Origin of the sequence: Nitrosovibrio sp. Nv4, assembly GCF_900215485.1 — a bacterium.
In the GTDB taxonomy this organism is placed as follows: Bacteria; Pseudomonadota; Gammaproteobacteria; order Burkholderiales; family Nitrosomonadaceae; genus Nitrosospira.
In genome coordinates this window covers 1325882-1383552 of record NZ_OCMZ01000001.1, presented here as the reverse complement: position 1 = coordinate 1383552, position 57671 = coordinate 1325882, and the positions used below count along the sequence as shown (strand labels likewise).

Here is a 57671-nt window from a genome sequence, read left to right as displayed (position 1 = left end):
CCTTACTTAATCCTTAGGCCACAATGCATAACACTTCACCGCCTACGCCACTGGCGCGGGCCTTACGTTCGGTCATTACACCTTTTGATGTCGACACTATCGCTACTCCAAGACCATTCATCACATTAGGTAATTTGTCGCTGGCCTTGTAAATCCGCAGGCCAGGACGGCTGACACGTTCAATTTTCTCAATTACCGGGCGGTCGGCATAATATTTCAGGCTGATATCCAACACCGGTTTGCCATCAGCGTTATGAACAGCAAAATCCTCAACATAACCTTCTTCTTTCAATACCTTTGCGATAGCCGCTTTAAGCTTGGAAGCGGGCATTGCAACGGATGCTTTCTCAGAACGCTGCGCGTTACGAATTCGCGTCAGCATATCGGCGATGGGGTCACTCATGCTCATCTATGGATACCTCTAGAAATCCAATTTCCATAACAGACAAGTACGTAAATGCCTGAAAGTTAAATTAATCATATGGGATTTGCTTTCATAATACGAGTGAGCTTCGTTCATATTTCGGAACTTAAACCCATCCGTAACAATTCGTTTCCTATCAGCCTACCAACTTGCTTTGATCATGCCCGGGATTTCGCCGCTCATAGCAATATCGCGAAGTTTTCCGCGACCCAGTCCGAATTTGCGATAAACACCACGAGGACGGCCAGTCAATGAGCATCGATTACGCAGCCGAACTGGACTTGAATTTCGGGGCAACATCTGCAACTTTATCCTGGCGGAGTGACGATCCTCATCGCTTGCATTGGCATCGTTAATAACGACCAGCAATTCGGCACGCCGTGCAGCAAACTTCTTCACTGTCTCCCGACGTTTCAGATCCCGGTTAATTACAGCTACTTTGGCCATGCGACTCTCAATTTTTGAATGGAAATTTAAATGCTGCCAACAATGCCTTCGCTTCCGCATCGGTTTTTGCGGTAGTGGTGATCGTAATATTCATTCCCCGGAGCGCGTCGATTTTATCGTACTCAATTTCCGGAAAGATTATTTGTTCCTTCACACCCATATTGTAATTTCCCCTTCCATCAAAGGCTCTGCCGGAAATACCGCGAAAATCACGAATGCGCGGGATAGCCACGCTCACCAGCCGGTCGAGAAATTCATACATGCGGATGCGCCGCAGTGTCACCATGCAGCCAACCGGATAACCATCTCGAACCTTGAAGGTAGCGATGGATTTTTTTGCTTTGGTTACCACCGGTTTTTGGCCTGCAATCTTTCGCATATCACCAACCGCGCTATCCATGATTTTCTTGTCAGCAACCGCCTCACCCACACCCATATTGAGCGTGATCTTCTGGATGCGCGGCACTTCCATCACCGACTTGTAGCCAAACTGCTCCATCAGCTGTTTCACTACGGTGCCGCGGTAATACTCTTGTAAACGAGCCATATATCTTCCCTTTACCTTCTCAGGCACCAAGCAGTTCGCCACTCGATTTGAAATAACGAACCTTGCCCTTGCCTTCCAGCATTCTGAAGCCCACACGGTCGGCTTTCCGAGTAGCAGGATTGTAAATCGCTACGTTTGAAACCTGAATCGGATTTTCCATCTCGACGATTCCGCCTGCTGTTCCTTTATTCGGGTTAGGCCGCTGGTGTTTCTTGACCTTATTGGCGCCCTCGACTATCACCAAATCAGCACTCACTATACGCAAAACCGTGCCGCGTTTGCCCTTGTCCCTGCCGGTGATGACGATGACGTCATCTCCTTTCTTTATTTTTCGCATATTCCACTCCTTATCGCATGCTTATAAAACTTCTGGCGCAAGCGAAACGATTTTCATGAAGCGTGCATTACGCAATTCACGCGTAACCGGACCAAAAATACGTGTGCCGATTGGCTCCAGCTTGGCGTTCAGTAGCACTGCGGCATTGCCGTCGAACTTGATCAATGAGCCATCGGCGCGCCGCACTCCTTTCGCGGTGCGGACCACCACGGCGTTGTATACTTCGCCTTTTTTAACCCGCCCCCGAGGCGCCACATCCTTGATGCTAACCTTTATAATATCGCCAATACCGGCATAACGCCGCTTGGAACCGCCCAATACTTTGATGCACATGATTGAACGCGCGCCAGTATTATCGGCGACTTGCAGAATCGATTGCATTTGGATCATTATTTACTCACTCTCTCCAACTTTTCCCGCCCAAGCCGAGGCGTGGATAGTATTGGAACCCGTCCGGGTTATGATGCCGCCAGAACCAGCAGGCCGCAAAAAATTAAAGTTCTGAAAAATGAAGAGGGCGAATTATAAGGTAACCTTGCAAAAAACGCAAGGTGGAAAAAATCTTCCAGTACCTATTTGCCACTGATCAGCTGACTTGACTGCCCTTCTCCACCAACTTGACTACGCGCCAGGCTTTTGTTTTAGAAAGAGGCCGGCATTCCTCAATTACCACCATATCTCCTGCATGAAACTCATTACTTTCGTCATGCACGTGATATTTTTTTGAACGAACCATAATCTTCCCGTAGAGCGGATGCTTGACTTTACGTTCGACTAAAACTGTAATGGTCTTATCCATTTTATCACTTACTACTTTTCCACTAAGAGTGGCGCTAACGGTGCGGCTTAAATTGGCTTCGCTCATGACTGCTTCGCCTTTTGGCTAAGGATGGTTTTTGCGCGCGCAATATCGCGCCGCACATTACGCAATTGAGAGGTGTTGCCTAACTGCTGGGTTGCGTGCTGCATGCGCAGGCCAAATTGCGCCCTCAAAAGTTCCAATAACTCCCGCTGCAGCTCCACTGGATTCTTGGTCCTCAGATCTTCGACTTTTGATTTCATAGTTAACCGCCCACCTGTCTTACAACGAATGTCGTCAGAATCGGCAGTTTGGAAGCGGCCAAACGAAAGGCCTGCCGTGCCAGCACCTCATCAACGCCGTCCATTTCATACAACATCTTGCCCGGCTGAATTTCTGCCACAAAGTACTCCGGATTCCCCTTGCCATTACCCATGCGGACCTCGGCCGGTTTATGAGAAATCGGCTTGTCGGGAAAAATGCGGATCCAGATACGACCGCCGCGTTTTATGTGCCGAGTCATCGCGCGCCGCGCGGCTTCAATCTGTCGAGCCGTTAGTCGGCCGCGGCCAACCGCCTTGAGTCCATACTCGCCGAAACTGACTTTGGCGCCACGGGTGGCAACACCCTTGTTACGCCCTTTTTGCTGTTTGCGGTACTTCGTTCTAGCTGGTTGCTGCATCTTTCACTCCTGGCTTTACTGTCTTTCTGGTTGCAGACTTGACGGAAGCGTCCTCAGCCGTGGTGTCAGGTTTCCTGGTTTTCGCTTCGGTTCTGGTATCAGCTCTTCCGGCAGGTTTTCTGGCTGGACGCCTACCTTCAGGCTCACCCGCAGGGGCCGGAACTTGCGTTGCTGACCCTGCTGCCCCTGCCTGCTCACCCCGACCTATTACTTCGCCCTTGAATACCCATACTTTAATTCCAATCACGCCATACGTGGTCTTGGCCTCGGAAACACCGTAATCAAGATCGGCACGCAAAGTATGAAGTGGTACACGGCCTTCTCGGTACCATTCCGTACGAGCGATTTCGATGCCGTTCAACCGTCCGGCGCTCATGATTTTGATACCTTGGGCACCCAGACGCATGGCATTCTGCATCGCCCGTTTCATGGCACGGCGAAACATGATACGTTTTTCCAGCTGCTGTGCAATGTTGTCCGCAATCAATTGCGCATCGATTTCCGGTTTACGGATTTCCTCGATATTGACATGTACCGGCACCCCCATGAGCTTTTGCAGCACGCCTCGCAAAACCTCTATGTCTTCACCTTTCTTGCCGATTACCACGCCGGGCCGGGAACTGTAAATGGTGATGCGCGCATTCTTGGAGGGCCGCTCAATAATCACGCGACCAACAGATGCATGCGCCAATTTCTTTTTCAGATATTCCCGAACCTTGATATCTTCGTTCAACATTCCAGGAAAGTTTTTTCCGTTGGCGTACCATTTGGATGACCAGTTCTTTAGTACAGAAAGCCGAAAACCTGTCGGATTTATTTTTTGTCCCATAATGCCTGGTACGTCCTTATTTTTTGTTGCCGGCTTTGTCGCCGACAGTAAGAAGAATATGACAAGTCGGCTTCACGATACGATTGCCCCGCCCTTTGGCTCGGGCGCTGGTACGCATCATCGAGGGTCCGCGATCCACATATATCGTCGATACCTTCAGTTCATCTATGTCGGCCCCATCATTATGTTCAGCATTCGCGATTGCCGATTCAAGCAGTTTACGAATGATGACGGCACCCTTTTTCGGACTGAACGCAAGCAGGTTGAGCGCTCGATCCACTGGCAGCCCCCGAATTTGATCCGCCACGAGACGTCCCTTTTGCTCGGATAATCTGACGCCGCGTAATACAGCAGTTGTTTGCATAATTGAATGTTCCTATTTCCTCGATCCCGTCGTAGCTTTCCTGTCGCCGGAATGCCCCTTGAAAGTACGGGTGTGTGAGAATTCTCCAAGCTTATGTCCCACCATGTTCTCGGTAACATATACTGGAATATGCTGCTTGCCATTGTGCACCGCGATAGTCAAACCAATAAAATCCGGTAGAACAGTTGAGCGTCGGGACCAGGTTTTGATCGGCCGCTTGTCGTTCGTTGCCCGCGCGGTTTCTACCTTGGCTATCAGGTGCAAGTCAACAAATGGGCCTTTTTTTACGGAACGTGCCATGACTCCTTATCCTTTATTTGAATAACGACGCCGTACGATCATACCGTCGGTACGTTTATTGGCGCGAGTACGGAAACCTTTCGCAGGCGTGCCCCAGGGGCTGACCGGATGACGCCCTGCAGCAGTTTTGCCCTCGCCACCGCCATGGGGATGGTCTACGGGATTCATCACCACGCCGCGTACTGTTGGGCGTATGCCGCGCCACCGCTGCGCACCTGCTTTACCGATCGATCGGAGATTATGCTCCTCGTTTCCGACCTCGCCCAAGGTGGCTCGGCAATTCACGTGTACCTTTCGAATCTCGCCCGAACGCAGACGGAGCTGAGCGTAATCGCCCTCCCGCGCAAGGAGCTGAACGGATGTGCCAGCTGAACGAGCCAGTTGTGCACCTTTGCCAGGCATCATTTCCACGCAGTGAATGGTGCTGCCTACCGGAATATTGCGTAACGGCAATGCGTTGCCGTTCTTGATGGGAGCATCCACGCCACTCATCAACTGCATGCCGGTAACAACACCGCTCGGCGCGATAATATATCGGCGCTCGCCATCAGCATAACAAAGTAACGCCAGATTAGCGCTACGGTTTGGATCATATTCCAGCCGCTCAACCCTGGCAACGATACCATCCTTGTTACGACGAAAATCCACAATGCGATAATGTTGCTTATGGCCGCCTCCCATATGGCGTGTAGTAATCTGGCCTTTATTGTTGCGCCCGGCGGTATGATTTTGCTTCTCCAACAGCCTGGCATAGGGCTCGCCTTTGTACAAACCCGAATTAACGACTTTGACTACCGCGCGACGGCCGGGAGAGGTTGGCTTGACTTTAACCAGTGCCATTACTTGACTTCTCCTTGAGCAATTTCAGAAAAATTTATTTCCTGGCCAGCCTTGATGCTGACGTACGCCTTCTTCCAATTGCTGCGGCGCCCCATAAAACGGCCAAAGCGTTTTTCCTTTCCCTTGACGTTCGCCACCTGCACGCTCTCCACCTCGATATTTTGAGCCTTCCACATCAACTCAACAGCTGCTTTGATTTCGGGCTTCGTGGCGTCTTGCGCCACACGGAAGATAACATGATTATGCTTTTCAGCTACATATGTCGCCTTTTCCGATACTTGAGGCGACAATATCACTTGCATCAGGCGTTCCGGGTTAAATGTTTGCGCACTCATGCAAGCAGTTCCTCCATTTTGGCCAATGCGCCGCGAGTTATCAGCACGTTGGCAAAGCGCATCAGGCTGACCGGATCAGCGTGACCAGCTTCCACTATCTTGACGAGCGGCAGGTTCCGCGAGGAAAAATAGAGATTCTCATCGATGCTATCAGTAATAACCATGACCTCATCCAATCCCATATCCTTCAATTTACTTGCCAGTGCCTTGGTCTTGGGCGCGCCCACGGTAAAATCTTCCACTACTGACATCCTGTTTTCACGGACCAGCTGAGACAAGATGGCGCCGATACCGGCTCGATACATCTTGCGATTGACCTTGTGACTAAAATTCTCTGTGGGACTGTTAGGAAAAATCTTGCCGCCGCCGCGCCATAATGGACTGGAGGCCATTCCGGAACGTGCACGGCCAGTACCTTTTTGGCGCCAGGGCTTGCGGGTGGATTTGGCGACATCCGAGCGTCCCTTTTGAGCGCGATTTGCGCTACGAGCATTGGCAAGATAAGCCGTCACCACCTGATGTACCAAAGCTTCGTTGTACTCGCGATCAAACAGGGAATCAGGAACAGAAACGCTTGCCGCTGTCTGACCGTTATTGTCGATGAGTTTAAGTTCCATTAGGCACCCACCTTCTTGCCTGATTTTGCGGCCGCTTTGGCGTCAATCTTAACAGCGGGCTTCGCACCGATCCTGCTGATCTTCAAACTCGGATTTACTACCACGTCTCCGCCTCTTGATCCCGGAATCGCACCCTTGATCAGTAACAAGCCACGCTCGGCATCAACCCGCAGCACTTCCAGATTCTGAGTAGTACGTTGTACGCTTCCGAGATGCCCGGACATGCGTTTTCCAGGAAATACACGACCTGGATCCTGCGCCATTCCGATCGAACCCGGAACATTGTGCGATCTTGAATTACCGTGACTGGCGCGGTTGGAGGAAAAGCCGTGGCGCTTGATCACGCCACTATAACCCTTCCCGATGGAAACGCCGGTCACATCCACTTTCTGTCCCACTTGGAATATCTCCAATCCTATCACTGCACCTGGTTTCAGGCTGTCGATCACCTCCGGGGTGACGCGGAATTCCTTGAGCACATGGCCCGCCTCTACCGCAGCCTTGGCAAAATGCCCTGCCGACGGTTTGTTAACGCGAATGGCGCGACGTTTTCCGAAAGTAACCTGAACTGCCGAGTAGCCGTCCGTGGCGGGCGTCTTGATTTGTGTAACGCGGTTGTTAGACACATCAAGCACCGTGACCGGTTGACTATCGCCGTCATCGGTGAAAATACGAGTCATGCCAACCTTGCGGCCGACGAGTCCTAAACTCATTTTAATTACCCTTTTTAAAAGGTGCCGATTGCAATTGACCGGCAAAATTTATATTCATCTTGAATCAGAAGTCCGAGTTATTCGTCGGGGGACGATTAACCGAAGACTAGACTTCAAAAACTCATAACTTTATTTCGACATCCACTCCGGCGGGCAGATCCAGCTTCATCAAGGCATCAACCGTCTTATCGGTGGGATCCATAATGTCCATTAGCCGTAGATGGGTTCGAATCTCGAATTGGTCGCGCGAAGTCTTGTTGACGTGGGGGGATCGAAGCACGTCAAAGCGCTCTATACGAGTCGGCAGGGGCACAGGCCCTTTGACTACGGCACCGGTCCGCTTGGCGGTTTCAACAATCTCCATTGCTGATTTGTCTATCAACCGGTAATCGAACGCTTTCAAACGAATACGTATTTTCTGGCTTTGCATAATCAAACCTAAGGTTGAGGATTCGGATTCCGAATTGACGATTCGATGCTGCTTGGCATTAAATCTTAAATCCTATCCTTGATCCTGTTGTTACTCGATAATCTTTGCCACTACGCCCGCGCCAACGGTTCTGCCGCCCTCGCGAATGGCAAAACGCAGACCTTCTTCCATCGCAATCGGCGCAATGAGGTTTACCGTCACCGAGACGTTGTCCCCCGGCATCACCATCTCGGTGCCAGCCGGCAGTTCAATCGCGCCCGTGACATCGGTGGTACGAAAGTAGAACTGGGGACGGTAGCCCTGGAAAAAAGGTGTATGACGACCCCCCTCTTCTTTGCCCAGCACGTAAATCTCGGCGGCAAACTTGGTATGCGGGGTGATGCTGCCCGGCTTGGACAGAACCTGGCCCCGTTCGACTTCTTCACGTTTGGTGCCGCGCAGCAATACGCCAACGTTGTCTCCGGCCTGTCCCTGATCCAGCAGCTTCCTGAACATTTCCACACCCGTGCAGACTGTCTTGATTGTAGGTTTCAAGCCTACTATCTCGATTTCTTCGCCCACTTTGACAACGCCGCGTTCCACCCGGCCGGTTACAACCGTGCCGCGCCCGGATATGGAGAAGACGTCTTCCACCGGCATCAGAAAGGTGCCGTCTATGGCACGCACCGGTTCCGGTATGTAGCTGTCCAGCGCATCCGCCAGTTTGTAGATGGAGGGCTCGCCTATGTCGCTCTGGTCGCCTTCCAGCGCCTTCAGGGCGGAACCGATGACAATGGGGGTGTCGTCGCCGGGAAAGTTGTATTTGGAGAGCAGTTCGCGCACTTCCATTTCCACCAGTTCCAGCAGTTCGGCGTCATCCACCATGTCGGCTTTGTTCATGTAGACGATGATGTAGGGCACGCCTACCTGGCGCGCCAGCAGTATGTGTTCGCGCGTCTGCGGCATCGGCCCGTCAGCAGACGATACCACCAGTATCGCGCCGTCCATTTGCGCTGCCCCCGTTATCATGTTCTTGACGTAGTCAGCGTGCCCCGGACAGTCAACGTGCGCATAGTGCCGGTTCGTCGTCTCATATTCAACGTGCGACGTGTTGATGGTGATGCCCCTTGCCTTCTCTTCCGGCGCAGAGTCAATCTGGGCATAACTCTTCGCCTCTCCTCCAAATTTCTTCGCCAATACCATCGTGATCGCCGCCGTCAATGTGGTCTTGCCATGATCCACATGCCCTATCGTCCCTACGTTCACGTGCGGCTTCGTCCGCTCAAATTTGCTCTTTGCCATGTCGATTCCTTTTACTTGATAACGGTTATTTCTTATTAATAATCGCTTCAGCTACGTTTTTTGGTGCTTCGGAATAATGCTTGAATTCCATGGTGTAAGTTGCGCGGCCTTGAGTCGCGGACCGTAGCGAAGTCGAGTAGCCAAACATCTCCGCCAACGGAACCTCAGCGCGTATCACCTTGAGGCCGGGCAAATCGTCCATGCCCTGAATCATGCCGCGACGGGACGATAAATCGCCTACCACATTACCCATAAAATCAGCCGGCGTTTCCACCTCCACTGCCATCATTGGCTCCAATAGCACCGGACTGGCCTTGCGCATGCCATCCTTGAAGGCAATCGAGGCAGCCATCTTGAAGGCATTCTCATTGGAATCGACATCATGATAAGAGCCATCGAACAGCGTAACTTTGACGTCTACTACCGGAAAGCCTGCCAACACCCCATTTGGAAGGGTCTCTTGCAGACCTTTTTCCACCGCAGGTATATATTCGCGCGGAACGGTTCCACCCTTGATTGCATCAACGAACTCGAAACCTTTACCCGCCTCATGTGGTTCCATCTTAAGCCAGACATGACCATATTGACCACGCCCGCCGGACTGCTTGATAAACTTGCCCTCGATCTCCACCTGTTTCTTGATAGCTTCACGATAGGCCACTTGCGGAGCGCCGACATTGGCTTCCACGCCAAACTCCCGCTTCATTCGATCTACAATAATTTCGAGATGCAGTTCCCCCATACCGGAAATGATAGTCTGTCCGGATTCCTCGTCGGTACGCACGCGGAAAGAGGGATCTTCCTGGGCCAGGCGATTCAACGCAATACCCATTTTTTCCTGGTCGACCTTGGTTTTCGGCTCTACCGCAACATGAATCACCGGCTCTGGAAATATCATCCGCTCCAGCGTGATGACTTCGCTGGGATCGCATAACGTATCGCCGGTAACCGCTTCCTTCAAACCTACCGCCGCCGCTATGTCCCCAGCGCGGACTTCCTTGATTTCCTCACGTTGGTTGGCATGCATTTGCAACAACCTGCCAATTCGCTCCTTTCGTCCTTTTATCGGGTTGTAGATCGTATCGCCTGAAGCCACCACTCCGGAGTAAACACGAAAAAAGATCAATTGGCCAACATAGGGATCAGTCGCTATTTTGAATGCCAAACCGGCGAACGGCTCTTCGTCCTTTGCATGACGCTCCGCGTGTTCGCCATTTTCTTTCTCTCCATTGATGGACTCGATATCCACGGGCGAAGGCAAGTAGTCCAGCACGGCATCCAGCATCGCTTGCACACCCTTATTCTTGAAAGCCGAGCCGCACAGCATGGGTACGATCTCGTTGCTGATAGTGCGGATGCGCAACCCGTGTTTAATGTCGGTTGCGGACAGATCTCCTTCTTCAAGATATCTGTTCATCAATTCTTCATTTGCCTCGGCGGCGGTTTCCACCATTTTTTCACGCCACTCCTTGGCCTTTTCAAGTAAGTCGGCGGGAATATCACGCTCCTCAAACCGCATCCCCTGGCTGGCCTCATCCCAGTAAATGGCCTTCATCTTGACGAGATCGACCACGCCCTCGAATTTATCTTCTGCACCGATCGGCAATTGCACGGGTATCGGCTGAGCTTTCAGACGGGATTGTATCTGCTCGTAAACGCGCATGAAATTGGCGCCGGCGCGGTCCATTTTATTGACAAAAGCCAGACGCGGAACTTTATACTTGTTGGCCTGCCGCCAGACCGTTTCGGTCTGAGGCTGTACTCCGCCAACCGCGCAGAATACCGTGCAAGCCCCGTCGAGAACACGCAGGGACCGCTCTACTTCAATCGTGAAGTCAACGTGACCCGGCGTGTCGATAATATTGATACGATGATCGGGATAATTATGGTCCATCCCTTTCCAGAAGCAAGTGGTAGCTGCGGAAGTGATCGTGATGCCGCGCTCCTGCTCTTGCTCCATCCAATCCATGGTAGCTGCGCCATCATGCACTTCGCCAAGCTTATGCGATACGCCGGTATAAAACAGTATGCGTTCCGTGGTCGTAGTTTTGCCGGCGTCGATATGCGCCATTACGCCGATATTCCGGTAACGCTCTATGGGTGTTTTCCTTGCCACAATCATTAAACCTTAAAATTTTAACAGTCGGGGGAGCTAAAAGCCCGAACGACTAAAGAAATGGTATTCTGGAAACTGCTCAGTCAGGAACCCGCATTGCCACAGTCCATGTGCCGTTAAAACCGGTAATGTGCAAATGCCTTATTGGCTTCCGCCATGCGGTGAACTTCTTCCCGCTTCTTGACCGCGCCGCCACGGCCCTCGGCTGCTTCCGCCAACTCGCCGGCCAAGCGGGCACCCATGGATTTTTCAGCGCGTTTACGGGCGGCATCGCGCAGCCAACGCATCGCGAGCGCATTACGCCGAATGGATCGTACCTCTACCGGGACCTGGTAGTTGGCCCCGCCAACACGACGACTTTTTACTTCCACCATGGGACGAACGTTGGATAGCGCCTGCGTAAATACGTCAACCGGGTCCTTGCCCGTTTTCTTCTGAATCTGATCCATCGCGCCGTAAATAATACGCTCCGCCACCGATTTTTTGCCCCGCGTCATCAGTACATTGACGAACTTCGCCACCTCGGTATTATGGTATTTTGGATCCGGCAAAATCTCGCGTTTTGGAACTTCTCTCCGTCTTGGCATTTTCTAACCTTGGCGTAATTATTGGGCGTAAGTGAAAAAGGTTTCAGTTTGATTTCTTCGGCATCAGACGATCATCAGGCGATCAAGCGGCGTTTAAGCCGATTTCGGCCTCTTGGCGCCGTATTTGGAGCGACTCTGCTTGCGATCCTTTACGCCAGCGGTATCCAGACTGCCTCGTACCGTGTGATAGCGAACGCCGGGCAAGTCTTTAACACGGCCGCCACGAATCAGGACTACCGAGTGCTCCTGCAGATTATGTCCCTCGCCACCAATATAACTGGATACTTCAAAACCATTCGTCAGACGAACCCGTGCGACTTTGCGTAAAGCCGAGTTGGGTTTTTTCGGCGTAGTGGTATAAACCCGGGTACATACTCCCCGCTTTTGGGGGCTGTTTCCCAACGCCGGAACCTTGCTCTTCACACGTCGTGCCGCACGAGGCTTACGTACTAACTGACTGATTGTCGGCATTTTATTTCCTAAAAAAACGGGGAATGGCAATATCGCTCCCCGCTGTCACTATCAATTTTACGATTTCCGCTACGCCAGGGAGCTTTAACCAGGGGCGGTTAAAAAACAGCGAATTCTATGGGGTTTATCATGCCCTGTCAAGTTAAAGTCATTCTTGAACTCCTGTCGAAAAAGCCCAAAAACGCCCGCTTCAAGCTGATTTCTCTGGCATTACGCGGCGCTTGCCTGACTTACTGACAAAGGCTGCTACAGAAGGGTCTCTAGCAAAACATTTAATTGTAATGCAACCATCGACAGCACGATAGCAATTAAAAGAGCCAACAATCGAGTCGATACGAGTAGCTACGGTAGCTACCAAAATAGCGGTATCCGACTATCCGACCAGGATCTTTTGGCAACGCAGTGCAGCTACCCCAAACATCCCGTACCACTCGTCGAGTAGACTCGGAACTTGCCTTCAGTTATTTTTGAATTGCGGGAAACTGCCCAGTGTAGTCACTATTCAACGACGTTAAATAGAGGCAGCGCGGACCTCCCGTCGCTTGGCAGTGAGTGCGTGGTTGCCCAGCTTCTTCAATACTTCCCAAGCCGGACCGGGAAACTTGTGCAACTTGACCAGCACGTCCTCAAGCGCTTCCAGGAACCAATCTACATCGGTTTCGCTGATATTCAGGGGTGGGAGGATCTTCACAATAGGCATGGCATGGCCTGCGACCTGCGTAAGGATATGATGATCATCCAGAAGCGGGAGAACAATTGCCTGAGCGAAAAGGTTTTCATCCATCTTGTTGACCATAGCCCAGGCCGCTCTGAGAGACATCGAATCCGGCTGGCCAAACTCAATGGCGATCATAAGGCCACGCTGGCGCACACCCTTCAAAAACTCGAAGCGCGGCACCATCGCCTCGATACCGTTTCGAAAGCGCGCACCAAGCTCGATGGCTCGTTCCATAAGCTTCTCGTCATCCAGGACACTTAGCGAAGCCAGACCGGCCGCCATCGCCATATTACCCATACCGAAAGTCGAGGCGTGGACAATAGCACGGTGCATGCTGTCGTAAACGCTGTCATAAACCGCACGGCGCGTAATGGTTGCGCCTACCGGAATGTAACCTCCGGAAAGGGCTTTCGAGAGACAGATGATGTCGGGTCGCAGGTCCTCAATCCAGTGGCTGGCCAGGAAACGTCCCGTCCGTCCCATGCCTGATTGAACTTCGTCGCAGATCATTAGCGTTCCGTATTTCCGGCACAGATCCTGCGCGCCCAGCAGGTACTCGTTACTTGCAATATTGACGCCTTTACCCTGGATCGGCTCAAAGACGAAGGCAGCGACATCACCTACGGCGAGACGCGCCTCAAGGCCGGCGAGGTCGCCAAGCTTCACCTCCGAACTGCCCGGAAGCATTGGTTCGAAACCTCTTCGAAAACTTGCTTCTCCATTCAGGGACAAGGCCCCCATCGTGAGACCATGGAAAGCTTTCGCAAGATGAGCGGTACAGGGCCGTCCGGTATAGCCACGGGCAAATTTGATAGCTGCCTCAATGGCTTCTGTTCCCGAGTTGCTGAAGTAAACAGTGTCCAGACCGGGCGACATGCGCGTTACCAATTCACGGGCCAGTACGGCGGCAAGCGGGGGGGCGTCGAAACCTACCCATCCCGGAAAATCGGAGTCCAGCACCTGTTGCAACGCGTGGCGAATGGCAGGATGGCGACGCCCGAAATTGAAGACCCCCCAGTTGGTCAGAAAATCCAGATAGCGCGTACCCGCCTCATCCCAGAGGTAAGGACCCTCGCCCCTTACCCAGGTGCGATTGAAACCAAGGGTCCTCAGTACCTTGACGAACACTGGATTCACATGATCTTCGTATAGCTCGAAGTTTTTGCCACGCGTCTCGGCAATTATGGCGTTGATATCAATAGGCATAATTTATCGTTCTTCCATCAGACGCCTGAATAACAGGCCACTTGCCTGGCATGACAATAGCGGATCCTATCCGACTAGTTGTTAGACCGTGTATCCGCTATTTCTCATTTCTCCGACATCCTCCTCGCCAAGTTCCTGATTCTCCGTGGTGATTGGCGACAGCCTCTGCTTCTTGCGGGTATTATGAAACGTCAGTCCGGTCCCTGCGGGGATGAGCCGTCCGACAATGACGTTTTCTTTCAGACCTCGCAGGTCGTCCTTCTTACCCATAATGGCCGCCTCGGTCAGCACTCGCGTGGTTTCCTGGAAAGAAGCTGCAGAAATGAACGAATCCGTGGAAAGCGAGGCTTTAGTAATACCAAGCAGCATGTATTCGTATGATGCTGGTTTTTTATCCTCGATAACCGCCTGTTCATTTTCTGCCAGCATATCCGCCCGCTCAACCTGCTCACCGGGAATGAAACGCGTATCGCCGGCATCCACAATTTGCACACGACGCAACATCTGACGTACGATGACTTCAATGTGCTTGTCGTTAATCTTGACCCCTTGCAGCCGATATACATCTTGCACCTCGTCAGTGATATAGCGTGCAAGCGCTTCCACCCCTAGCAAGCGGAGAATATCGTGCGGATCGGCTGGCCCATCGACAATGCTCTCTCCCTTGTTCACGACCTGGCCATCATGGGCGGTCACGTGCTTGTCTTTGGGAATCAGATATTCATGTGATACTCCGTCCAGATCGGTAATAACCAATCGTTGTTTACCTTTAGTATCTTTGCCGAAAGATACGATACCCGTGACTTCCGCCAACACCCCGGCATCCTTCGGAGACCGGGCTTCGAACAATTCCGCAACCCGAGGCAGGCCTCCGGTAATATCGCGGGTTTTCGAACTCTCCTGCGGAATACGTGCCAGCACTTCGCCTACATTCACCTGCTGCCCGTCCCGCACGGTGATAACCGACCCTATCTGAAAAGTGATACTGACTGATAAATTACTGCCCGCCAGACGCACTTCTTTGCCATCTTCATCCAGAAGCTTCACCATTGGACGCAGGCCTTTGGTTTGCACCACCCCGCGCCGCTTCGGATCAATTACGACAAGTGTGGACAGGCCAGTGACTTCGTCTATCTGCTTGGCTACGGTTACGCCCTCTTCCACGTTCTCAAAGCGAATCTTGCCGGCATATTCAGTAATGATGGGACGAGTATGCGGATCCCAGGCAGCAAGCACCTGGCCCGCCTTCACTGCTTCGCCGTCACGAATCAAAAGCGTTGCCCCGTAAGGCGCTTTGTGACGTTCACGTTCGCGGCCGTTATCGTCATGCACCACTACTTCGCCGCTTCGGGAAATTGCTATCAGCTCATTGCGCGCATTGGTGACATAACGCATGGTAGGCGAATAGCGGACAGTACCATTGGACTTGCTCTCGACCTGGCTTGCTACGGCCGTTCGAGATGCGGCGCCACCTATGTGGAACGTGCGCATGGTCAGCTGAGTACCAGGCTCGCCTATTGACTGAGCAGCAATCACACCCACGGCTTCGCCCACATTTACGGGGGTACCGCGTCCAAGGTCACGCCCGTAACATTTGGCACATAGTCCATAGCGAGTTTCACAGGTAAGCGGGGTACGCACCTTAACTTCATCAATGCCCAGCGCTTCAATGGTATCCACCGCACTCTCGTCGAGCAGCTCTCCCGCCGAATAGATTACCTCTTGATGCTCTGGGTGGATGATATCGTTGGCGCATACTCGACCAAGTATGCGTTCACGAAGCGCCTCAATCACTTCTCCGCCTTCGACAAGCGCCTTGATCACGGCGCCGTTACTGGTGCCGCAGTCATCCTGTGTCACCACAAGATCCTGCGTTACATCGACCAGGCGGCGAGTAAGGTAGCCGGAATTAGCAGTCTTTAGCGCCGTATCGGCCAGACCTTTACGCGCTCCATGCGTAGAAATAAAATACTGCAGGACGTTCAATCCCTCGCGGAAATTTGCCGTGATGGGCGTTTCTATGATTGAGCCATCAGGTTTGGCCATCAAGCCGCGCATACCCGCCAACTGGCGAATTTGAGCGGCAGAACCGCGTGCACCAGAGTCTGCCATCATGTAAATCGAATTGAAGGATTCCTGGGTCAGCGGCTTGCCTTTCTTGTCTTTTTGGGCTTCTCTGGTTATCGGGTCGAAAACCGGCTCAACGCCTAGCTGATCCATCATCGCCTTGGCGACCTGGTCGCCGGCTCGGCCCCATATATCCACCACCTTGTTGTAGCGTTCGCCTTGAGTCACAAGACCTGATGTGTACTGAACTTCAATCTCCTGCACTTCCTTCTCGGACGAACTGATAATATCGTCCTTCTGCACCGGCGTGAGCATATCGTCGAGGCAGATCGAGATGCCGGCACGAGTCGCGTAACTAAAGCCGGCATACATCAGTTTGTCGGCAAAGATTACTGTCTCGCGAAGTCCACAGCGACGGAAGCTCGCGTTAATGAGCTTGGAAATCTCCTTTTTCTTGAGCACCTTGTTAATAAGTGGAAAAGGCAGCCCGGCGGGAAGAATTTCAGACAGCAACGCTCGTCCCACCGTCGTATCATAACGGGTAACCTTTTCGCGGCGCTCGCCTTCCGCGTCCACATCATATTCCCTGATTCGCACTGTGATTCTGGCGTTCAGTTCAATGATGCGGCTCTCATAGGCTCGCGATACCTCGCTCATGTTGGCAAAAATCATACCCTCGCCGCGAGCATTGATTTTCTCCCGGGTAGTGTAGTACAGCCCTAACACGATATCCTGCGACGGCACGATGATAGGTTCGCCATTCGCAGGCGACAATACATTATTGGTCGACATCATGAGCGTGCGACATTCCATCTGCGCTTCCAGCGATAGCGGCACGTGTACCGCCATCTGATCACCGTCGAAGTCAGCATTGAACGCTGCGCATACCAGGGGATGCAATTGAATTGCCTTGCCTTCGATCAGGACCGGCTCAAACGCCTGAATGCCCAGCCTGTGCAGTGTAGGCGCTCGATTCAGCATCACAGGGTGTTCGCGAATGACATCTTCCAGTATGTCCCATACCACTGGCGTCTCGTTTTCCACCTCTCGCTTGGCCGCCTTTATGGTGCTGGCGATACCCATTATCTCGAGTTTGTTGAAGATAAATGGCTTGAACAGTTCTAATGCCATTTTCTTCGGCAAGCCGCACTGGTGCAGTTTAAGTTGTGGGCCCACCACAATTACCGATCGGCCGGAGTAGTCCACTCGCTTGCCCAGCAAGTTCTGGCGGAAACGTCCGCCCTTGCCCTTGATCATATCGGCAAGTGATTTCAGCGGCCGCTTGTTTGCGCCAGTCATGGCTTTGCCGCGACGCCCATTATCAAGCAACGAGTCCACCGCTTCCTGCAGCATGCGCTTCTCGTTGCGCACGATAATTTCCGGCGCCTTCAGCTCAAGCAGACGTTTCAGCCGGTTGTTGCGGTTTATGACGCGACGATACAAATCATTCAGATCGGACGTGGCGAAGCGTCCGCCATCCAGGGGTACCAGCGGACGCAACTCGGGCGGCAGTACAGGCAACACCGCCAAAACCATCCACTCCGGTTTGATGCCGGATTTGCTGAAAGCCTCCAGCACTTTCAAACGCTTGGAGATCTTCTTCATCTTCGTTTCGGAGCCGGTGGTTCCCATCTCGCGCCGGAGATTATCGATTTCAACACGAATGTTCAGGTTGCCCAACAAATCGCGTATGCCCTCCGCACCCATGCTGGCGCGAAAATCATCCCCGTATTCTTCTGTCTTGGCACGGTAGTCATCGTCGGTCAGCAACTGACACCGCTGGAGAGGGGTCATGCCCGGATCGGTTACCACATAGGCCTCGAAATAGAGCACGCGCTCTATATCACGCAGGGTCATATCCAGCACCATCCCCAAGCGCGATGGCAGCGATTTCAGAAACCAGATATGAGCCACCGGCGAAGCCAGTTCAATATGACCCATACGCTCGCGTCGAACCTTCGACAGCGTAACCTCAACCCCGCATTTTTCGCAGATCACGCCACGATGTTTCAACCGCTTATATTTTCCGCAAAGACACTCATAGTCCTTTACGGGGCCGAAGATTTTTGCGCAGAAAAGCCCATCCCGCTCCGGTTTGAAGGTACGGTAATTGATGGTTTCCGGCTTCTTCACCTCACCATAGGACCAGGAACGTATTTTCTCGGGAGAGGCCAGACCGATCTTGATCGAGTCGAACTCTTCTTTCTGGGTAACCTGTTTGAATAAATCAAGCAGTGCTTTCATTTGTCACTCCTGTTGATCAGGGGTCGATACAAAAAATTATCCGGTGAAAAAGCGGGGAAGAAAATATGTTTAATTGTTCGCACCTTTACATGAAATTACTAATGTCGATCCAAATCAATATCCATCGCCAGCGATCGGATTTCCTTCACCAGCACGTTGAATGATTCCGGCATACCTGCGTCAATTTTGTGATCGCCCTTGACAATGCTCTCATACACCTTGGTCCGGCCATTTACATCATCCGACTTGACCGTCAACATTTCCTGCAGGGTATAAGCGGCCCCATATGCTTCCAGTGCCCATACTTCCATTTCGCCAAAACGCTGACCACCGAATTGGGCCTTACCACCGAGCGGCTGCTGAGTTACCAGGCTATAGGGTCCGGTTGACCGTGCATGCATTTTATCGTCCACCAGATGATGCAGTTTCAGCACATGCATGTAGCCTACTGTAACCGAGCGGTCGAATGCCTCGCCTGTTCTGCCATCATAGAGGGTCACCTGCCCTGATCGAGGGAGACCGGCAAGTTCAAGCATATCCTTGATCTCCTGTTCGGTGGCACCGTCAAACACAGGGGTCGCGAAAGGAACGCCGTCCTTGAGATTTTCCGCCAGATCCAGAACCTCCGCGTCGGTAAGGGATGCAATATCCTCCGGCTTGCCGCTGGTGTTATAGATCTTCTCAAACAGATCCCGGATCTCGACCGTTTGACTGCCGGCACGAAGCATATCGCCGATTTTTCGTCCCAAGCCTTTTGCCGCCCATCCAAGATGGGTTTCCAGAATTTGGCCCACATTCATGCGTGAGGGCACGCCCAGGGGATTCAGCACCACATCAACCGGCGTGCCGTCGGCCATGTAAGGCATGTCTTCCACCGGTACAATTTTGGAAATAACGCCTTTATTGCCGTGACGCCCTGCCATTTTGTCTCCAGGCTGTAGACGCCGCTTTACCGCAACATAAACCTTGACCATTTTCTGCACACCGGGCGGCAACTCATCGCCTTGGGTAAGTTTCTTTTTCTTCTCTTCAAACGCCTCGTCAAACGCCCTGCGTTTCTGTGCCAGACCTTCCTCGATCTGTTCGAGCTGCAAGCTCGTCTCCTCATCGGAAAGCCGGATATCAAACCAGTGGTGCGGATCAACACTATCCAGATATTCCTTGGTGATGGGTGCGCCCTTGACGAGTTTCTTTGGTCCGCCAGTTGCAACCTTACCCTTGAGCAAACGCTCAATACGCACGAATGCGTCAGCTTCCACGATCCGCATCTGGTCAGCCAGATCTTTCTTGTATCGCTTCAGTTCATCCTCTATGATCTGCTGGGCGCGTTTGTCACGCTCTATACCTTCTCGAGTAAAAACCTGCACGTCTATTACTGTTCCCGAGATGCCTGACGGCACACGCAGTGAAGTATCTTTTACATCGGAAGCCTTCTCGCCAAAAATTGCGCGCAGCAGCTTTTCTTCAGGCGTCAGCTGGGTTTCCCCTTTAGGCGTGACCTTTCCTACCAGCACATCGCCGGCTTCCACTTCGGCGCCAATGTGAACGATGCCGGATGCGTCCAGGCGTCCGAGCTGCACTTCGGACAGATTCGAAATATCTCCCGTAATTTCTTCCGTTCCCAATTTGGTGTCACGGCTCACTACCGATAGTTCTTCGATATGGATGGACGTGAAACGGTCATCGGCAACAATACGTTCGGAGATGAGAATCGAATCCTCGAAGTTGAAACCGTTCCATGGCATAAATGCCACTAACATGTTTTGCCCCAGAGCCAGTTCACCCTGATCCGTGGAGGCGCCATCCGCTACCACGTCGCCGCGGGCAATGACGTCCCCCACTTTCACCAGTGGCCGCTGGTTGATATTGGTATTCTGGTTTGAACGGGTGTATTTAGTCAGGTTGTATATGTCTACGCCTACTTCCCCGGCCCGCGTTTCAATATCATGAACCCGCACTACGATACGGCTGGAATCTACATAGTCCACCGCGCCGCCCCGCACCGCCTTTACCGCAGTTCCGGAATCTACAGCTACTACCCGTTCGATACCCGTGCCGACCAGAGGCTTCTCCGCACGAAGGCAGGGAACCGCCTGCCGCTGCATGTTAGAGCCCATCAGCGCGCGATTGGCATCATCGTGTTCGAGAAATGGAATAAGTGAGGCGGCCACCGATACAATCTGCGCAGGCGCCACGTCCATATATTCGATGCGGTCGGGTGTCGCCAGGGTAAATTCGTTTTTATGACGACAGGAAACGATGTCATTGGTAAATCTGGCATCGCTGTCCAGTTCCGCGTTTGCCTGGGCAATCACATACTGACCTTCCTCAATAGCGGAGAGATAGTCAATTTCATCCGTTACACTGCCGTTTTTTACCTTGCGGTAGGGCGTTTCCATGAAGCCATATTCATTGGTCCGAGCATACAACGCCAGAGAGTTGATCAAACCAATGTTCGGGCCTTCGGGCGTTTCGATCGGACATACCCGGCCATAATGGGTGGGATGTACATCGCGCACCTCGAACCCTGCCCGTTCGCGTGTCAGCCCACCTGGCCCCAGCGCGGACACACGGCGTTTGTGAGTAATTTCCGAAAGCGGATTAGTCTGATCCATGAATTGCGACAACTGGCTGGAACCAAAAAACTCCCGCACTGCCGCCGATACCGGTTTTGCATTAATCAGGTCATGCGGCATCAGGTTGTCCGACTCCGCCTGACTGAGCCGTTCTTTCACCGCTCTTTCAACCCGCACCAAGCCAGAGCGGAACTGGTTTTCCGCCAGTTCGCCAACCGAACGGACGCGACGATTACCCAGGTGATCGATATCGTCTATCTCGCCGCGGCCATTGCGCAGTTCGACCAGAATCTTGATCACAGCAATAATGTCCTCATTCGACAATGTGGTGGACCCGTCCAGTTCGGTCCTGCCCACGCGGCGATTAAACTTCATGCGGCCCACTACTGAAAGATCGTAGCGTTCGGGCGCATAAAATAGTCCGTTGAACAATGCTTTGACTGCCTCCTCGGTAGGCGGTTCACCAGGACGCATCATGCGGTAGATGGCAACCTGCGCAGCCATCTGGTCGGTAGTCTCGTCTATTCTCAGTGTTTGCGAGATGTATGCGCCCTGATCAAGATCGTTTGTATAAATGGTGTGAATCTGTTCTATATTCGACTCGTGCAGTTTGGCGAGCAGAACCTCCGTAATCTCATCGTTGGCAAGTGCGAGAACTTCACCTGTTTCCTTATCCACCACGTTATGACCCAACACCCGCCCCAGCAGAAAATCTTCCGAGACCGCAAGCTTATCTATGCCCGCCTGCTGCATTTCCCGGACATGCTTGACAGTTATGCGTTTGTCTTTCTGGACGATAACTTTACCGCTTTTGGAGACGATATCGAAGCGGGCGGTATCGCCACGCAGCCGTTCCGGTATCAGTTCAAACAGAATACCTTTCTGAGACAGATGGAAGGCATCAAACGAAAAGAAACCTTCCAGAATTTGCTCCGGCGTATAGCCTATTGCTTTCAGCAATACAGTAATCGGCATTTTCCGGCGCCGGTCGACGCGGAAATAGAGATAGTCCTTGGGGTCGAATTCAAAATCAAGCCAGGAACCGCGGTAAGGGATAATGCGCGCGGAAAAAAGCAATTTACCGGAGGAATGTGTTTTACCCCTGTCATGCTCGAAAAATACACCGGGTGAGCGGTGCAGTTGAGACACAATCACGCGCTCGGTACCATTTATAACGAATGAACCTGTGTTGGTCATGAGCGGAATCTCGCCCATGTAAACTTCCTGCTCCTTCACCTCCCTCACGGTCGGCTTGGAAGCTTCCTTATCCATGATCGTCAACCGCACTTTTGCGCGCAACGGAGAAGCATATGTCAGGCCGCGCTGCTGGCATTCCTTGACATCGAATGGGGGCGAGCCAAGCACATAATTGACAAAGTCGAGACGAGCATTCTTGGAGTGGCTCTCAATCGGAAAAATCGACATAAACGCCGCCTGCAATCCCTCAGTGGCGCGATGGTCAGGCTCGACTTGAGCTTGCAGGAAAGCTGCGTAAGATTCGATTTGAGTAGCGAGAAGAAAGGGGATCGGCAAAACGCTGGCGCGCTTTGCGAAACTCTTACGAATACGTTTTTTCTCGGTAAACGAATAGCTCATGGAATCTCTCCGGGAGGTCAGAAGACAGATGGACAGAAAATTGGAGCAGAGTACCTGATTTTAGCTACCGTGCTGAGTGTTCTGCCGCACATAAAATGCGGGAATTCAAACGTTAAAAAAGCCAGAACCGACGGCGTTTTTCACGCCGTCAGCTGGTCTCATTGCTTTATTTCTATTTAATCTCGGCAGTTGCACCGGCTTCAGCCAGTTGTTTCTGAATGGCTTCAGCATCAGCCTTGGCGATGCCTTCCTTGACCGCTTTGGGTGCGCCGTCCACCAGATCTTTCGCCTCTTTCAGGCCCAATCCGGTAACGGCCCGCACCACCTTGATCACATTAACCTTGCTGTCGCCCACCGCTGTGAGCATGACGGTAAATTCAGTTTGCTCTTCCGCCGGAGCAGCAGCAGCACCGGCCGCGGGCGATGCCGTCGCGACAGCGGCGGCGGCAGCCGAAACGCCGAATTTTTCTTCCATTTCCTTGATCAGCTGGGAAAGTTCCAGCACGGTCATATTTGCAATCGATTCCAAAATTTCTGCTTTGGCTACAGCCATGATTTTCTCCTGATAATTAATTGTGTTACGGTTTCGAAGTCATTCGAAACCGGATTAAACGGCTTCTTTCTGATCGCGAATGGCAGCAAGGCCGCGGACAAAACGAGTTGGGACTTCGTTGAGTGTCCGAACAAAGCTGGCGACAGGCGCCTGCATCGTACCTAGCAGCTTTGCAAGCAGCTCGTCGCGGCTTGGAAGGGAAGCCAGGTTCGCGACATCCTTGCTTGACATGACCAGATTGGCCATGGCGCCAGCTTTGATTACCAGCTTGTCGTTGCTTCGGGAAAACTCGTGCAGCACTTTTGCCGCCGCGACTGGATCACTTCCTATGCCATAAGCCAAGGGTCCCACCATATGCTCGGAGAGACCGGAAAATGGCGTGTCCGTCACAGCCCGGCGGGCAAGCGAGTTTTTTAGCACCCGGAAATATATTCCCGATTGACGTGCTTTGGCACGCAACTGGGTCATATGCCCGACTCCAAGCCCACGGTACTCAGCAATGATGATGGCCTGGGCCTTCGCCACTTGAGCACTCACGTCAGCGACTACCGCTTTTTTCTCTTCTAAATTTAGACTCAAGGCACGTTCTCCATCAGTTAAAATGCGACGCTGAGCTACGGTATCGTAGGTATTGAGAAGCTGATAAAATGGAACTTCGCTCAAAACCTCGCAACCGGACTCAGTACCGCGAACCGGCGACCTTAAATCAGGAGTTAAATCTTTTCCTGTTTCTTGGGCACGCCATCTGCGCAGGGCGCTAGAGATGTTGGAAAGCAAAAGCGAAGCTGATAAAACGCATCGCTCATGTTTTCTCCATTTCAATTTGCAATTAAGTTATCAGTAATGACTTCCAATTCAGCCAATAAACCGGTTACGGCTTATCGCCCTTGGTTTGCCATTACATAACAACCCCAGCGGTCTTTGATAACCCATCGGATTAACATGTATGTCTCTCCGATGGCCCAAAGTCTTACAAATACAAATGCTTCGTTTTACAAATATTCCGCACAATCCGTTAAATGCTTACCGCATGCTGGCCTGATCCACCCGAACCCCTATGCCCATGGTGCTGGAGACGGATATCTTTCTCAGATAGACACCTTTGGATGCGGCGGGCTTGGATTTATTGAGCGCATCCAGCAGCGCCTGCAAATTTTGCATCAATGCGTCTACCGTGAAGGATGCCCGTCCGATAGTGCACTGGACAATACCCCCTTTATCGGCACGATATTGCACTTGCCCTGCTTTGGCATTCTTTACCGCACTCGCAACATCGGGTGTCACTGTGCCCACCTTGGGGTTAGGCATCAGGCCGCGAGGACCGAGGATTTGCCCCAATTGACCCACGATACGCATGGCATCGGGACTGGCGATGGCTACATCAAAGTCGATATTGCCTCCCTTGATCTGTTCGGCCAGGTCCTCAAAACCGACAATATCCGCACCCGCTGCGAGCGCCTCCTTAGCCTTATCACCTTGGGCAAATACTGCCACACGCACAATTTTTCCAGTGCCGGATGGTAGCACCACGGAACCACGCACCGCCTGGTCGGATTTTTTTGCGTCAATACCTAAATTGACAGCCACATCAATTGATTCATCAAATTTGGCAGTGGCTGTTTCCTTGATGATCGTGAGTGCATCCTGCAGGGGATAGAATTTACTGCGATCAGCCTGAGCTGTAATTGCCTTGAAACGTCTGGATACATGCGCCACGTTATACGCCCTCCACTTCTATACCCATGCTATGGGCGCTGCCGGCAATCGTGCGAACCGCAGCGTCCATGTCTGCCGCCGTCAGATCGGGCATCTTTATTTGTGCAATTTCTTCCGCCTGCTTCCGTGTCAACCGGCCTATTTTATCGGTGTGGGGCTTGGGGCTACCCTTGCCGACGCCCGCTGCTTTCTTTATAAGCACGGTGGCCGGTGTCGTTTTCATGATAAAGGTGAAGCTCTTGTCGGCATAGGCGGTAATGACAACCGGCACCGGCAGCCCAATTTCCATTTTCTGGGTTGCGGCATTGAATGCCTTGCAAAACTCCATGATATTAAGTCCCCGCTGACCAAGTGCGGGACCTATCGGCGGGCTAGGATTGGCCTTGCCTGCTGGTACCTGCAATTTGATGTAGCCGACTATTTTCTTTGCCAAAATAATTCTCCTCTCGGGTACAAGTGAACGCGATTACGCTCTCCCCGCGTTAACAACAAACACGCGACGCTTCCAATACTGCCGGAGTCCGCTCTATCCACTACTCAAGCTTTTTCAACCTGGCTGAAATCCAGTTCCACGGGGGTGGGACGGCCAAAAATGGAAACCGACACCCTGATCTTGCTTTTGTCATAATTGACATCTTCCACGTTGCCATGGAAATCCGTGAATGGACCTTCCTTGACACGTACCGCCTCACCCGCCTCAAAAAGAACCTTGGGCTTGGGTTTCTCGACCCCTTCCTGAATCTGATGGAGAATGTTCTGCACTTCCTTCTCACTGATAGGCGTCGGCTTCATGGCTGAACCTCCAATAAAGCCCGTGACCTTAGCGGTATTTTTTACCAGATGCCATGTCTCGTCAGTCATCTCCATCTCGACCAGCACATAGCCAGGAAAAAATTTCCTTTCGCTGAGATTTTTCTGACCGCCTTTCATTTCCACGACCTCTTCTACCGGAACCAGTATCTGCCCAAACTTGTCCTGCATTCCGGCACGATTGATTCTCTCCTTCAATGCGCGTTGCACACTCTTCTCAAATCCGGAGTAGGCATGAACCACATACCATTTCTTGTCCATCACCCCTCCTGTCCCATCAGATATTTCACGGCCAGCAACAACCCCGCGTCTACCATCCATAAAAAGAGGGCCATTACCACAACGAAGGCAAAAACGATGCCGGTAGTCTGCATCGTCTCCTTGCGGGTTGGCCATACGACTTTCCGGGTTTCTTCAGACGATTCTCTGCTGAACGCATAAAATTGTTTGCCTTGAGTGGTGAACCAAACCACCACCCCCGCCAAAACAATACCTCCCAGTACTGAAAGGACGCGAATTACCATCGCACTATCGCTCAGGTAATAGAAACCGGTAATACCCGCGATCAACAGCAGAAGCGCGAATCCCAACTTGATCTTGTCCACTACTCTATCCCACTCTGCCTTTAATGCTTTCAGTAAATGAAGCGGTGCGGAGGCACATGATGCACATTGCAACCTAGGCCCCGTGATTCGATCTCAATATATCGGTGGTATGCGAAGCTTTGCTTCCCCTCGAAAAACATGATTTGGATGACATGCCTGAGGCTGGCAGGCCAGGAGGGCATCGAACCCCCAACCTTCGGTTTTGGAGACCGACGCTCTGCCAATTGAGCTACTGGCCTGTATTTCTGTGTATGAATGCAACGCCTCAACGCCTGGAAGGATACTCTGCGACATTACTACTCGATAATCTTTGCCACTACGCCCGCGCCAACGGTTCTGCCGCCCTCGCGAATGGCAAAACGCAGACCTTCTTCCATCGCAATCGGCGCAATGAGGTTTACCGTCACCGAGACGTTGTCCCCCGGCATCACCATCTCGGTGCCAGCCGGCAGTTCAATCGCGCCCGTGACATCGGTGGTACGAAAGTAGAACTGGGGACGGTAGCCCTGGAAAAAAGGTGTATGACGACCCCCCTCTTCTTTGCCCAGCACGTAAATCTCGGCGGCAAACTTGGTATGCGGGGTGATGCTGCCCGGCTTGGACAGAACCTGGCCCCGTTCGACTTCTTCACGTTTGGTGCCGCGCAGCAATACGCCAACGTTGTCTCCGGCCTGTCCCTGATCCAGCAGCTTCCTGAACATTTCCACACCCGTGCAGACTGTCTTGATTGTAGGTTTCAAGCCTACTATCTCGATTTCTTCGCCCACTTTGACAACGCCGCGTTCCACCCGGCCGGTTACAACCGTGCCGCGCCCGGATATGGAGAAGACGTCTTCCACCGGCATCAGAAAGGTGCCGTCTATGGCACGCACCGGTTCCGGTATGTAGCTGTCCAGCGCATCCGCCAGTTTGTAGATGGAGGGCTCGCCTATGTCGCTCTGGTCGCCTTCCAGCGCCTTCAGGGCGGAACCGATGACAATGGGGGTGTCGTCGCCGGGAAAGTTGTATTTGGAGAGCAGTTCGCGCACTTCCATTTCCACCAGTTCCAGCAGTTCGGCGTCATCCACCATGTCGGCTTTGTTCATGTAGACGATGATGTAGGGCACGCCTACCTGGCGTGCGAGCAGTATGTGTTCGCGCGTCTGCGGCATCGGCCCGTCAGCAGACGATACCACCAGTATCGCGCCGTCCATTTGCGCTGCCCCCGTTATCATGTTCTTGACGTAGTCAGCGTGCCCCGGACAGTCAACGTGCGCATAGTGCCGGTTCGTCGTCTCATATTCAACGTGCGACGTGTTGATGGTGATGCCCCTTGCCTTCTCTTCCGGCGCAGAGTCAATCTGGGCATAACTCTTCGCCTCTCCTCCAAACTTCTTCGCCAATACCATCGTGATCGCCGCCGTCAATGTGGTCTTGCCATGATCCACATGCCCTATCGTCCCTACGTTCACGTGCGGCTTCGTCCGCTCAAATTTGCTCTTTGCCATGTCGATTCCTTTTTTTAAAGCACTTTTTCTATATTAACGCCTATGGAGCCCATGGCCAGGATTGAACTGGCGACCTCTCCCTTACCAAGGGAGTGCTCTGCCACTGAGCTACATGGGCAAGCATCTTTCTGCCTGAAAACCGCACTGAAACGAAAAACCTGCAATAACTCCGCCGATGCTTTTAACTTTTCTTCCACTCCGGAATCTGGAGCGGGTGAAGGGAATCGAACCCTCGTCGTAAGCTTGGAAGGCTTCTGCTCTACCATTGAGCTACACCCGCATCTCAATCGACAGATTGAAGTGATCAATCAGCTCTCAGAGAAAAGGCATCGCGCACCACCTAACCTGCGCGCCCTTCGCCACCTAAAACCAAGCTCATCATCAGGGTCACGGAATATAACGCCCGCGGAGCCCGGGCACATACGGTCACCCTGATTTGGTGGAGGGGGAAGGATTCGAACCTTCGAAGGCAGAGCCGTCAGATTTACAGTCTGATCCCTTTGACCGCTCGGGAACCCCTCCGAACGAAACTGCTAATTGTGAATGCTTCGGATATATAAGTCAACGTCCATTTCAGGGTTTTTACTTGCCAACCGCAAATCTCCGGAATAGCGAGATGCCGATTTCAGCCATGACTGGAGATTCTCAAGTTGACAGTGAGATATCTTCGCCTGAGATAATCAGTGCGTAGATCCTTGACGCAATCCTAATAGTTCAACATCGAAAATCAATGCCGCATTCGGTGGAATTACGTTACCCGCGCCCCGCGCACCATAGGCCAACTCGGACGGAATAATCAAAGTTCGTTCCCCGCCCACTTTCATACCGGCAACACCTCGGTCCCAACCTTTAATTACGCGCCCTGCGCCGAGGAGAAATGAAAAAGGGGTGCCACGATCGCGGGAGCTATCAAATTTCGCCCCCTTTTTATCAGGAGCGCTTGCATCGTAAAGCCAACCGGTATAATGCACTTCAACTGCCTTGCCAATGGTTGCTTCTTCCCCGGTTCCTACTTTGGTATCCTTCTTTATGAGTTCGGTCACGCTGGATGCTCCTTGCCTGGTTTCAGAAAATGCAATCTGGGGTAATAGAATCATGCCCAATATCAATACGCTCAAATTGATCAGTGTGTTTACTTTAAACATGATGACCTCGACAATTAAATAAAATTTGCCAGCACCCAAACGTTTATATTATACCGGTCCACCTGCATCGCCGCGATAAAAGGATTATCAAGTTTTAAGAATCCTGGATAAATCCAAGTCAAACCCGAGTCAAACCTTTTCCGTCTATGCAAGAGCACCTGAACGAAGAGATACACCGCAAGCCGCACAGTCCTTTATTGCGGCTACATGATTCGCGCGTCGTACGGTCTCTGTACCTGGCGGCAGGATTCGCTGCCCTTATACTGGCAGTGGCAGGCATAGTGCTGCCAGTGCTGCCTACGACCCCTTTTGTGCTGCTTGCCGCAGCTTGCTTCGCGCGCAGCTCAAAACATTTCCACGACATGCTCCTGGCCAACCGCCTCGCTGGCCCGATTATCCGCGAATGGGTCGAGCACCGCAGCATTCCTCGCCGGGTTAAGCGCTGGGTATACTTGCTGCTGGCACTGTCATTCGGCAGTTCCATCCTGATGATGCCATCTATCCGACATCAAGCTATGCTGGCCGTGCTGGGTATAGTCCTGGTGGCGTTTATCTGGCGCATCCCTGTAAGAGACTCCCATACCGGTCCATGACATGAGGTTCACAGCTCATATTCAAGGTATGGCCGGCTGGCGCGGATCGTTCGCCCATGAGAACCAAAGGCGAGTTACATGACCTGATGCGCTTGCGGCGGCCCGACGCGGCCACCCCATACTGATCTTACTGCGAAGCGGCCTGTGGCTCAGCCACAAAGATCTCGACCCGACGGTTTTTTGCTCTGTTTGCCGGAGTATCGTTGGCAACAATAGGTTCACGGGAACCACGCCCGTCAACACTTATACGATTTGAAGAAACGCCCTGGTTTACCAGATAATCACGCGTGCTGGCTGCACGGTTGAGCGATAGTGGATTATTGACCGCATCGCTACCCGAACTGTCGGTATGCCCGATAATCGTTACCCTGGTGCCGGGATTATTGCTCAGGCTGGTCGCAAAGCTCTCCAATATCGGTCTGAAATTGGACTTGATCTCCGCTCGGCCGGTATCAAACGAAATATCGCTTGGGATATCAAGCTTCAGGCGATTATCAGACGTTTTTACCACTTCGACCCCCGTACCCGCGGTAGCTTGTTCCATCTCCCGCTTCTGCTCTTCCATTCTTCTGGACCATACATTTCCGGCAATAGCACCGACACCGGCACCAGCCGCCGCACCGATTGCCGCACCTTTGCCTTTACCCGCAATCGCGCCAATTATTGCGCCCGTGCTTGCGCCAATCCCTGCGCCGATAGCTGTATCTCTGGTCCTGGTGCTCTGCGTTTCAGGTGAACTGGCACAGCCACCTAATGTCAAGACCATCGCTATGGAAATAACGGGCAATTGGTTACGCATGATTTTCTCCTGATTGTTGTTAGGGTTGGTAGCGGCAATTTCTTGATATTACTATTTCTGGATATTACTATTAACTCTACCAGAGGCGTTAACAGATGCATATTCAATATTCGCGAATCGGAATGCACAGCCGATGCCAGAAGTTGCCTGCGGTTGGAATATAATCCGTCCTTGCAGACAAGAGAATTTTTTATCCCCGATCCTGACTTGAAAACGTTTTTCATCACCCCCTGGGGTGATGCATGACATGCAACCGCTTCAACCGCTCGCGGGCCACGTGGGTATAAATTTGGGTGGTGGAGATATCGGCATGACCCAGCAGCAATTGTACGACGCGCAGATCAGCGCCGTGGTTGAGCAGGTGCGTGGCAAAAGCGTGACGTAACGTGTGTGGCGACAACGGAGTGATGATGCCGGCCTGCCGCGCATAGCGTTTGATCAGATACCAGAAAGCCTGGCGTGTCATGGCCGAACCACGGGAGGTAACAAACAGGGCGTTACTCACTCTCCCCCCCAACAAGCTGGACCGAATTTCCTTAACGTATCGGCTTACCCACTCCAGCGCCTCTTCACCCAGGGGCGTCAGGCGTTCTTTTCCGCCCTTGCCTATCACTCTTACAATACCCATGTTCAGGCTGATTTGTGCGCTCTCCAGACTGATGAGTTCGGATACGCGCAACCCGCTCGCATACAACACTTCGAGCATGGTCCGATCACGTAATCCCAATGGGAGATCCACATCGGGTGCGTTAAGCAGCGCTTCCACATCCGCTTCAGTCAGGCTTGCAGGCAAACTGCGGGGAAGCTTCGGCGCATCTATGTTGAGGCTGGGATCAATCTGAATTTTCCCCTCGCGTAGCAGAAATCGGTAGAAACGCTTCAGGCTCGATAACTCCCGGCTGGTGGTGCTGGCCTTGACCCTGACGGAGACCTTATGGGCAAGAAAAGTGAGCAGATCGGAATGAGTCGCTGCTATCAGGGCGCTATCGCACTGCTTTTGCTGCTTTTGCTTTGCAAGCCACTGGCCGAACTGCTCCAGATCGCTGCGGTAGCTTTCCAGTGTATTATATGAAAGCCCGTCTTCCAGCCACAATGCATCACAAAATGCATCCAGCACGCCCGAGCCAGGTTCAGACCCCCTCATGCCGCAATAACCAGCGCTTGATAGCGAGCGGATTTCCGTCGCTTGCGTTCATAAAACCTCCCAGTCCGCCATTTTTGGCAATAACGCGATGACAGGGTATGACAATCGGGAGCCGGTTGGCACCGCATGCCTGTCCTACTGCTCGCGGAGCGGAATGCAATTGTGTAGCAATGTCCGCATAACTGCGAGTTGCGCCATTTGGAATATCCTGAATAGCGCGCCATACCCGGCGCTGGTGAATGGTACCCCCAATGTGCATTGATAAATCGAATACAAAACCCGGATCGTCCAGATACGCCTGCAATTGATTGCAAACTTCCTTGGCCAGGTAAGTTTTCGGAGCCAGGGGCAGCGTATCAAGAGGGAGGTATTCGATATCTGTCAACCAGTCTTCCTCAATGCGAAGACCGAGAACAGCAAACGGAGTGGCAAGCTTCGCCTGATAGTCGTCTGCCATTTGTACCTTGGGACCAGCCTTCGATTTAACCATGATAGCATTTTGTCCGCTTAATCAGCACCAGCGCTCACCGCTGGTTAACGCAAGGAATTCCGCCGGGCAAGTTTTCATCCAATTGTGTCCTGTCCACTTTGACTTTATGCGAACAGTCCGGCGATAATCAGTCATTATCCGGTTTGAACAACCTGTCGGCAAGACCCTGAGCGAAGGAGCAAGCGGTGAAATTCAGCATAAAAAGCGGGAACCCCGAGAAGCAGCGCAGTGCGTGCATTGTTGTGGGCGTATTCGAGCCACGCAAATTGACAGAAGCGGCCGAAGCGATGGACAAGATCGCCGACGGGTATATCAACGGCATATTGCGCAACGGCGACATGGAAGGCAAGGCGGGCTCTGCACTGGTACTGCATAGCGTACCCAATACCTTGTGCGAGCGAGTTCTGCTGGTGGGGCTCGGCAAGGAACAGGAACTTAGCGATAAGACATATTGCGATGCGGTACGCACTGCCTTCAAGACATTGCATGAAACCGGCGCTACGGATGCGACACTTTTTTTGACGGAAGTTGATGTAAAAAATCGCGACACCGCGTGGAAAGTCTCACAGACCGCTATCGTCGCGATGGAGAGTATTTATCGCTTCGATCGTCTCAAGAGCAAAGTTGAAGACAACAAACCGCATCTTCGCAAAGTCACCCTGGGTATCGTGAACACAAACCGAAAGGCGGAGCTTGCCGTCAGCGAAGAAGCTCTGCAACAGGGACTCGCCATAGCCGACGGCATGAATCTGGCCAAAGACCTGGGAAATCTTGCGCCCAACATCTGTACCCCAACCTACCTGGCGGAGCAGGCCTCGGATATCGCCCGAACGCATAAGCTCAAGGCTACCATTCTGGAGCAGAAGGACATGGAAAAGCTCGGTATGGGCGCACTGCTGGCGGTCGCCCGCGGCAGCCGTCAACCCGCCAAGCTGATCGCGCTGGAATACTGGGGACGAACCAAAAAGGAAAAACCTGTCGTGCTGGTGGGCAAGGGCGTTACTTTTGATACTGGCGGCATTTCGTTAAAGCCCGCGGCGGAAATGGATGAAATGAAGTACGACATGTGCGGGGCAGCCAGCGTGCTTGGCACCATTACCGCGGTGGCGAAAATGGGCCTGCCCGTCAACTTGATCGGCATTATTCCGACCACCGAAAATATGCCCGGTGGCAATGCCACCAAACCAGGTGACGTCGTTACGAGTATGTCTGGACAAACCATAGAAATTCTCAATACTGATGCAGAAGGACGGTTAATCCTTTGTGATGCGCTCGCTTATGCCGAGCGATATGAACCGGAAACCGTAATTGATATTGCCACTCTTACCGGCGCCTGTGTCATTGCGCTCGGCCATGTCGCTTCGGGTTTGCTCAGCAATGATGAAGAGCTGGCGGAGGAACTGCTGGATGCCTCCACACGTGCCGCGGATCGCGCCTGGCGCCTGCCCTTGTGGGATGAGTACCAGGAGCAACTGAAAAGTAATTTTGCCGATATGGGCAATATCGGCGGACGCGCGGCCGGAACCATTACCGCTGCCTGCTTTCTGTCGCGTTTTACCAAAAAATATCGATGGGCCCACCTGGACATAGCGGGAACCGCCTGGAAATCCGGCAAGGAAAAGGGCGCGACAGGCCGGCCCGTACCGCTGCTGACGCAATTTCTTATAGGACGGTCCAGAAAAAAAACGCCTCCCGGAAATAAGTCGACATGACTGAAATCGACTTCTACTCTGGCGGCGATAAGCTTCACACTGCTTGCCGTCTTGTCGCCAAGGCAATGCGCAAGGGCCTCAAGGTAATGATTTACACGTCGGACACATCAATTGTCGAGCGGCTCGATAAACTGTTGTGGACTTTTTCGTCGATCGATTTCGTCCCTCACTGCCGTGTGGACGACAAGCTGGCTGATGTAACTCCGGTCATACTTGCCGACAAGGCGACGAAACTTCCACATGACGACGTACTGCTCAACCTGGACGTTGAAAGTCCGTCTTTCTTCAGCCGATTCACACGTTTGATCGAAATAGCTGGAACCACACCAGAAGATACGGAGGCGGCACGCAAGCGCTACCGCTTCTACCAGGACCGGGGATACCAAATCCGCCATCACAACCTGGGAACAGTGTAATCAACACAGGCTCAAAAACACCATCTCCGACGCTCCTCAAAGCTGGAATTTCACTCTCCTCCATCTCTCATTTATTTTGCAAATCCGGGGACCTTCATGACAAATAGCAGCGATGAAGCGCCGTCAGAACCCGAGTATGATGAAATCCTGCGTAAGCTGGACGCCTTATTGCGGAAGCACCAGAGCAGGTCATCCGCTTCAGCGCCGATCGAAGCAAACTACGGCTCGGGTTCTCTTCCACCCTCCTTTTCCGGAGCACTGGATCAGGAATCGCTGAGTGCGTCCGATAACATACCTACGCTTAATGAAATAGTATATGTGACACCCCCAATGCTATCGCCACAGTCTGATATTACGCTCCTGCTGGAGCAAGTTCTGGATACGGCGCTAAGGGACGCCGGGATTGATCTGGAAGCCGGAGCGCGCAAAACATTGGTCCAGGCCCTGGAATCCCACTTATTCGGTCTTTGATCGCCTTGCAGGCTATCGGCGGTATCGAAATTTATATCGTTCAAAGAGTTCCCACAACTCCAGAAGAAGTTTCTCAGGGCCGTAATAGTCCTGCCGCCTGCGTCTGCGCCTTCCGCTATAATTGCCGGTTTCCGGCCATCCCGATCAATATCCATGCAACTCGAAAAAAGCTTTAATCCCCGCGAGATCGAAGGTCGCTGGTATTCGCGATGGGAATCCGCCGGCTATTTCAAATCCATGCCCGGCGAAACAGCCGCGGGCACAGTCCCCGCCTATTGCATTATGCTGCCTCCACCCAACGTAACTGGCACGCTGCACATGGGTCATGCTTTTCAGCACACCTTGATGGACGCGCTGACGCGCTATCACCGGATGTGCGGGGACAATACCCTTTGGCAACCGGGTACCGATCACGCCGGAATTGCTACCCAGATCGTGGTGGAACGCCAACTGGATCAACAAAACATCGACCGCCGCGATCTGGGGCGCGAAGAATTTCTCAAGCGGGTATGGCAATGGAAAGCGGAATCCGGCTCTACCATTAGCCGCCAGATGAGGCGGTTAGGTGCTTCCTGCGACTGGTCGCGCGAACGCTTCACCATGGATGTGGAATTATCCCGGGCGGTTACCGAGGTTTTTGTGCGGCTTTATCGCGATGGCCTCATTTATCGCGGCAAACGCCTGGTGAACTGGGATCCGGTGCTGCAAACCGCCGTTTCCGATCTGGAAGTGGTATCGGTGGAGGAAGACGGATCTCTGTGGCATATTCTGTACCCGCTCGAGAAGGAGAAGGACCGGGCAATGGATTCGGATGAAACGGAAACGGAACCGGAAGGATTGATTGTCGCCACGACCCGTCCCGAAACCATGCTGGGCGATATGGCAATCGCCGTACATCCGGATGATGCGCGCTACCTGCATCTGATAGGGCGCCATGTGCGCCTTCCCTTATGCGAACGCAGCATTCCCGTAATTGCCGACTCCTATGCCGATCCGGAATTTGGTACAGGTTGTGTGAAAATCACCCCTGCCCATGATTTCAATGACTATCAGGTAGGACAACGGCACAAACTCGTTCCGCTCAACATCCTCACACTGGATGGAAAGATCAACGATCTGGCGCCTGCGGAGTATCAGGGGCTGGATCGTTTCGACGCCCGCAAGAAAATTATCGCGGATCTGAAAGCGCACGGTCTCCTGGTTGAAACCAGGACCCATAAACTGATGGTGCCGCGCGGCGATCGAACCCATGCGGTGATCGAGCCAATGCTTACCGACCAATGGTATGTTGCAATGGAAAGCATGGCGAAGCGTGGACTGGAGGCAGCGGCGGGCGGCGAGGTTACATTCATTCCTGAAAACTGGAGTCACGTTTATAACCAATGGCTGGAAAACATCCAGGACTGGTGCATTTCCCGCCAACTATGGTGGGGACACCGAATTCCGGCCTGGTATGACGATGAGGGCAACATCTATGTAGCTAAAACCGAAAAAGATGCGTACGAGCAGTATTTTGAGCATCTGAAGAATGATGCCGGGCACCACCTCACACCCGACAAGATTTTGGTTTTCAATACACTTGTTGAAATCTCCGAGGAGATTGAGCAAGTCGTAAAGTATTGCGGAATTCCTCCTTTGCGCCAGGATGAGGATGTTCTCGATACCTGGTTTTCGTCAGCCCTGTGGCCATTTTCCACGCTCGGCTGGCCCGATGAAACATCGGAACTCAGGACCTTTCTGCCGACTTCGGTTCTAGTCACCGGCTTCGACATCATTTTCTTCTGGGTAGCGCGCATGGTGATGATGTCGCTCTATTTCACCGGCAAGGTACCGTTCAGGGAGGTATATATAACGGGCCTGATACGCGATGCGGAAGGCCACAAGATGAGTAAATCCAAGGGAAATGTGCTGGACCCGCTGGACCTCATCGACGGTATCGCCTTGCCGGACCTGATTTCCAAGCGAATCACCGGCTTGATGAATCCCGGACAGGCCGAATCTATCGAAAAAATCACGCGCAAGCACTTCCCCGAGGGCATTCCCGCGTTCGGCGCCGATGCACTGCGTTTTACGTTCGCCAGCCTCGCCTCCCATGGCCGCGACATAAAATTTGATATGCAGCGCTGCGAGGGTTATCGCAATTTCTGTAACAAGCTGTGGAATGCCACCCGATATGTGCTGATGAACTGTGAAGGCAAAGATACGGGTTTGACGGAACCAAGGCCATCGGAATATTCCGATGCTGATAAATGGATCATCAGCCGCTTGCAACTGGCAGAAAGCACGATAGCGCAGGCTTATCGCGATTACCGCTTCGATACTGCAGCACGAGAAATCTATGAATTTGTGTGGGATGAGTATTGTGATTGGTATCTGGAGTTCGCCAAGGTACAGTTGAATAACGGCAATGACGCAGTACAGCGCGCCACCCGCCGCACTCTCGCACGAGTACTGGAAACCACATTGCGGCTTGCCCATCCCATCATTCCCTTCATTACTGAAGAATTGTGGCAGAGCCTCGCTCCGCTTGCCGGCAAGCAAGGCGCGAGTATCATGTTGCAACCGTACCCCAAAGCCGACCAGGGGAAAATAGATGAAGACGCAACCGCTCGCATCGTTGCACTCAAGGAAATGATCAACGCCTGCCGAACTCTGCGCGGCGAAATGAATTTGTCCCCGGCACTACGGGTTCCGCTGCTGGCCGTGGGCAATGAGCAAACGCTTACCGCCTTTTCCCCCTACCTGACAGCGCTGGCTAAACTATCAGGCCTTGAAATCATGCAGGACAGCTTGCCCAATGCGGAAGCGCCGGTCGCAATCGTCGGCGAATTCAGGTTGATGCTTAAAATCGAGGTGAATATTGAGACGGAACGCGCGCGACTGATCAAGGAAATTGCTCGTATTGAAGGCGAAATCACCAAAGCCGAAATCAAGCTAACCAATGGCAATTTTGTCGAACGTGCTCCAGCGAAGGTGGTGGACCAGGAAAAAGAACGGCTGGCCAATTTTGGTGCGACCCTTGGGAAACTGAAAGAACAACTACTGAAACTGGACAGATTGAAACCTTTGAACGGGCTCTCCAGCTAACCAAGAATGGCCTTACGACCGAGTTTTACGGGACGGGAGCGGAATGCGGCACCGGCCGGAGAAACCGGGGAGCAAATAGCGGCCCCCTTCCGATAAAGGGCTGATGAGAAAGATTGGCAAACCCCGCCGCCACCAGCATTGGCCCATACGAGCCCTTCCATCGGGATTGCAGCAAAAGCGTGCACTCACTTCAATTGCGTCTCTGCGCCCCCATGGTAGAAGCGGCTGCAATCATTATTGGGTCTCTTATGATCATACCCAGCATTTTTTTCATGTCCAACTCACAGGCCCCGGCCCGTTATCCGGCGTAAAAAATTCAAGTATGATGCCTGGCTGCGCTATAATGCCGAACCATTCAAATCCTCTCACTCTCTGCCGCACGGCGGAGTTTTTATAAAAAGGGGGAATAATCATAATTGTTCTGTTAGGGGGGCCCGGCGCGGGAAAAGGCACGCAGGCCAGCTATATCAAGGAATATTTTGGCATTCCGCAGATTTCCACGGGAGACATGCTGCGCGCGGCCGTCAAGGCGGGGTCCGACCTGGGCATCATGGCCAAAAAGATCATGGATGAGGGCGGGCTTGTTTCTGATGACATCATTATCAGTCTGGTAAAGGCCCGTATCGCGCAGCCGGACTGTGAACGAGGTTTTCTCTTTGACGGTTTTCCTCGTACCATTCCCCAGGCGGACGCAATGAAGGCCGCGGGCGTACCGATCAACTTCGTCATTGAAATTGATGTGCCCGATGAAGAGATCATCAGGCGTTTGTCGGGCCGGCGCGTGCATCCCGCTTCGGGCCGTATTTATCACATGACATTCAATCCGCCCAAGACGGATGACAGGGACGATGTAACCGGCGAGCCGCTGATACAGCGTGATGATGACAAAGAGGAAACCGTAAGGAAACGGCTCGAAATTTATCACGCCCAAACCAAACCATTGGTAGAATACTATGCCAGATGGTCAGCTAGCGGCGGAATGGGCGCCCCCACATATGTAAAAATAACGGGGACCGGTTCGGTGGAAAACATCCGTGACGCCATTTTCGCGTCACTGAAATAACTTCAGGCAACTCCTGGCGGCTCAAGCTTCATGGTATCACCGCCGTTTTAATTCGCGAACAGAGCAATATCGAAGCGGCAGGAGTTCCAATGTTGCCGCGTAAATGATGGCGCGCCCGGATTGTAGCGCCACGGGAGCAAGTGCGCCAGTATATTGCCGTAGTGTAATAAAGGAATAAAGGATTTAGATAATCAGGGGAGAAAAATGGCAGCAAAAAATGCTTTTTATGCTCAATCCGGCGGAGTTACCGCCGTCATCAATGCCTCTGCTGCTGGCGTCATCGAAACCGCGCGCCAACAAAAGGGAAAGATAGGCAAGGTTTATGCGGGCCGTAACGGTATCATTGGCGCCCTTACCGAAGAACTGATCGATACGGGCGAAGATTCCGACGCGGCGATCAGGGCCTTGCGCCATACTCCGTCAGGCGCGTTCGGATCTTGCCGCTACAAGCTGAAGAGCCTTGAACAAAACAGACGGGAGTACGAGCGTCTGATCGAAGTATTCAAAGCACATAATATCGGTTACTTCTTCTATAATGGCGGCGGTGATTCAGCCGACACCTGCCTCAAGGTCTCCCAACTGGCCGATACCCTGGGCTACCCCATCCAGGCCATCCATGTACCGAAAACGGTAGATAACGACCTTCCCATCACCGACTGCTGTCCGGGCTTCGGCTCAGTCGCGAAATACATCGCGGTATCCACCCTCGAAGCAAGCTTTGACGTAGCCAGCATGTGCGCAACATCGACCAAGGTATTCGTGCTGGAAGTGATGGGGCGCCATGCGGGGTGGATCGCGGCGGCAGGCGGTTTGGCGTCCAGCAGCGACCGTGAAATTCCGATCGTCATCCTCTTTCCCGAGATCGCTTTCGACAAATCGAAATTTATCGCCAAGGTGGACAGTTATGTCAAACAATTCGGCTACTGCTCGGTAGTGGTGTCCGAAGGCGTGAAAGGAGATGACGGGAAATTCCTCTCCGACCAGGGAGTTCGCGACGCTTTCGGGCACGCGCAACTGGGCGGCGTAGCGCCTGTGGTGGCAAACATCGTCAAGGAGCAGCTTGGGCTGAAATACCACTGGGGTGTAGCGGACTATCTGCAACGGGCTGCGCGTCATATCGCATCCGAAACCGACGTGGAGCAGGCTTACGCAATGGGCAAGGCTGCGGTGGAATTCGCCGTCCAGGGGCACAACTCGGTAATGCCCACGATAGAGCGCATTTCGAATAAACCATACAAGTGGAAAGTCGGTATGGCGCAGCTTTCCCAAGTCGCCAACGTTGAGAAGATGATGCCCGAAAATTTCATCAGCGAGGATGGTTTTGGCATTACCGATAAATGCCGAGAGTATCTCGCGCCGCTCATCAAGGGAGAAGATTATCCCCCATACGAGGATGGGTTACCGACCTACGTGCGGCTGAAGAATGTCGCAGTAGCGAAAAAACTCGGCGACTTCACGATTTGAATCCCTTCAGATCTGACGTAATTGAAAGTGCATAAGTAGTATTGGCAGTATTGTTTACTTGGTGTTTGGATACACCAACGGATGCTTCACGCGGAATTCCGGGATTGGAATTCCCGGTAGGTGTTTTTGGATGATCCGACTTTAACTGGAGATTTAAATGGCTACTGGTTTAATCATCGCAATTGGCTGTGCGATGGCGGCGCTCGTCTACGGAGCGATTTCGATAAAATGGATTGTGGCTTTGCCAACCGGCAACGAACGCATGCGCGATATCGCGGCTGCGATTCAGCAGGGCGCTTCGGCTTATCTGAATCGCCAATACACCACCATCAGCATAGTGGGCGTGATTCTGCTGATGGCCATTTTCATGGCACTTGGCTGGCAAACCGCGGTAGGCTTCGCCCTTGGCGCGATCTTGTCAGGCCTGACCGGATATATCGGCATGAACGTGTCTGTGCGCGCCAATGTACGTACTGCGGAAGCTGCTCGTCAAGGACTCAACGCCGCACTTGATGTGGCCTTCAAGGGCGGAGCCATCACGGGCATGCTGGTGGTAGGCCTGGGTCTGCTAGGCGTGGCCGGCTACTTTGCGGTGCTTACCGGCATGGGCGCTACCCAGGCGGAGGCAACTCATGCCTTGGTAGGCGTGGCCTTCGGTAGTTCGCTGATTTCCATTTTTGCCCGCCTTGGCGGCGGAATTTTCACGAAGGGCGCAGACGTCGGCGCCGACCTCGTGGGCAAGGTTGAAGCCGGCATTCCTGAGGATGATCCGCGCAACCCGGCGGTGATTGCCGATAACGTCGGAGACAATGTCGGAGACTGTGCCGGTATGGCGGCGGACCTGTTTGAGACTTACGCCGTTACCATTATCGCGACCATGCTGCTGGGCGGGTTGCTCATCACCGACGCTGGCCCGAATGCGGCACTTTATCCGCTGGTGCTGGGCGGAGTCTCGATTATTGCCTCGATCATCGGCTGCTACTTTGTCAAGGCGCGTGAGGGCGGCAAGATCATGAATGCGCTTTATCGCGGCCTGGCAGTCGCCGGCGGACTGGCGGCACTCGCCTACTACCCCATCACTACCATAATGCTGGGCGACGGCGTAATGATTGAGGGCAAACTGGTTTCATCGATGAATCTTTATCTCGCCGGGTTGGTCGGCCTGGCACTCACCGCTGCCATGGTCTGGATTACCGAGTATTACACCTCCACCGAATACAAGCCGGTGCGGCATATCGCGGAAGCTTCCAGCACCGGCCACGGCACCAACGTGATTGCGGGTTTGGGCGTTTCCATGAAGTCCACCGCGGCCCCGGTGCTGGTCGTTTGTCTCTCTATCTGGTGCACGTTTGAGCTTGCAGGACTATATGGCATTGCCATTGCTGCTACGTCCATGCTGTCAATGGCCGGAATTATCGTGGCACTCGACGCCTACGGTCCAATTACCGACAACGCGGGCGGCATCGCGGAAATGGCTGGCCTGCCGCCAGAGATACGGGATATTACCGATCCGCTGGACGCGGTGGGCAACACCACCAAGGCGGTGACAAAAGGCTACGCCATCGGCTCTGCCGGTCTGGCTGCGCTGGTGCTGTTTGCGGATTACACCCATGCGCTTGCGAGCGGCGGCAAATCGGTAAGTTTTGATTTATCCGACCACATGGTGATCATCGGTTTGTTTCTGGGTGGGATGGTTCCCTACCTCTTCGGCGCCATGGCAATGGAAGCGGTCGGTCGTGCTGCTGGTTCGGTAGTGGTGGAAGTGCGCCGTCAGTTCAGGGAAATTCCCGGCATCATGGAAGGTACGGCCAAGCCGGATTACTCCAGAGCAGTGGATATGGTAACAAGAGCGGCTATCAAGGAAATGATCCTTCCTTCGTTGCTGCCGGTAGCGGTGCCTCTGCTCGTCGGCCTCCTGCTTGGCCCGGTAGCCCTGGGCGGGGTTCTGATTGGCGCCATCATCACGGGTATTTTTGTGGCAATTTCCATGACCGCCGGGGGCGGGGCCTGGGATAACGCAAAAAAATACATTGAAGACGGCAACTTTGGCGGAAAGGGCTCTGAAGCACATAAAGCCGCCGTCACGGGCGACACTGTCGGCGATCCCTACAAGGATACCGCTGGCCCCGCGATCAATCCGCTCATCAAGATCATGAACATTGTGGCGTTACTGATCGTACCGCTGCTATAAAATTGCACCTCCCAAAAAGCACGCCTGATAGTTCCGGCGTGCTTTATTTTTTTTGAAGATTAATCTCGTTCGTGTATCAACACTCAGATCTTTCCCCGATTCCCGATATTTCTTATGAATAACAAGATCAGTCTCACTCTTGCTGATGCCAAAATTATCGCCGCGGCGGCGGAAGCGGAAGCCCGCCGCAACAATTGGCCGGTCGTGGTTGCCATTGTTGATGATGGCGCTCACCTGGTTAGCCTGCTGCGCCTCGACAATGCACAATTCGGCAGTATTGACGTCGCAATCCAGAAGGCCCGTGCCGCCATTGCTTTTCGCCGCCCTACCAAGGTTTGGGAAGAACATATTGCTGATGGGCGCATGCGTTATCTCGGCCTGCCCGGAACCCTGCCGATTGAAGGAGGCCTGCCCATCGTAGTGGATGGCCAGTTTATAGGGGCTGTGGGGGTAAGCGGCGTAAGATCCAGTGAGGATGCGCAAATTGCACAAGCGGGATTGGATGCGTTGCCGGGGAAGGTCTGAAAAAACGCTTTTTTTGCCCAGTTTCGGTTACTACATAGGACTCGGCGGGACCGGTACAAAGGATTCCAGGAATCAGCTTGGCCCCGGCGAGGGCATCCGGGATAAAATCGCGACCGGACGCAATGCGCTATCAAGCATGCAAACTCCCGGTTTTTCTTCCATCACGCCGCTGCATACTGCACAATGTAGTGCGAGATCGATGTTTCCCGTGTTCTCGTAAGCCCTTCTCCGAACCATCGCCTCCCCTTTTCTCGTCATCGCTATCCAACTTGAGGCTGAGTTAAGGTAGGATTGGGCTGCAAATCAATGAATGCCCTTACTGAACCCTCAGGATTATATGAATAACTCGGAGCTTCAACAAAAAACGTTTCTTCTCATGTTGATTGCCGTCTCCGTGGCATTCGTATGGATTCTCTTGCCATTCTACGGCGCGGTATTCTGGGGCTCAGTTCTTGCCATCATATTTACCCCGTATTATCGCCGGTTGCTGGGCGTCATGAAAAATCGCCCAAACCTTGCCGCGATCACCACTCTATTGCTCTGCCTGATTGTGGTGATTCTCCCGATTACAATAATGACAATTTCAATGCTGCAGGAAGGCGTCATTGTCTACCAGCGGATTCGATCGGGAGAATTGAATTTTGGCGCATATTTTCAACAGATCATTAGCGCTTTACCGCCCTGGTTAGTCAATCTGTTGGACCGCTCGGGACTCACAAATATTTCCGAACTGCAGGAGATGCTGTCAACCGGCGTTTTGCAGGGGAGTCAATTTCTCGCAATGCACGCACTTAGCATCGGTCAGGATACTTTCGAGTTCGTTATCAGTTTCGGCATCATGCTGTACCTGCTTTTTTTCCTGCTGCGCGACGGCGCCGCGCTCTCGTCGAAGATCAAACAAGCCATACCGCTGAGCATGGAGCATAAGCGGCATCTGTTCGCCAAATTCACGACTGTTATTCGCGCCACTGTGAAAGGTAACGTTGCCGTTGCTGCAATTCAGGGAGCACTGGGCGGCGTGATGTTTTCGTTCCTCGGCATCCAGGGAGCGCTGCTATGGGGTTTCGTAATGGCCTTTCTTTCCCTGATACCAGCAGTCGGAGCCGGGCTGATTTGGATGCCGGTAGCAATCTATTTTCTGGTTACCGGTGCTGTATGGCAGGGGGCCGTCCTCATCGCCTTCGGCGTGTTTGTCATCGGACTCGTCGATAACCTTTTGCGACCCGTACTTGTCGGGCGGGATACCAAAATCCCCGATTATGTGATCCTCATCTCTACGCTCGGAGGTCTCGTTCTTTTCGGCCTTAACGGGTTCGTTATCGGGCCGGTCATCGCGGCACTGTTTATTGCTGCATGGGATCTCTTTTCTTCGTCGACGGAAGCACGCGTGGATTAGCCGGAACCCATTTGTCGCCCGCGATGACAGCCTTTCCGTATTACGTCTCCTGCCTGATGTTGGAGCCCAACAGTACCTGCATCAAGTTTTGGAAAACCGCATCTGGAGTCGGAGCGCCCACGCAAATATGCGATTACCCAATAGCCATCTGGCGGCGACGGACATCTTGGAATCGAGAGGAAGCGCATGTCTTACGGGGGGGTTAGAGGCGGTAACAGCATCGACCACCGCCGTTGCGATGATTTCCGGCCCAGGCGCCCTCGGTTCGCCAGCGAGAAGGTTACGCACACCGGCAAGAAGCTTTTCGTACCCCGGGGGATGCTCAACCGCCTCCAACGTTCTTAACTGATTGGGAACGAACTCTGTCTTTATCAAGCCCGGCGCAATAAGCACCACATCGATCCCGAACTCCATCACTTCACCGCGCAGGGCATCGGTCAGCGCTTCAATGGCATACTTCGACGCGGCGTACCAGCCGAAGCCCGGAACGGATATCCTGCTCAATATGGAAACGATATTGACAATACATCCTGATTTCTGCTTTCGCATATGCGGAAGCACTGCCTGCATGAATCGCGCGTAGCCGAAAACGTTGACCTCGAACTGTCTATGGGCAGCCTCCATGGAAACACATTCAATGGCGCCCAACTGGCAGAACGCGGCATTGTTCACCAGCACATCAATTCTTCCCTTGGTCGATATCACGTGACTTACCGCCCTATGAATGCCTTCTTCATCGGTTACATCCAACTGGATCGGCTCTATATGGTCAGACCGTATCTGTTCCAGCCTGTGCATGCGGCGCGCCGCGGCAAATACGTAATAACCGTTTTGGGCGAGAAGCTCCGCCGTAGCCCTTCCGATACCGCTAGACGCGCCGGTAACCAGTGCAATCCGTTGAGTCATATCTTCGCTCCTTTTATGGTTGCCATTCGTTTAGCTTTTTATACATAATGGACGAGCATTAGAGAAAGAGAACCTCTCAACAAACCCCTGCGGAACGCTTGCCGATAACTGCTGGCAAATAAGGCTTTACCCGAAGGTTTCCTTAGGTCAAACAGTAACGCATCGTATGTGCGAATTCATCCTGTAACACTACTTTATAGCACCAGGCAATGCAGCACGCCGGTTTTAATCTCGAAGAAATCCGGCCAATTGCAAGCAATAAGGAGAGAAATATGAAAACTACATTGATTACTGGAGCCAGCCGAGGGATCGGGCTGGAATTTTGCAGGCAATATGCAGCAGATGGGTGGCGCGTTTTTGCTGGCAGCCGCCACCCGCAAAAATCAGATGAACTCAACGCCCTGGCAGCCCATTATCCTGACCAGGTTACCGTCCATGCACTTGATGTTGCGGATCATGCCCAGATCGAAAAACTGGCACAGTCCCTGGCCCGCGAGCCCATCGATCTGCTGCTTAACAACGCCGGTGTGTATACGGGCTCTCATGCAGGCGGCACTTTCGGTAATGAGGACTACAAGGCCTGGGAGTATGCTTTTCGCATCAATACCATGGCAGCCCTGAAGATGGCTCAGACCTTTGCGCCACAGATTACCCGAAGCAGCCATAAGATAATCGTGACTATCAGCAGTAAGATGGGCAGTATTGCGGATAACAGTGGTGGCGGCAGTTATATGTACCGTTCCAGCAAGGCGGCGGTAAATATGGTCGTTAAAACGCTTGCCATCGACCTGAAATCTGCTGGCGTCATTGCGGTGGTATTCCATCCTGGATGGGTGAAGACGGATATGGGAGGCCCGAACGCATTGATCTCTGCAACCCAGAGTGTCTCCGGCATGCGGCATGTCATCAGCGGGCTCACGCTGGCAGATTCCGGCAAATTCATCGCTTATGACGGCCAGGCGATTCCGTGGTAAACGCTCGGTTTACTATTTTGCGCAATTGCAGTAGCGAACCGGGCAGTTAGAGGGATAGCCAGAACTTCTGCTAGAACTTCTGCTAAACCGCGCCGCAATCGCATCAATCCAGTTAAACCTGGTAATCGGGAGGTTCGCTCAAGCAACTTACTCAACAATTACGGCCGTTCCACTAGCCGAAACCATCAACATCCCATTGTCTTTTCCCATTATTTCGTAATCGATATCAATGCCGATCACCGCGTTTGCGCCGAGATCCTGTGCGCGCTGCCGCAGCTCTTCCAGTGCGATCTCCCGGGCCCGCTGCAACTCTTTCTCGTAGGTTCCGGAACGTCCTCCCACCAGGTCGCGGATTCCCGCAAACAGGTCTTTGAACAGGTTGGCGCCGAGGATTGCTTCTCCGGCGATAACGCCACAATATTTCGTGACGCGCTTTCCATCAATGCTCGGGGTAGTGGTAAGTTGCATATTCCTCCATCCAGACTTTCGTCAATAAAAAACGGATGACTTTTCATTGCCAATCACAATAAACAGCTCGTTCATGGCTGCACCTGTCATTCACTATGGGGTGTTTGGTTTCGGCCTCTTGCGAAGCTTTTTCAACGGGCGCTTTCCCTGAGTTCCCGGTGTTCCTTGCGTTCCCTGTGCCCCATCACGGAGTTTGAATTGCTCAGCAGGCGCAGGCGCCGGCTTGCGCCGAACATTCCGCTCAGAAGCTATCACCCGGTTGACGGGGGTAAGCATAATCTCAAGCTCATTGATCTCATCCCACTGAGCTTCCGTGCGCTGCCTCTCGGGAATCGCAAGAAGCTTTTGCAGACGGTCATAAGAGGGGGTCGGTTCGGGTTTATCCATGGTATATTATTGCGACGCTTCTGATAATTATTATCATTTATAATATGATTATGATTGGTTCCGCTGTTGATATGGAGTAAATAATAATGTCGAACGCCCGCTTCAACCATTATCTTACCGCAATGTTTTGTTGTGTCACCCTGTTTGCTGCCAGCGCATCTCGCGCCGAGCAGGTCGTTGTCTATTCCGCACGGATCGAACAACTCATCAAGCCCATGTTCGACGCTTTCACAAAAGAAAGCGGTATCGACGTGAAATTTGTCACGGATAAAGAAGGCCCGCTGCTCGCTCGCCTCAAGGCGGAAGGAAAAAACACTCCTGCCGACATGCTGATCACCTCGGATGCGGGCAATCTGTGGGAGGCTGCGCGGGAAGGATTGTTGCGCCCGGTCGAGTCAAAAACGCTGGAAGCCAATATTCCCGCCCATCTGCGTGATCCACAGAAACAGTGGTTTGGTTTGTCGGTACGCGCTCGCACTATTATATACAACACAGACAAGGTGAAGCCCTCGGATCTTTCGACCTACGAGGCTTTGGCCGAGCCCAAGTGGAAGGAACGGCTGTGCCTGCGCACTTCCAAGAAAGTATACAACCAGTCGCTGGTGGCGATGATGATTGCTGAGCATGGCGATGCCAGGACCGAGCAAATCGTGAAAGGGTGGGTCGCCAATCTCGCCACCGATCCTTTGTCCGATGACACCAGGGCAATGGAATTTGCCGCGGCGGGGAAATGCGACGTCACCATTGCAAACACCTATTATTATGGCCGCCTGATGGAAAAGAACCCTGCACTGCCACTGGCGATTTTCTGGCCGAATCAGGAAAGCAGCGGCGTGCACGTAAACATCTCTGGTGCAGGTGTTACCAAATATGCCCGTCATCCCGACGCTGCAATCAAGTTGCTGGAATTTCTGTCGTCAGAGAAAGCGCAAAACCTGTTTGCCGACGTAAACATGGAATACCCGGTCAATCCAAAAGTGAAAATCGATCCGGCGGTAGCCGCATGGGGGACCTTTAAACAGAATACGATAAATGTGAACAAAGCGGGAGAGTTACAAGCCGAAGCGGTAAAGCTGATGGACCGCGCAGGCTATCGATAGGCGCCTGAAGCTGAATCCGGCAGTTGACCGCCTTTTTTTCAGCTTGGCATCATGACTCATACAATTTTTTTCGTCACATGACCTTCAGCTTTTTGGTGAATTCGCTATCGGGTGAAGTGCGGGGTGAAGTGCGTAAAGTGCGTAAACCCCACTGCGCCCCACCGCCGGATTTGGGTTAAAGTGCGTGAAAGATGAGGCGCTTAACTCAACGGAGAATGAGACAGGCACGAGAAAAGCTTTTTTCAGCTTCTCGACGTCCACCCGACCTACTTCAACAGTTTGGCGCCTGGTTCCATTTTTAGTTGCCGCTTTAGTGTTGGTGCCCATCGGCACGGTTGTCTCATCGCTTTTTGCTCCAACTGGCGACGTCTGGGAACATCTGGTTGAAACGACCCTGGCCAGCTTGCTTATCAACACATTCTGGCTCGCTCTGGGGGTGGCGTCCGGCTCCGCCCTGTTGGGAGTAAGCCTGGCGTGGTTCACGGCGGTTTGCGAATTCCCGGGCCGCAAATTCTTTTCCTGGGCGCTATTACTGCCGCTCGCCATTCCCGCCTATGTCACCGCATTCGTCGCACTCGGTCTATTCGATTATATTGGCCCCGTGCAAACAGCGCTACGTGCCTGGCTAGGACCGGATTTATCCTGGTTTCCGAATGTGCGCAGCAGGCCGGGCGTCATTGTTGTCATGGTTCTGGCTTTTTATCCGTATGTGTATCTGCTGACACGCAATGCATTTCTCACTCAGGGCAAACGCTCTCTCGAGGCTGCACAATCGTTGGGCTTGAATCGCACGCAAGGATTTTTTAAGCTGTCGTTGCCCATGGCGCGTCCATGGATTGCAGGCGGCACGATGCTGGTGCTGATGGAAACTTTGGCTGATTTTGGCACGGTAGCCGTCTTTAATTACGACACCTTCACCACCGCCATTTATAAAGCCTGGTTCGCAATGTTTTCCTTGCCTGCGGCCTCTCAGCTCGCCTCGTTGCTGATCGTGATCGTCTTCGCCATGATCGTCCTGGAGCAACAATTCCGGTCGCGTATCCGCTATGCCGAAATCAGGCAGAGTGCAAGGGCCGATCGCATTCCACTCACCGGCTGGCGTGGATGGACCATCGCTGGCTTTGCCTCGGGGACGCTGTTTTTTGCATTCCTCTTGCCAGTCATGCAATTGAGCATTTGGGCGGCACGTGTTTTCGCACGTGATTTCGACCAGCGATACCTGGAGTTTCTCTGGCATTCGCTGCTGCTATCCGCTTTCGCCACCGTGCTCACCTGCTCCGTCGCGCTACTTATGGTCTACGCGGCACGGCGTCATTCTGATCCGATTACTCACGCCGCAGTGCGCATTTCCACTATCGGCTATGCGTTGCCTGGCGCCGTTCTGGCAGTTGGCGTTTTCATCCCGATGGCGTGGCTGGATAACCAGCTGAGCGATATCGCTATGCAACTATTTCATATAGAGACAGGGCTGCTCATTCAGGGCACTCTCGTTACCATGCTGATCGCCTATATGACGCGTTTCCTCGCGGTAACCCACAGCCCCATAGATAGCGCCATGCAGCGTATCACGGGCAGCATTGACGAGGCCGCCATGGGACTTGGTTTGAACGGATGGGCTGCGCTGCGCCGCGTACACTTGCCTATTCTGAAAGGTGGGATATTCACGGCTGCCACGCTGGTTTTCGTGGATGTAATGAAGGAAATGCCCATCACCCTGATGACCCGGCCCTTCGGTTGGGATACCCTTTCGGTGAGAATTTTTGAAATGACTTCGGAAGGCGAATGGGAACAGGCTGCGCTACCCGCAGTGGCTCTGGTGCTGGCAGGTCTGCTCCCCCTGATATTTTTTGTGCGGCAAACTGAAAGATAATTTTGACTTATGGCCATGAACGCGCTGCTTGAGCTCAGGAATATCCGGCATGCCTATGGCCAGCAAAGGGTGGTGAATGATTTATCGCTCACACTGAAAAAAGGCGCGATCGGCTGCCTGCTGGGCCCCAGCGGATGCGGTAAAACTACCGTACTAAGATGTATTGCCGGGTTTGAATCGGTTTCGGCCGGCGCAATTTTACTCAACGGTGTCATGATAAGTAATGCAAGTTTCTGTTTGCCGCCCGAACAGCGGCACATTGGCATGGTATTTCAGGACTATGCATTATTTCCTCATCTGACAGTCCAGGCCAATATTGGCTTTGGCCTGCATCGCATGCAAAAAGCGGAGCGCGCGGGACGTATCGCTGAAATGCTGCAAACCGTAGGCCTTACCGACGTGTCGGAAAAGTACCCGCATCAACTGTCGGGAGGCCAGCAGCAACGCGTAGCCCTCGCGCGAGCGTTAGCTCCACGGCCCGATTTGCTGCTGCTGGATGAACCTTTCTCCAATCTCGATGTAACCCTGCGCGGGCGTTTGAGCGTGGAAGTACGCGAGATTCTCAAGAGTCAGAACGCCACCGCTATTTTAGTGACGCATGACCAGGACGAGGCTTTTGCAATCGCAGATGAGATCGGCGTCATGCATCTTGGCGAAATCCAGCAATGGGATACGGCATATAACCTCTATCACAAGCCCGCCAACCGGTTCGTCGCAAATTTCATTGGCCAAGGGGTTTTTCTCCCCGGCAGGATGCTCGACCCGAGCCATGTTGAAATCGAGCTTGGAACGCTGGCAGGAGTTATCCCTCATCAATGCATTCAGGATTGCCAGCTATGCCGTGAGGGAAATCCCGTGGATGTGCTGATTCGGCCGGATGACCTCGTGCATGATGATGACAGTCCGCTTCGAGCAGCGGTGATAAACAAGGCTTTCCGTGGCGCCGATATCATGTACACCTTGCGCTTGCCCGGCGGTAGCACTGCGCTATCACTGGTACCCAGCCATCACAATCACGCCATAGGCGAAAAAATAGGCATCAGGCTGGAAACAGATCATGTTGTGGCATTCAGCCGATCCGCATCGTAGCCGCAGCCCTATTCTCATCAATGGTGATAGCGTTTCGGCCGACCAGACCGTTTAAAGCCAAATCTGTGGCGGATCAGGAGTTGCGTAAGGAATATGTAGTAATGTATCTACATTATAGATATCAGAGAACGATGCATCAGGATGCGCATCACGATCTCGACAAACGAGTTCAATCAGGATACTCAGCAAACGCCAGGAAAGCAGCCGGATATGGCCAGGGTATTCATAGCGGATAGAGGCCGCGAGGTATGTACTGCTACTGCTGACAATAAATACCAGAAGCTGACCGGCACGCCAGCCTCTATCATTCGATATTACCTTTGCCTGGAATGGAAGATGTCGAGTTCGATTGACAAGGCAACTACGGCAAAGCGAGAAACTTGGAGGCACAGCGACATCGGCGGCTGTGTTACCACCGTCGCCTGTTGCTGTCAGCCATTAAATTCGAATGGAACAGGTACGCGCCTGATCGGGTGACCGAACCGTTGCGAGGCGCCATTTTTCGAATCTGGTTGGCCGTTATGTCCTGATTCGGCGCGCGTCAATGCCTTATGGAGGGCCGGAACTTCAAATCTGATCGTTGGAGTCTGATCCGATCCTGGCATTATTCTTGAGGTTTCGCCCACTCGGTATTTCTGCTGAAGCGGCATCACCGTGCTGGGCGAGCTCCAAGGCCATTTTCTGGTGAAAAGCCGCCTGCTTCATGGTTTCCTCCGCGGTGCGCTCGTATTTATGCAATAAAGCCAAAGTATGCGATTGCTTATCTTGCGCCTGCCTGCCATAAAGATAGCTTTTTTCTTCATAGTGCTGAAGCAGTTTCTTTTGCTCCTCCGCCTTTACCAGCATTTCTTTGGCGGTACGTTGATATTGCTTCACCAATTTATCATGGTCGGCATAGGTTCTCGCATTCGTTGCAGCCATACGAATATTGTCACTCTGCGCTTCCATAGGACCCATTTGCGCGCAGGAAGCCAATAGGCCGAGCATAGCCAAGATTCCAACAAATGTTCCCGATTTTGTTTTCATAATAGTAATGAACCCAAATAGAATGAGAGTAGCTTCATCCTAACTCAGTCCATACTATTGAACTATTGGGGAAACCCTGGTTTTTTACTAAGGGAAACCCTTATGTAACATTTATATGTCGGAAGTGACTAATAGAATGTTGATAATATTGGGATCCGCCTGCTGTATAAAACTGCTCAGAAAGAATCCCGGCACCGATTATTGCGCTTTTGTCCAATGGGTGGCATAACGTATCAAATCGGCGCCGTCTTTCAAGTTCAATTTGGTACGAATGTTGAAGCGGTGCGTTTCGATAGTTTTAATACTGCGGCTAAGCAACTTGGCAATTTCCTGACTGCTATGCCCGGATCCAATCAAATGCAGTACCTCAAACTCGCTGGGGGTCAGACTGTTAATCAACGGTTCAGGCTTCGAGTTTCCGGTCACGACCCGATTCAACAGCCTGGCGTGCATCGGCTTGCTCAGATAAATACTCCCCTTTAATACCTCGCGGATAGCGGTTACCAGCACATCTCCCGGCTCCTGCTTCATCACGTAGCCACGCGCGCCGGCCCTCAAAGCGCGTTCCGCATACACGCCTTCGTCGTGCATGGAGACAACGAGTACGGGTAATGCAGGGAACAGAATGTGTATGCTTTTTATGACCTCAAAACCCGAGAGGGTCTTGAGAGACACATCCATCAAAACGATATCTGCATGATGCCCCGCTTTGAGTGCGGCCAGCGCTTCGTCGCCGTCACCCGCTTCGGCAAATACCTCCATATCTGGCTCAAGATTGATGAGCATCGCCATGCCGTGCCGCAACATCGCGTGATCGTCCACCAGCATTACTTGTGCTTTCAAGGCTGACATACCAGGAAACCCCTATACCATTCGCATTTCCAGCCGCACTTCCATTCCCCCTTCGGGGTGCGACAGGAATTCCAGTGTCGCGCCAAGCTGCCTGGCGCGATATTGCATGATTTTAATGCCCATTCCTGGCATCGCCCCGTATTTTGTGTTCAAACCGGCAAAGCCGCCTCCGTCATCGCGTATCGACAGGCGGAGCATTCCTCCGTCGGAAACCAGCGAAATCGTCACATGCCGCGCGCCGCCGTGCCGTATCGCATTATTGGTAGCCTCCTGCGCAATCCGGTAAAGATTAAGCGCAAGATTCTTATCCTTGATAAGGACTTCATCTCTGCATACAAAATCACAAGTGATTTTATAAGTGACTGAAATTCTCGATGCAAACGCCCGCAAGGCACCCATCAGACCATTGGTCTCCAATTCAAATGGAAGCAGCCCCTGAGCAAGCTGTTTGCATTGCATCACGGCGATCTGCGCCTGGGTTGCGATGGAAGCTGCGACGGTTGCCGCATCCACACTCCCCGATGCGGATATTTTTTTCTCCAGCGCCTTGGCTTGATAACCAATCGCCGCAATCTGCTGGCCGAGATTGTCGTGCAATTCCTGGCCGATCGAACGCTGGTGTTCTTCTGCAATGGAAACCAGCGTCTGCTCCAGACGCTTGCGATCAAGCCAGCTCTCCAGATCACTCGCAACAGCGTCGATAAGCCGCTGCTCTTCCGGCACCAGGAATGGTTTGTCCTCGGGATAGAAGACACACAACCGGCCGCAGGGTTTATTGTTGGCCTTAATCTCCGATTGCAGCTCGTGCGTACGACACTGGCCATGATTCTCGGAGGTAAAGCGCCTGCCATCGAGTTCGATCATGGCGGTAGCAATTTCCGGGAATTGCATGGCCGGTATCAGATGCTCAAAAATCTGCTGACAGACATTATCCACCGACAATTCCAGCCCCATACCATGGCGGATTTCATAGAGACAGGTGATTTCTTTCAGACGCTCGCGTAGCGCCTCATCGATCTGCTTGCGCTCGAACCACCTCTCCAGATCACTCGCGACAGCGTCGATGAGCCGCTGCTCTTCCGGCACGAGGAATGGTATATCTTCGGGATAAAAGACACGCAACTGCCCACAGGGATTGTTATTCGCGCTAATTTTCGATTGCAGCTCGTGCGCAGGACCTTGGCCGTGATTCTCGGAGGTGAAGCGCCTGCCATCGAGTTCGATCATGGCGGTAGCAATCTCCGGAAATTGCATGGCCGGTATCAGGTGTTCAAAAATCTGCTGGCAGACATTCTCCACCGATAATTCCGGCCCCAGGCCACGGCGAATTTCATATAGGCAGGTGATTTCCTTCAGACGCTCGCGCAGTGCCTGACCTGCGCTTGCGGGCTCATCCATAGAGGGACGCGCCGCGTCCGCTTGGCTTTTATCCTGCCTGGTCATTGTGAACTTTCACTGTTCGATCACTGCCAATCAAATACTCCCAATAACGGCATTGCCGCATAACCTTTTTTTCACGGGAGCACCCGAACTTGGAAGCGTAGATGGGTAATAGATAATACCGTGGAAATACGCAATCTCGATAAACAGCTATCCATAGTGGTAGCGGCAGGAAATGATAGCAATATCGCTATCAGACAGTTCATAAACAAATCTATTAACCTCATCAATTCGACGAGACCAGAACTCAACCAAACTTTCCCTTAACGGTTCGGGTTCTCCGATGCCTTCAAAGGCGCACGCTGCGCGGACTTAATTGATTCAATAGTCCAAATTGGCAATCGTCTTATTGCAAAGTCAAATTTCTCGCCGCACGTATTTCCGCTGCCAGTTGTAATACTGACATTGCGTAATTTACGCTGCGATTGTAGCGCGTGATGACAAAGAAATTATTGAAACCCAACCAATGTTCGTTCCCGCTTTTGTTCTCCAGCTCGATCAGCGTGACCTGGCGGTCGCCAGATATAGGCGCTTGCGGCGCGACACCCAATTTTCTCATTTCCTCTACTGTATAAAACGGCTTGCTCCCGGAGTACACAGCCTGATGGTAGTCTTCACCGTTAACCAGCGCGGGAACCGCTACCGTCTGTTCTGTTTCCCAGCCGTAACTCTTCAGATAATTCGCGACGCTGCCAATGGCATCTGCCGTGCTACCGGATAAATCGGTTTTACCATCATTATCAAAATCCACCGCATATCGGCGATAACTGCTGGGCATGAATTGCGGGATACCGATAGCACCGGCATAAGAACCCTTGATGTTCAGTATGTCTGCACGCTGTTCCCGTCCCATCAGCAGATAGTGCTCCAACTCGTTGCGAAAGAATTCGGCGCGTTTCGGATAGTCAAACGCCAGCGTAGTCAATGCGTCCAGCACACGATGCCTCCCGCTCTGAACGCCATAATTTGTTTCGACGCCGATCACCGCGGCGATGATTTCCTCGGGAATGCCGAATTCTCTGCGCGCCCGCTCCAACACTGCAACATGGCTATTCCAGAAGGCAACGCCGTCAGTAACACGCTGGGGTGTCACGAGGAGCGGCCGGAACTCGTACCACGGCTTTGAAGTAGCCGGCTTGGAAATCGCATTGATTATCGACGGCTGAAACTGCGCTGCGCCGAGAACGTGCTCAAGTTCAGTCTGGGTAAATCCGTGCCGTTCCACCATCTCACCGATAAAGGTTCCGATGTCTGGCCGCAGCTGCGCAGGCGCGGCGGTGGAACCCGTTGCACCGATCGCGGCGCATCCGGCGAGTGTCAACAACCCAAATGCGTACAGGCGCAATCGTCTGATTTTTCCAGATAAGAAAGCGCGGACAACCGCTGACCTCTTACCGCTATCTATACGGACAATCAAAAACCGGACAGATGCTTCCCTTAATCTTTTCAATAAGCTCATCGCTTTCTCACCCCCATCGGCTTCTTCATTCCTCGTTGGTTTCTTCACTCCTCGTCACCCCATTCCCGCCATCCCTTGAGCAGCGGGAAATATAGTCCCCGCCTCACCGGCCGCCCATCGAACATGCGCATAAGCGCGGCGTACCGGTCGAGTTGAATGCGGTAGCGCTCCTGTTCACGGCTGAGAAATCCCTCCAGGTCCGCGCCTTCATGACTGCTGGTCTTGTAATCCACGACCCAGCGCTGACCATCCGCATCGCGAAAAGTACGATCGATAACGAAGTCCATATATTCTCCGCCGGCAATGGTTGTCATGCGCAGTTCGCTGCGAGCGTCCTGTTGTGGGCCGAGCAGCCATTGTCCGCGCGGGTCGCTCACCGTATGGACAAGCGCTGTCATCACACGCTTGATAGCCGCGTCCGTATCGCTCCCATTATTGACCATGCCGCAGGCAAGCAGTTGACGCCTGAAAGTATCGTGCAAAACCTGAATCCGCGCCACGTTCCAGTTCGCCACCCCGTCCTCGGCAATACGCTGCAACCAGCGATGCACGATGTTTCCAATAAGACGTGCCGTTTCCCCAGCCCACGAATATTCTATGTCTCCCTGGACTGGCGCGATTTTCACCTGAGCCTTCCACTGTACAGGCGGAGGCGCGATAGGCAGCACCCAGCCGGATACAAGGCGTCGCAAAGACTGATCAATTGTATATTCTCTTCCTTTCCCCTGTGCGCTGCCATCTTCGTTGCCATCAGTGGCAATCAGCATATGCGAAGATATTGCTCGTGCCGCGGCTTCCGCATAGACGGGTTCGACTACGGGCCAGATTTTGCTCAGTAATGTTTTTCGCGCGGGCGGTTTCAGTTCGAACCCGCCCTCCCGTCCGTGAATAATACTCGCACTGCCAAGCAGATGCAGGCGCTGCCGCGCGCGTGTCGCGGCCACGTAGAGCAGCCGCCCGTCCTCAAGGCCCGCTTTTTCGCCGTCCAGTTTTTCCAGCCAGGAATAGATGCGATCGCCCTCCGCTCCGGTTTCCTGAATCGGTGCAAGCAACAAGTCCTTGCCTTCGTTTCTTTCTTCCCTCTCTCCACCAAGCAGCTCACCCCGTAAATGCTCCATCCACATGAAGAGTTTCTTGTCATTACTGCGCGAGGAGCGGCCCAGGCCGGGTACGATCACGCAATCGAACTCCAGCCCCTTGGCCTTGTGAATGGTCATGATCTGTAACGTGCCGTCGGCTTTCACGTCGGGTAATGCAAAAAGCCTGGCGAGCCCTTCCTCCAGTGCAGCAAGGCTGAGAACGCTCCCGGTGTTTTCGTACGCTTCAAGGTAGTCAAGATAGGCTGTGGCATCTTCCGAGTCTGTTGCATCATTTAGGCAGGCGGGACCTCCCAGCGCAAGCCATGCTGCCTCAACAGTCGCCCGCAGAGACTGGCGACAGCGATTGACCATGCATGCCTTCAGCACTTCACGTACACGCAGCAAACGGGCATGGCCGTCGGCGGAGATCCGTGTCATGCGAGCATCATCATTGATCAATTCCCACACTGTCCGGTGGCCTGCCCCCGTAGTACTTCCCCCCCTGCTTCCTGCTGCACTGACAGCAGCCACGTCATCCATATTGCCGGGGGCGGGCTCCGCTTGCGCTGAAGCGAGCGCGTGCATGTCCAGAAGCATTAGCCCGCACCATGGCGCGCGCAGTAGCGCGAGCCAGGCCACTCGGTCCGCGGGATGCGCTAGCGCCCGCGTCAGAGCCAGCAGATCCTGCACAACAGGGCGGTTGCCCAGTCCTTCAATTTCAATCGCGCGAAAGCGCATTCCGATTTCCTTGAGCCGGGGGACGATCTCGTTGAGATGGCTGCGGTTGCGCACCAGAATTGCCGTCGTCGAGGAGGGATCAGCGTTTCG

General features: G+C 52.9%; 58 protein-coding genes and 4 tRNA genes (1 of these 62 cut by a window edge). 15 read left to right on the top strand and 47 right to left on the bottom strand.

Going from position 1 to position 57671, the window contains the following annotated elements:
- Positions 1-13: 13 nt before the first annotated feature.
- From rpsH to CRO05_RS06020, 35 genes are all read right to left on the bottom strand, one after another.
- On the bottom strand, positions 14-409 hold the full coding sequence (gene rpsH / locus CRO05_RS06190; RefSeq protein WP_097066256.1) for a 30S ribosomal protein S8: 396 nt from the start codon (positions 407-409) through the stop codon (positions 14-16).
- A 156-nt stretch (positions 410-565) separates the two neighbouring features.
- Positions 566-871, bottom strand: a complete 306-nt coding sequence (gene rpsN, locus CRO05_RS06185) for a 30S ribosomal protein S14 (RefSeq protein ID WP_097066255.1) — start codon at positions 869-871, stop codon at positions 566-568.
- 7 nt (positions 872-878) lie between these two features.
- On the bottom strand, positions 879-1418 hold the full coding sequence (gene rplE / locus CRO05_RS06180; RefSeq protein ID WP_097066254.1) for a 50S ribosomal protein L5: 540 nt from the start codon (positions 1416-1418) through the stop codon (positions 879-881).
- 19 nt (positions 1419-1437) lie between these two features.
- On the bottom strand, positions 1438-1755 hold the full coding sequence (gene rplX, locus CRO05_RS06175) for a 50S ribosomal protein L24 (protein WP_097066253.1): 318 nt from the start codon (positions 1753-1755) through the stop codon (positions 1438-1440).
- Positions 1756-1776: 21 nt separating this feature from the next.
- Complete coding sequence (gene rplN, locus CRO05_RS06170; protein ID WP_097066252.1) at positions 1777-2145, bottom strand: 50S ribosomal protein L14; 369 nt, start codon at positions 2143-2145, stop codon at positions 1777-1779.
- 196 nt (positions 2146-2341) lie between these two features.
- Positions 2342-2620 (bottom strand): 30S ribosomal protein S17, encoded by a 279-nt coding sequence (gene rpsQ, locus CRO05_RS06165; protein ID WP_097066251.1) that lies wholly within the window; start codon positions 2618-2620, stop codon positions 2342-2344.
- A complete protein-coding gene (rpmC, locus tag CRO05_RS06160) occupies positions 2617-2817 on the bottom strand; it encodes a 50S ribosomal protein L29 (protein ID WP_097066250.1) in 201 nt (66 codons plus the stop codon). The genes rpsQ and rpmC overlap by 4 nt, the downstream gene beginning before the upstream one ends.
- A gap of 2 nt (positions 2818-2819) precedes the next feature.
- A complete protein-coding gene (gene rplP / locus CRO05_RS06155) occupies positions 2820-3236 on the bottom strand; it encodes a 50S ribosomal protein L16 (RefSeq protein WP_090882151.1) in 417 nt (138 codons plus the stop codon).
- On the bottom strand, positions 3220-4065 hold the full coding sequence (rpsC, locus tag CRO05_RS06150; RefSeq protein ID WP_097066249.1) for a 30S ribosomal protein S3: 846 nt from the start codon (positions 4063-4065) through the stop codon (positions 3220-3222). The genes rplP and rpsC overlap by 17 nt, the downstream gene beginning before the upstream one ends.
- A 16-nt stretch (positions 4066-4081) precedes the next feature.
- Complete coding sequence (gene rplV / locus CRO05_RS06145; RefSeq protein WP_025042203.1) at positions 4082-4429, bottom strand: 50S ribosomal protein L22; 348 nt, start codon at positions 4427-4429, stop codon at positions 4082-4084.
- A gap of 12 nt (positions 4430-4441) precedes the next feature.
- Complete coding sequence (gene rpsS / locus CRO05_RS06140; RefSeq protein WP_090882155.1) at positions 4442-4729, bottom strand: 30S ribosomal protein S19; 288 nt, start codon at positions 4727-4729, stop codon at positions 4442-4444.
- Between the two features lie 6 nt (positions 4730-4735).
- On the bottom strand, positions 4736-5569 hold the full coding sequence (gene rplB / locus CRO05_RS06135; RefSeq protein WP_097066248.1) for a 50S ribosomal protein L2: 834 nt from the start codon (positions 5567-5569) through the stop codon (positions 4736-4738).
- Positions 5569-5904, bottom strand: coding sequence for a 50S ribosomal protein L23 (gene rplW / locus CRO05_RS06130; RefSeq protein ID WP_097066247.1), 336 nt, complete (start codon positions 5902-5904; stop codon positions 5569-5571). The genes rplB and rplW overlap by 1 nt, the downstream gene beginning before the upstream one ends.
- Entirely contained in the window at positions 5901-6521 is a 621-nt protein-coding gene (gene rplD / locus CRO05_RS06125; protein ID WP_097066246.1) for a 50S ribosomal protein L4, read from the bottom strand. The genes rplW and rplD overlap by 4 nt, the downstream gene beginning before the upstream one ends.
- On the bottom strand, positions 6521-7234 hold the full coding sequence (gene rplC, locus CRO05_RS06120) for a 50S ribosomal protein L3 (RefSeq protein ID WP_097066245.1): 714 nt from the start codon (positions 7232-7234) through the stop codon (positions 6521-6523). Before rplC ends, rplD begins: the two co-directional genes overlap by 1 nt.
- A 121-nt stretch (positions 7235-7355) precedes the next feature.
- A complete protein-coding gene (gene rpsJ, locus CRO05_RS06115; protein WP_004180980.1) occupies positions 7356-7664 on the bottom strand; it encodes a 30S ribosomal protein S10 in 309 nt (102 codons plus the stop codon).
- A 90-nt stretch (positions 7665-7754) separates the two neighbouring features.
- The gene (gene tuf, locus CRO05_RS06110) at positions 7755-8945 is read right to left on the bottom strand and encodes an elongation factor Tu (protein WP_097066237.1); all 1191 of its coding nucleotides are present in this window, start codon (positions 8943-8945) and stop codon (positions 7755-7757) included.
- 25 nt (positions 8946-8970) lie between these two features.
- Entirely contained in the window at positions 8971-11061 is a 2091-nt protein-coding gene (fusA, locus tag CRO05_RS06105; protein WP_097066712.1) for an elongation factor G, read from the bottom strand.
- A gap of 116 nt (positions 11062-11177) precedes the next feature.
- Positions 11178-11648, bottom strand: a complete 471-nt coding sequence (gene rpsG / locus CRO05_RS06100; protein ID WP_090882168.1) for a 30S ribosomal protein S7 — start codon at positions 11646-11648, stop codon at positions 11178-11180.
- A 93-nt stretch (positions 11649-11741) separates the two neighbouring features.
- Positions 11742-12119, bottom strand: coding sequence for a 30S ribosomal protein S12 (gene rpsL / locus CRO05_RS06095; RefSeq protein ID WP_090882170.1), 378 nt, complete (start codon positions 12117-12119; stop codon positions 11742-11744).
- Positions 12120-12630: 511 nt separating this feature from the next.
- A complete protein-coding gene (locus CRO05_RS06090) occupies positions 12631-14043 on the bottom strand; it encodes an aspartate aminotransferase family protein (protein WP_097066244.1) in 1413 nt (470 codons plus the stop codon).
- 81 nt (positions 14044-14124) lie between these two features.
- A complete protein-coding gene (rpoC, locus tag CRO05_RS06085; protein WP_097066243.1) occupies positions 14125-18354 on the bottom strand; it encodes a DNA-directed RNA polymerase subunit beta' in 4230 nt (1409 codons plus the stop codon).
- A gap of 98 nt (positions 18355-18452) precedes the next feature.
- Complete coding sequence (rpoB, locus tag CRO05_RS06080) at positions 18453-22526, bottom strand: DNA-directed RNA polymerase subunit beta (protein WP_097066242.1); 4074 nt, start codon at positions 22524-22526, stop codon at positions 18453-18455.
- Between the two features lie 172 nt (positions 22527-22698).
- A complete protein-coding gene (rplL, locus tag CRO05_RS06075) occupies positions 22699-23079 on the bottom strand; it encodes a 50S ribosomal protein L7/L12 (RefSeq protein ID WP_097066241.1) in 381 nt (126 codons plus the stop codon).
- 54 nt (positions 23080-23133) lie between these two features.
- Positions 23134-23658 carry a 50S ribosomal protein L10 gene (gene rplJ / locus CRO05_RS06070; protein ID WP_097066711.1) on the bottom strand — a complete coding sequence of 175 codons (525 nt, stop codon included), beginning with the start codon at positions 23656-23658 and terminating at the stop codon, positions 23134-23136.
- Positions 23659-24102: 444 nt separating this feature from the next.
- Positions 24103-24795: a 50S ribosomal protein L1 gene (gene rplA / locus CRO05_RS06065; protein ID WP_097066240.1), complete on the bottom strand. Its 693-nt coding sequence runs from the start codon at positions 24793-24795 to the stop codon at positions 24103-24105.
- A 1-nt stretch (position 24796) separates the two neighbouring features.
- Positions 24797-25228: a 50S ribosomal protein L11 gene (gene rplK / locus CRO05_RS06060; RefSeq protein WP_097066239.1), complete on the bottom strand. Its 432-nt coding sequence runs from the start codon at positions 25226-25228 to the stop codon at positions 24797-24799.
- Positions 25229-25332: 104 nt separating this feature from the next.
- On the bottom strand, positions 25333-25866 hold the full coding sequence (gene nusG / locus CRO05_RS06055) for a transcription termination/antitermination protein NusG (protein ID WP_090882183.1): 534 nt from the start codon (positions 25864-25866) through the stop codon (positions 25333-25335).
- Positions 25866-26210: a preprotein translocase subunit SecE gene (gene secE, locus CRO05_RS06050; RefSeq protein ID WP_097066238.1), complete on the bottom strand. Its 345-nt coding sequence runs from the start codon at positions 26208-26210 to the stop codon at positions 25866-25868. The genes nusG and secE overlap by 1 nt, the downstream gene beginning before the upstream one ends.
- A 163-nt stretch (positions 26211-26373) precedes the next feature.
- Positions 26374-26449, bottom strand: a tRNA-Trp gene (locus CRO05_RS06045).
- Between the two features lie 57 nt (positions 26450-26506).
- Positions 26507-27697: an elongation factor Tu gene (tuf, locus tag CRO05_RS06040; protein WP_097066237.1), complete on the bottom strand. Its 1191-nt coding sequence runs from the start codon at positions 27695-27697 to the stop codon at positions 26507-26509.
- Between the two features lie 43 nt (positions 27698-27740).
- Positions 27741-27815: transfer RNA gene (locus tag CRO05_RS06035), tRNA-Thr, on the bottom strand.
- 88 nt (positions 27816-27903) lie between these two features.
- A tRNA-Gly gene (locus tag CRO05_RS06030) sits at positions 27904-27977 on the bottom strand.
- A gap of 157 nt (positions 27978-28134) precedes the next feature.
- Positions 28135-28219 (bottom strand) — tRNA-Tyr (locus CRO05_RS06025).
- Positions 28220-28377: 158 nt separating this feature from the next.
- Entirely contained in the window at positions 28378-28794 is a 417-nt protein-coding gene (locus CRO05_RS06020; RefSeq protein ID WP_369831614.1) for an FKBP-type peptidyl-prolyl cis-trans isomerase, read from the bottom strand.
- A 194-nt stretch (positions 28795-28988) separates the two neighbouring features.
- Between CRO05_RS06020 and CRO05_RS06015 the strand changes: the two genes are divergently transcribed.
- On the top strand, positions 28989-29435 hold the full coding sequence (locus CRO05_RS06015; protein WP_097066236.1) for a YbaN family protein: 447 nt from the start codon (positions 28989-28991) through the stop codon (positions 29433-29435).
- A 127-nt stretch (positions 29436-29562) separates the two neighbouring features.
- On the opposite strand, the gene CRO05_RS06010 is transcribed toward CRO05_RS06015, so the two are convergent.
- The 3 genes from CRO05_RS06010 to CRO05_RS06000 all read right to left on the bottom strand — a co-directional run bounded on the left by CRO05_RS06010 (position 29563) and on the right by CRO05_RS06000 (position 31868).
- Positions 29563-30234 carry an OmpA family protein gene (locus CRO05_RS06010; protein WP_097066235.1) on the bottom strand — a complete coding sequence of 224 codons (672 nt, stop codon included), beginning with the start codon at positions 30232-30234 and terminating at the stop codon, positions 29563-29565.
- Positions 30235-30457: 223 nt separating this feature from the next.
- The gene (gene xerD / locus CRO05_RS06005) at positions 30458-31378 is read right to left on the bottom strand and encodes a site-specific tyrosine recombinase XerD (protein ID WP_097066234.1); all 921 of its coding nucleotides are present in this window, start codon (positions 31376-31378) and stop codon (positions 30458-30460) included.
- On the bottom strand, positions 31365-31868 hold the full coding sequence (locus CRO05_RS06000; protein WP_097066233.1) for a methylated-DNA--[protein]-cysteine S-methyltransferase: 504 nt from the start codon (positions 31866-31868) through the stop codon (positions 31365-31367). The genes xerD and CRO05_RS06000 overlap by 14 nt, the downstream gene beginning before the upstream one ends.
- A gap of 185 nt (positions 31869-32053) precedes the next feature.
- Here CRO05_RS06000 and CRO05_RS05995 point away from each other — a divergent pair, with 185 nt between their 5' ends.
- The 9 genes from CRO05_RS05995 (at position 32054) to CRO05_RS05950 (ending at position 44193) form a co-directional block, all read left to right on the top strand.
- Positions 32054-33580: a leucyl aminopeptidase gene (locus tag CRO05_RS05995; RefSeq protein ID WP_097066232.1), complete on the top strand. Its 1527-nt coding sequence runs from the start codon at positions 32054-32056 to the stop codon at positions 33578-33580.
- Positions 33577-33996: a DNA polymerase III subunit chi gene (locus tag CRO05_RS05990; protein WP_097066231.1), complete on the top strand. Its 420-nt coding sequence runs from the start codon at positions 33577-33579 to the stop codon at positions 33994-33996. The genes CRO05_RS05995 and CRO05_RS05990 overlap by 4 nt, the downstream gene beginning before the upstream one ends.
- 96 nt (positions 33997-34092) lie before the next feature.
- On the top strand, positions 34093-34467 hold the full coding sequence (locus CRO05_RS05985) for a hypothetical protein (protein WP_097066230.1): 375 nt from the start codon (positions 34093-34095) through the stop codon (positions 34465-34467).
- 153 nt (positions 34468-34620) lie between these two features.
- The gene (locus tag CRO05_RS05980; protein ID WP_097066229.1) at positions 34621-37554 is read left to right on the top strand and encodes a valine--tRNA ligase; all 2934 of its coding nucleotides are present in this window, start codon (positions 34621-34623) and stop codon (positions 37552-37554) included.
- 409 nt (positions 37555-37963) lie between these two features.
- Positions 37964-38617, top strand: a complete 654-nt coding sequence (gene adk, locus CRO05_RS05975) for an adenylate kinase (RefSeq protein ID WP_097066228.1) — start codon at positions 37964-37966, stop codon at positions 38615-38617.
- 204 nt (positions 38618-38821) lie between these two features.
- On the top strand, positions 38822-40081 hold the full coding sequence (locus tag CRO05_RS05970; RefSeq protein ID WP_097066227.1) for a 6-phosphofructokinase: 1260 nt from the start codon (positions 38822-38824) through the stop codon (positions 40079-40081).
- A 157-nt stretch (positions 40082-40238) separates the two neighbouring features.
- Positions 40239-42272, top strand: coding sequence for a sodium-translocating pyrophosphatase (locus CRO05_RS05965; RefSeq protein WP_097066226.1), 2034 nt, complete (start codon positions 40239-40241; stop codon positions 42270-42272).
- A 114-nt stretch (positions 42273-42386) separates the two neighbouring features.
- Positions 42387-42797: a heme-binding protein gene (locus CRO05_RS05960; RefSeq protein ID WP_097066225.1), complete on the top strand. Its 411-nt coding sequence runs from the start codon at positions 42387-42389 to the stop codon at positions 42795-42797.
- Positions 42798-43134: 337 nt separating this feature from the next.
- Positions 43135-44193, top strand: a complete 1059-nt coding sequence (locus tag CRO05_RS05950) for an AI-2E family transporter (protein ID WP_097066709.1) — start codon at positions 43135-43137, stop codon at positions 44191-44193.
- An 81-nt stretch (positions 44194-44274) separates the two neighbouring features.
- On the opposite strand, the gene CRO05_RS05945 is transcribed toward CRO05_RS05950, so the two are convergent.
- Positions 44275-45099 (bottom strand): SDR family NAD(P)-dependent oxidoreductase, encoded by an 825-nt coding sequence (locus CRO05_RS05945; RefSeq protein WP_097066223.1) that lies wholly within the window; start codon positions 45097-45099, stop codon positions 44275-44277.
- Positions 45100-45371: 272 nt separating this feature from the next.
- On the opposite strand from CRO05_RS05945, the gene CRO05_RS05940 reads away from it, so the two are divergent.
- Positions 45372-46073, top strand: coding sequence for an SDR family oxidoreductase (locus CRO05_RS05940; protein WP_097066708.1), 702 nt, complete (start codon positions 45372-45374; stop codon positions 46071-46073).
- Positions 46074-46220: 147 nt separating this feature from the next.
- On the opposite strand, the gene CRO05_RS05935 is transcribed toward CRO05_RS05940, so the two are convergent.
- Together CRO05_RS05935 and CRO05_RS05930 are read right to left on the bottom strand one after the other, a co-directional pair.
- Positions 46221-46541, bottom strand: coding sequence for a heavy metal-binding domain-containing protein (locus tag CRO05_RS05935; protein ID WP_097066222.1), 321 nt, complete (start codon positions 46539-46541; stop codon positions 46221-46223).
- A gap of 93 nt (positions 46542-46634) precedes the next feature.
- A complete protein-coding gene (locus tag CRO05_RS05930; RefSeq protein WP_097066221.1) occupies positions 46635-46928 on the bottom strand; it encodes a hypothetical protein in 294 nt (97 codons plus the stop codon).
- An 86-nt stretch (positions 46929-47014) separates the two neighbouring features.
- Here CRO05_RS05930 and CRO05_RS05925 point away from each other — a divergent pair, with 86 nt between their 5' ends.
- From CRO05_RS05925 to CRO05_RS05910, 4 genes are all read left to right on the top strand, one after another.
- Entirely contained in the window at positions 47015-48028 is a 1014-nt protein-coding gene (locus CRO05_RS05925; RefSeq protein WP_097066220.1) for a Fe(3+) ABC transporter substrate-binding protein, read from the top strand.
- Between the two features lie 313 nt (positions 48029-48341).
- Positions 48342-49898, top strand: a complete 1557-nt coding sequence (locus tag CRO05_RS05920; protein WP_235001313.1) for an iron ABC transporter permease — start codon at positions 48342-48344, stop codon at positions 49896-49898.
- A 15-nt stretch (positions 49899-49913) separates the two neighbouring features.
- Positions 49914-50987: an ABC transporter ATP-binding protein gene (locus CRO05_RS05915; protein ID WP_097066707.1), complete on the top strand. Its 1074-nt coding sequence runs from the start codon at positions 49914-49916 to the stop codon at positions 50985-50987.
- 141 nt (positions 50988-51128) lie between these two features.
- On the top strand, positions 51129-51464 hold the full coding sequence (locus CRO05_RS05910) for a hypothetical protein (protein ID WP_097066218.1): 336 nt from the start codon (positions 51129-51131) through the stop codon (positions 51462-51464).
- Positions 51465-51554: 90 nt separating this feature from the next.
- On the opposite strand, the gene CRO05_RS05905 is transcribed toward CRO05_RS05910, so the two are convergent.
- The 6 genes from CRO05_RS05905 to CRO05_RS05880 form a co-directional block, all read right to left on the bottom strand.
- Entirely contained in the window at positions 51555-51974 is a 420-nt protein-coding gene (locus CRO05_RS05905) for a hypothetical protein (protein ID WP_235001312.1), read from the bottom strand.
- 237 nt (positions 51975-52211) lie between these two features.
- Positions 52212-52865 carry a response regulator transcription factor gene (locus CRO05_RS05900; protein WP_097066216.1) on the bottom strand — a complete coding sequence of 218 codons (654 nt, stop codon included), beginning with the start codon at positions 52863-52865 and terminating at the stop codon, positions 52212-52214.
- A gap of 12 nt (positions 52866-52877) precedes the next feature.
- A complete protein-coding gene (locus tag CRO05_RS05895) occupies positions 52878-54308 on the bottom strand; it encodes a sensor histidine kinase (RefSeq protein ID WP_097066215.1) in 1431 nt (476 codons plus the stop codon).
- A gap of 147 nt (positions 54309-54455) precedes the next feature.
- Positions 54456-54590 (bottom strand): type II toxin-antitoxin system YoeB family toxin, encoded by a 135-nt coding sequence (locus tag CRO05_RS05890; protein ID WP_097066214.1) that lies wholly within the window; start codon positions 54588-54590, stop codon positions 54456-54458.
- Positions 54591-54651: 61 nt separating this feature from the next.
- Positions 54652-55650: a lytic murein transglycosylase B gene (gene mltB / locus CRO05_RS05885; RefSeq protein ID WP_235001310.1), complete on the bottom strand. Its 999-nt coding sequence runs from the start codon at positions 55648-55650 to the stop codon at positions 54652-54654.
- Between the two features lie 158 nt (positions 55651-55808).
- On the bottom strand, positions 55809-57671 hold the 3' portion of the coding sequence (locus CRO05_RS05880) for an exodeoxyribonuclease V subunit beta (protein WP_235001309.1). 1782 nt of this gene lie beyond the right edge of the window; the window shows 1863 of its 3645 coding nt (coding positions 1783-3645); the start codon falls outside the window, past its right edge; it ends in the stop codon at positions 55809-55811.

What these genes read in the sequence shown, in the direction of transcription:
- rplW (WP_097066247.1), bottom strand. Translation starts at nt 5,904, where the DNA reads ATGAGTGCGCAAACATTTAACCCGGAACGCCTGATGCAAGTGATATTG.
- CRO05_RS05985 (WP_097066230.1), top strand. Translation starts at nt 34,093, where the DNA reads ATGACAAATAGCAGCGATGAAGCGCCGTCAGAACCCGAGTATGATGAA.
- CRO05_RS05945 (WP_097066223.1), bottom strand. Translation starts at nt 45,099, where the DNA reads ATGACTCAACGGATTGCACTGGTTACCGGCGCGTCTAGCGGTATCGGA.
- rplN (WP_097066252.1), bottom strand. Translation starts at nt 2,145, where the DNA reads ATGATCCAAATGCAATCGATTCTGCAAGTCGCCGATAATACTGGCGCG.
- CRO05_RS05915 (WP_097066707.1), top strand. Translation starts at nt 49,914, where the DNA reads ATGAACGCGCTGCTTGAGCTCAGGAATATCCGGCATGCCTATGGCCAG.
- rplC (WP_097066245.1), bottom strand. Translation starts at nt 7,234, where the DNA reads ATGAGTTTAGGACTCGTCGGCCGCAAGGTTGGCATGACTCGTATTTTC.
- CRO05_RS05905 (WP_235001312.1), bottom strand. Translation starts at nt 51,974, where the DNA reads ATGCTCGGCCTATTGGCTTCCTGCGCGCAAATGGGTCCTATGGAAGCG.
- CRO05_RS06020 (WP_369831614.1), bottom strand. Translation starts at nt 28,794, where the DNA reads ATGATTCTATTACCCCAGATTGCATTTTCTGAAACCAGGCAAGGAGCA.
- rpmC (WP_097066250.1), bottom strand. Translation starts at nt 2,817, where the DNA reads ATGAAATCAAAAGTCGAAGATCTGAGGACCAAGAATCCAGTGGAGCTG.
- CRO05_RS05910 (WP_097066218.1), top strand. Translation starts at nt 51,129, where the DNA reads ATGCGCATCACGATCTCGACAAACGAGTTCAATCAGGATACTCAGCAA.
- CRO05_RS05960 (WP_097066225.1), top strand. Translation starts at nt 42,387, where the DNA reads ATGAATAACAAGATCAGTCTCACTCTTGCTGATGCCAAAATTATCGCC.
- CRO05_RS05900 (WP_097066216.1), bottom strand. Translation starts at nt 52,865, where the DNA reads ATGTCAGCCTTGAAAGCACAAGTAATGCTGGTGGACGATCACGCGATG.
- CRO05_RS06010 (WP_097066235.1), bottom strand. Translation starts at nt 30,234, where the DNA reads ATGCGTAACCAATTGCCCGTTATTTCCATAGCGATGGTCTTGACATTA.
- rplB (WP_097066248.1), bottom strand. Translation starts at nt 5,569, where the DNA reads ATGGCACTGGTTAAAGTCAAGCCAACCTCTCCCGGCCGTCGCGCGGTA.
- rplL (WP_097066241.1), bottom strand. Translation starts at nt 23,079, where the DNA reads ATGGCTGTAGCCAAAGCAGAAATTTTGGAATCGATTGCAAATATGACC.
- CRO05_RS06000 (WP_097066233.1), bottom strand. Translation starts at nt 31,868, where the DNA reads ATGGTTAAATCGAAGGCTGGTCCCAAGGTACAAATGGCAGACGACTAT.
- CRO05_RS05925 (WP_097066220.1), top strand. Translation starts at nt 47,015, where the DNA reads ATGTCGAACGCCCGCTTCAACCATTATCTTACCGCAATGTTTTGTTGT.
- CRO05_RS05965 (WP_097066226.1), top strand. Translation starts at nt 40,239, where the DNA reads ATGGCTACTGGTTTAATCATCGCAATTGGCTGTGCGATGGCGGCGCTC.
- CRO05_RS05970 (WP_097066227.1), top strand. Translation starts at nt 38,822, where the DNA reads ATGGCAGCAAAAAATGCTTTTTATGCTCAATCCGGCGGAGTTACCGCC.
- CRO05_RS05935 (WP_097066222.1), bottom strand. Translation starts at nt 46,541, where the DNA reads ATGCAACTTACCACTACCCCGAGCATTGATGGAAAGCGCGTCACGAAA.
- rpoC (WP_097066243.1), bottom strand. Translation starts at nt 18,354, where the DNA reads ATGAAAGCACTGCTTGATTTATTCAAACAGGTTACCCAGAAAGAAGAG.
- rplD (WP_097066246.1), bottom strand. Translation starts at nt 6,521, where the DNA reads ATGGAACTTAAACTCATCGACAATAACGGTCAGACAGCGGCAAGCGTT.
- rpsN (WP_097066255.1), bottom strand. Translation starts at nt 871, where the DNA reads ATGGCCAAAGTAGCTGTAATTAACCGGGATCTGAAACGTCGGGAGACA.
- CRO05_RS05950 (WP_097066709.1), top strand. Translation starts at nt 43,135, where the DNA reads ATGAATAACTCGGAGCTTCAACAAAAAACGTTTCTTCTCATGTTGATT.
- CRO05_RS05940 (WP_097066708.1), top strand. Translation starts at nt 45,372, where the DNA reads ATGAAAACTACATTGATTACTGGAGCCAGCCGAGGGATCGGGCTGGAA.
- rplP (WP_090882151.1), bottom strand. Translation starts at nt 3,236, where the DNA reads ATGCAGCAACCAGCTAGAACGAAGTACCGCAAACAGCAAAAAGGGCGT.
- rpsS (WP_090882155.1), bottom strand. Translation starts at nt 4,729, where the DNA reads ATGGCACGTTCCGTAAAAAAAGGCCCATTTGTTGACTTGCACCTGATA.
- tuf (WP_097066237.1), bottom strand. Translation starts at nt 27,697, where the DNA reads ATGGCAAAGAGCAAATTTGAGCGGACGAAGCCGCACGTGAACGTAGGG.
- rpsJ (WP_004180980.1), bottom strand. Translation starts at nt 7,664, where the DNA reads ATGCAAAGCCAGAAAATACGTATTCGTTTGAAAGCGTTCGATTACCGG.
- rplE (WP_097066254.1), bottom strand. Translation starts at nt 1,418, where the DNA reads ATGGCTCGTTTACAAGAGTATTACCGCGGCACCGTAGTGAAACAGCTG.
- CRO05_RS05980 (WP_097066229.1), top strand. Translation starts at nt 34,621, where the DNA reads ATGCAACTCGAAAAAAGCTTTAATCCCCGCGAGATCGAAGGTCGCTGG.
- rpsQ (WP_097066251.1), bottom strand. Translation starts at nt 2,620, where the DNA reads ATGAGCGAAGCCAATTTAAGCCGCACCGTTAGCGCCACTCTTAGTGGA.
- rpsG (WP_090882168.1), bottom strand. Translation starts at nt 11,648, where the DNA reads ATGCCAAGACGGAGAGAAGTTCCAAAACGCGAGATTTTGCCGGATCCA.
- CRO05_RS05930 (WP_097066221.1), bottom strand. Translation starts at nt 46,928, where the DNA reads ATGGATAAACCCGAACCGACCCCCTCTTATGACCGTCTGCAAAAGCTT.
- CRO05_RS05990 (WP_097066231.1), top strand. Translation starts at nt 33,577, where the DNA reads ATGACTGAAATCGACTTCTACTCTGGCGGCGATAAGCTTCACACTGCT.
- rpoB (WP_097066242.1), bottom strand. Translation starts at nt 22,526, where the DNA reads ATGAGCTATTCGTTTACCGAGAAAAAACGTATTCGTAAGAGTTTCGCA.
- CRO05_RS05895 (WP_097066215.1), bottom strand. Translation starts at nt 54,308, where the DNA reads ATGACCAGGCAGGATAAAAGCCAAGCGGACGCGGCGCGTCCCTCTATG.
- nusG (WP_090882183.1), bottom strand. Translation starts at nt 25,866, where the DNA reads ATGGACAAGAAATGGTATGTGGTTCATGCCTACTCCGGATTTGAGAAG.
- rpsL (WP_090882170.1), bottom strand. Translation starts at nt 12,119, where the DNA reads ATGCCGACAATCAGTCAGTTAGTACGTAAGCCTCGTGCGGCACGACGT.
- xerD (WP_097066234.1), bottom strand. Translation starts at nt 31,378, where the DNA reads ATGAGGGGGTCTGAACCTGGCTCGGGCGTGCTGGATGCATTTTGTGAT.
- CRO05_RS06015 (WP_097066236.1), top strand. Translation starts at nt 28,989, where the DNA reads ATGCAAGAGCACCTGAACGAAGAGATACACCGCAAGCCGCACAGTCCT.
- rpsH (WP_097066256.1), bottom strand. Translation starts at nt 409, where the DNA reads ATGAGCATGAGTGACCCCATCGCCGATATGCTGACGCGAATTCGTAAC.
- tuf (WP_097066237.1), bottom strand. Translation starts at nt 8,945, where the DNA reads ATGGCAAAGAGCAAATTTGAGCGGACGAAGCCGCACGTGAACGTAGGG.
- rpsC (WP_097066249.1), bottom strand. Translation starts at nt 4,065, where the DNA reads ATGGGACAAAAAATAAATCCGACAGGTTTTCGGCTTTCTGTACTAAAG.
- rplX (WP_097066253.1), bottom strand. Translation starts at nt 1,755, where the DNA reads ATGCGAAAAATAAAGAAAGGAGATGACGTCATCGTCATCACCGGCAGG.
- rplV (WP_025042203.1), bottom strand. Translation starts at nt 4,429, where the DNA reads ATGCAAACAACTGCTGTATTACGCGGCGTCAGATTATCCGAGCAAAAG.
- CRO05_RS06090 (WP_097066244.1), bottom strand. Translation starts at nt 14,043, where the DNA reads ATGCCTATTGATATCAACGCCATAATTGCCGAGACGCGTGGCAAAAAC.